Source organism: Pseudomonas sp. WS 5051 (assembly GCF_012985715.1).
GTDB classification, from domain to species: domain Bacteria; phylum Pseudomonadota; class Gammaproteobacteria; order Pseudomonadales; family Pseudomonadaceae; genus Aquipseudomonas; species Aquipseudomonas bubulae.
This window is the reverse complement of record NZ_JAAQWV010000002.1, coordinates 461,374-517,082: the sequence shown is the minus strand read 5'-3', so window position 1 is coordinate 517,082 and position 55,709 is coordinate 461,374. Positions and strand designations below refer to the sequence as shown.

The window sequence follows — 55,709 nt, the reverse complement described above, 5'->3', positions numbered from 1 at the left end:
CCTCTCGATACAGCACCCGGCACAGCAGCGCCACGCGTTGGTGCGCAGTCAGTTCGGGCAACAGTGCATACCGGCCTGGCCTGGGAATGTAGCGGGCCAGGAGGTCGTGATTAAGTTCATCTTTCATCATTCTGGTGTGCTCCTCTGCAGCGGTTGTGATCCGTGAATGTTCCTTCAGAACTCACGCCTGCAAGGGTTCGCGGGCGAATACCGAGGTGCGCTGCATGCGCCGTTGATGGGGTTGGTAGTCCAGAATGGCGTTGTGCAACACGCTTCGGTTGTCCCAGAGCACCATGTCACCGACACGCCAGCGATGGCGAAACCCGAATTGCACGTGCTGGCAGTGCGCGTGGAGATAGTCCAGGATCGCGTCGCTTTCAGAGGGGGCCATACCTTCGATATGGGTGGTGTAGGTCGGGCTCAGATACAGGGCTTTGCGACCGGACACCGGGTGCTGGATCACCAGCGGGTGCAGGTGGCGGCGGTTCATCTGCACGACCTCGGCATAGCGCTCATGGCTGACGACGCTCTGGCGCAGCGCTGCCGTCATGGGCCCGTTCATGTCGTGCCAGGCGCTGAGCCCGTCGAGGTAGTGCTGCATACGCCCGGACAGGCTGTCATAGGCCGTGGTCATGCTGATCCAGCACGTATCGCCGCCACAGGGGGGAAGGATCTGGGCGTGGGTCATGGTGACAATCGGCGGGTCGGGCAGGAAGCTCTCGTCGTGGTGCCACATATCCGCCCGGTCACCCAGCCTGGAGTCGATCACGGTGATCTGTTCAAAGCCTGCGCCCAGGTTGGGATAGAACGTGTGAACTTCGGGCTCGCCGAAATATCGTGCAATGGCCAGGTGTTGTTCTGGCTGTAGCCATGGGGCGTGCAGTACCAGGGCTTCATGTTTGACCAGCGCAGCTTCCAGTGCCGCTAGGGTTTGCGGCTGAAAAACAGTGGCAGGATCCAGGTCAAGCACTTCGGCGCCCAGGTGGGGGCCAAGGGGCTGGAGGGTGAGTGGTGAAGGCATGGGCAATCTCCCGGCAGGCTGAAATATCCGATCTTATAGAGGGCGTATCACTACACGTTTGGACGATGTCCGAGCGTCTCCAAAGATCATACTGACGTCATCAGGGTTGAGATATTCGCATTCTGCGGGCATCTGATTGTGTGTTTAACCTACTGATATAAAAGGAAAATATCTGAAATTAAGAACAGCAGTAAATACTCCGCTCGGGTTCCCATGAGCAAGCCAGCCGATGACAATACAAAGGGTCTGATGCCTGCGCTGCGCAAGCGGCCGGTGCAATCCCGCTCACGGGCACTGGTCGATGCTGTTGAGCAAGCCTGCCTGCAGATTCTGGATGAAGCAGGAGAGGCGGCGCTGACGGTCGCCCGCATCGCCGAGGTATCTGGTGTCGCGGTCGGCTCGATCTACCAGTATTTTCCCAGCAAGGACGCCATCGTGGCTTTGCTGTACGAGCGTGTGCTCGACGAAGAGTCCGAGCAGCTGCTGAAGGTGCGGGAAAAGTTGATTGGCGTGCCCCTGAAGTCGGCGCTGGAACAAATTCTGGCCAACATCATTCGCGTCGAAACACGCTTGTTCAGGCTGAACAAGGTGTTTCATTTGCGCTATCACTCGGCCTTGCACCTGGGCATGTGGCGCGGGCCATATACCACCACCGGGGAATTTATCGAAGCGACCTGGTTGCCGCTGCTGCAGTTGTATGAGGATGAAATATCCACGCAACACCCGGCCATGGCCGCTTACCTGCTCGGGCAGGGGCTGCGCAGTGTTATCCGCTCGGTACTGGAAGACATGCCGGACCAGCTTGAATCCAGGGCGCTGCTCGATAGCCTGGTGGCCATGGCCATGGGGTGCCTGCGGCCTTGCACGCGGGAGTGATCTGGCGGTCGGCCCGCTGTGCGGCTTCGCACGCCGAGCAGTTGCGGGCGCTACACGGATCATCAGTCAGCTTGAAACAGCCAGTTGCACCTTGACCTTCTTTATCCTGCAACTAAGGTCGTGGTAGTGCACCCACCGCGCAGCGTCTGTTCTTGAGCGTGATCCGAAGGCAGGGATATGCAAATTAATCACCCATGTTCAGCACTACGCCCGTTTCTCCGGTACGCAGCCGTCAGCTTGCTGACCCTGGCTATGGCAGCGCAAGCCCATGCCGAAGACACCTGCAGCGCCCTGGCCGCCAGGGCCTTGCCCGATGCGACCATCACCGTGGCCGAGGCCATTGCCCCCGGGCAGTACCCAATGCCGGAAAACCCGCTGACCCGGCTGGCGAGTTTCTCCGGCATGAACCCGGCAGGGCGCCCCGCAGTCGGGCCAAACCCGGCCTTTTGCAGGGTTGCTGCCACACTCAGGCCCAGCAGCGATTCAGATATCAAGATCGAAGTCTGGTTGCCGCTCAATGGCTGGAACGGCAAGTTACTGGGTGTCGGCAGTTTTGGCTGGGGCGGCGCGATGATGTACCCGGCCATGCTCGCCGGGCTTGAGCAGGGCTACGCCACGGCAGCGACCGATACCGGACACGACAGCAGTACTGAAGAAGGCAAGGGCGGGCAGTTCGCCCTGGGGCACCCGGAAAAACTGATCGACTATGCCTGGCGCGCCGACCACTTGATGACGGTACATGCCAAGGAACTGATCAAGGCCTACTACGGAAAACCGGCCAGCCGGGCGTACTGGATAGGCTGTTCGCTGGGCGGCCTTGAAGGTCTGATCGAAGCCAGGCGCTTTCCCGATGACTACGATGGTATCGTCGCCGGTGCGCCGCCCAACCCGCTGGTCAAGTTCAATGCCGCCCAGCTCTGGCCCGGCTGGTTGCTCGGTCGCCACCGCGATGTGAACATGACCAAGGCCAAGCTCGAGATGGTCAGCAAGGCGGCGCTCAAGGCCTGCGCCACGCCCATTGGCCTCAAGCAGGGGTTTATCGACGACCCGCAGCATTGCGATTTTGAGCCTGAACAATTGCAGTGCAAAGGCACCGAGACAGCCGACTGCCTGACGGCGGGGCAGGTAGAGCTGATGCAGCAGCTCTATCGAGGGCCGATCAACCCGCGTACCGGGGAAGTGATCTTTCCTGGCGTGGCCAAGGGCAATGAAAACCTGCTCGGTGATTTTGTCGATGGCCAAGCGTTCCCGGTGGCCCTGGACCTGTTCAAGTACGCGGCTTTCCAGGATCCGGACTGGGACTGGACGACCATGGACTGGGACAAGACCGTGAATGAGGCTGTGAACAGGCTCGGGCCCTTGTTGCACGTTGACTCCAACCTCACGGCATTTTTCGACCGGGGGGCAAAGCTACTGCTTTATGTGGGCTGGAACGATTTTCATAACGGCCAGGAGCTGATCGACTACTACCAGTCACTGCTGCGTGATTCGGGCAAGGCGGCCCGGGCTTCGGCCCGGCTGTTTCTGATCCCGGGCATGGGCCATTGTTACGGCGGTGCGGGCTGCGACACCTTTGACAAGTTGGCCATTATCGACAATTGGGTGGAGCACGGCGTAGCACCGCAGCGCATCGTCGCTTCGAAAATTGAAGACGGCAAGGTTGTGCGCACCCGCTCGCTATGTGCCTGGCCGCAGGTCGCCCGTTACGCGGGCAAGGGCGATATCGACAATGCCGACAGTTATGCCTGTGTCGAAGTAACGCAATAGTGGTGCAAAAAAACAAAGGCCTGCATGAGAAGTCTCATGCAGGCCTTTGTGTACCTTGCGCCGGCGCTATTGCGCTGTTTTCAGCGGCCTACCAGCAGTTCTGCGGCCTGATCCAGTAATGCCAACGGGTCCTTGGCCTTATGGATATCCACCGACAGCAGTTGACGAAAGCGCCTGGCGCCAGGGAACCCCTGGCCCAGCCCCAAAATATGACGCGTGATATGGTGCATTGAACCACCCGCGGCTATATGCGCTGCGATATAAGGCCGCAACAGCGTGAGCGCCTCTACCCGCGAAATGACAGGGGCAGAACTGCCAAACAGACGTTGATCGACCTCGGCCAGAATATACGGGTTGTGATAGGCCTCGCGGCCGAGCATCACACCATCAAACACCTGTAAATGTTCCTGGCATTGCTCGAGGGTCTTGATCCCGCCGTTGAGAATGATCTCCAGTTCAGGGAAATCGGTTTTCAACTGCGCGGCAACGTCATAGCGCAGAGGCGGGATATCGCGGTTTTCTTTAGGCGACAGCCCTTCGAGAATGGCAATACGCGCATGCACGGTGAAACTGGTGCAGCCTGCATCACGAACCGTACCGACGAAATCGCACAGTTGTGCATAGCTATCGCGGCCGTTGATGCCGATACGATGCTTGACCGTGACAGGGATAGCGACCGCATCGCGCATGGCCTTGACACAATCGGCCACCAGGGCCGGGTGCGCCATCAGGCAGGCACCGATCATATTGTTCTGCACCCGATCGCTGGGGCAGCCGACATTCAGGTTCACCTCGTCATACCCTGCATCCTGAGCCATGCGTGCGCAAACGGCCAAGTCAGCCGGAACACTCCCTCCCAGTTGCAAGGCCAGCGGATGCTCAGACGCGTCATGACGCAAGAAGCGCTCGGCATCACCATTGATCAGCGCACCCGTAGTGACCATTTCGGTGTACAGCAAGGCGTTTTTGGATAGCAGACGCAGAAAAAACCGACAGTGGCGATCTGTCCAGTCCATCATGGGAGCCACACTGAATCGTCTGCTGGTAACGCCTTGATTTATAAGGGTTTTATCGTTTTCTAGATTCACAAAAATACCTTCGTGTGTAGCTTTTGTGCACACGGAGTGCACATGACGTGTGTGTGCAGTGTATTATCCGGGTACATAAAACTGCACATGGAATGCACACGATGGCGAGTATTGTAAAGCTTCCAAGCGGCAGTTGGCGCGCACAGGTTATGCGCGGCGGGGTGAGGCATGGCATGACTTTTAAAAAGCATGCTGATGCTAAAAAATGGGCTGCAGATCAGGAGAGCAAGCTTGAGAGCATCAGAGCCTTAGGTACAGCATCAACACCCAAGGGTTCCACTTTCGCCGATTTTGTTGATAAGTATGTTGAAGAGACAGAGCCCGTCAAAAAGCACGGGAAAAATAAAAAATCGACTCTTAAGCGCCTAAAAAATGAGTTCAAAGGCGTACTGATGTCCGATTTTTCGATCCTGCATCTCAGGGATTTTGTTGAAAGACGTGTGAAAGAAAAGACGCAAGCTGGAGTTAGCGTCTCTGGAGTGACAATCGCAATCGATCTGTCTTACATATCGACTGTACTGAAATGGGCGAGGATCGTGAAGCACTACGATGTTGATGTAAGCATTGTGCAGAGAGCGAGAGAAATGCTCGAGCCCATGGGTCTAAGTACAAAAAGCAACGAGCGAAAAAGAGAAGCATCAAAGGATGAGTTAATAACTATCTTCGCTGCATATCAAAAAAAGCTGCGTCAAAAAATTCCAATGGAAGATATTATTACGTTTGCATTAGCGTCTGCGATGCGCCAAGAGGAGATTTGTTCCCTGGAAATCAGTGATGTTGATTTTGACGAAAAATCTATAGTTATAAAAAACCGCAAAGATCCGAAGCAAAAGAGCGGTAACGACATGCTTGTGCCGCTACTCGGTAGAGCATGGGAGCTTGCAGAAAAATACATCGGTGATCGCAAGTCCGGAAGGATATTTCCTTACAATAGCGGGTCTGTTAGCGCATCTTTTACGAGAGTTTGCCAAGAGTGCGAGATTCATGATCTCCGTTTCCACGATCTGCGTCATACAGCAGCCGGTCTTTTGTTCGAAATCGGGCTGCACATAGAGCAAGTTGCTGTGCTCACGGGTCACAAAGACTGGAAAATGCTAAAGCGATACACGCATATTAAAGCCAAAAATGTGCATGCGTCGTACGAGGAAAATATGCAGCGACGTAAAAAACGCGAAGAAACGCTTGAAATTATCACTTAGTATTAAAAACAATCTCTTGGAACCGCGCAGCCTGCGAGTTCCAAGCGGTATTTATTAGTCTAAATTGATCGCAAAATAGACTCTCGACTACGCGTTTTTCTCAGCGAGTGCATGTAGTCTTTGACATCGTCAATTGCGTAAAAAAATGCATTACCGAAAAGCATTGGTGGAGGGCCTTTATAATGCTTGCGCCAGTGTTCCAGGGTCTCTTTTTTTACCTGGGTGATTTCGATCATCTGCTCTTCAGTCAAGAAGCCCAGGGATATGACAAGTGCGTTGCGGTCAGACATTGGATTGCTCGTGATCCGTGAGCGCGCGTACCTTCCTAGTCGTAGCGCCGAATGAATATTGAAAGTGAGGGCGATCAGGCGATTGCGGTCATGCTCGAGTCGGAGAATCGCAGGACATCATCACGCTTGTAAAAAACACGGCGGCTGATGTGGGCGTAAGGCGTAAGAGCCTTCATGTGCTTGCCGGTGTACCGCCAGAAGCGGAGCGTGTCGACCGAGACGCCCAGGATCGCTGCGGTCTCTTTTACTGAGATGAAGTCGCCGTCTGCAGGCTTACGCATCAAAATTTCCCTTTATGGTCAGTGGGTTGCATCGACAGAGCTGTGCCCGTCGGTGTCAATTTATGCTGATCGTTTGGGAAGTCGCTGTCAACAAAAAAATCGACACCACCTATTGACATGCTGTCAATTCTCAGGGTCAACGAGTATAGATATGCTATACCGATACCTTCAAAAGCAGCAGGCAAAAAGAAGCCCCAGCAACGAGAGAGAGAGCCGGGGCTAGGGTGCAACTAGAGAGAGATGTACTCCAGAGAAAATGCTCGTAAACTCCGAAGTACATGTCTATTGTAACCAATAACTTAAACCTGTTGCATTGTGCTTGTTGTCAAGCCGCTAAGTTTTGGATGCCTCTTGTTGCGTTTGTTTTAATTCAGGTGTATGTCGCCGATCTCGTTTTGGGCAGGGAAGCCGTTAGTGCCTGGTTTGTGCTTGATACGCGCCAGGATGGGCATGTCGTATGCCTTGGTTATGTCCTGGATGCTTGGTATTTCCAGTTTTGTGGCTTTGGCGATTTTGGTCTTGATCGAGTCGGAAATCTTAATCGCAACTTCGTGGCTGCCTGCGCCATAGAGTCTATGCCAAAGATGACGTCCTGCGTGCTCCCCTGACATTACTTGCAATTCCATCAATACCGTTTCGGCGCCGGTCTTAGTGTTGCCGACTTTAGCAGACTTGATTTTGATCATCGCGTCGTGAGTCGGCATTGCTTCCCTGGACTCTGATTGTTTGACGACAATTGTAGTGTTGATAGGCTTTCTTGCTTTGCGCTTGAGACTGTTGATGTGTGACTTAGTAAAGAGTTGGCAAGATCTCCAGGCTGCGGCCTCGTTACTTTCGCCCGCGCGCGGGCGGTTGCGAGGATATTGTTGGTCGCGGAAGTATTCGTTCCCTGCGTGTAGGGTGTTGTCGATTTCAAAAAGACGTTTGGCGATTTCTTCTTCAGTTGACGAAGTAATCATTCCGCCCAGGATACGGTTGAGTTCATATGAGCGTCCGCGTGTTCCTGTTAAACCTGTGGCTTTGCGCGGCGCGCCAGGTCTGTACTCGGTTTCGACTCCATACGTTGACTGATGAAGTTTGTATTCGTCGATATCCGCTGGCGCGCCGGGGTTGTAAAAGCTGATGGCAAATTGCTTTCGGTCGGGGTGGGCCGTGTACACGTAATAGCATTGACTTAGTGTTTTCCAGCACTGATCTACAACTTTAAGCAAACGTCCGCCCAGGAACTCATCTAGCTGCTCCAGGACTGCGGCGCGTACGCTGATGTGCTCGGACGGGTAATACGGGCGGGATGCTGCTATGACGATCCTGAAGCGCGGTGCGAGCAGTGTGTGGCTGTGGCTCGTGTAAATGAAGTGCTCAAGACCGAGGTCAAGGAGAGCGTCTTCGACTTCTTCCAGAGCAATCATATCGTCGTCGTAGCCATAACCGAGTTTTTGGTCAATGTCGAAAATGATGGCGCTGGCGGTGTCCACGTTCTGATCGTTGCGAATAAAAACGCGGAAAGACGAAGGGATAAAAGTTGCTGCTTTAGTCTTGTCGTCAAGTACAACCGGCGATTCAAAAGACGTTTCGAAAAGGGCCTTAAAAGATGGGGCGGTCTGCGGGCGAACAATGTTAGTCTCAGCAGTGGTCTGGGTCGCGTACTTAAATGCCATCTTTTTATCTATCTCTTGTAAGCCCAAGGTTCTCTTGCCCCGGTAACTACATTATTGGGAAGAGATTCGGTGGGCGCAATGCTTTTTGTAAGATATTTGAAAATTATTTAATGCGCAAAGCTGTAGTGCAGTAAATACAGGGTAAATGAGCTTGGCTGGGATGTGTGCGGCTTATGAGTATGCGTATAAGCTTTATAGCGCTGAGGTCGGCTACGTATAGATGCATGGCGTCACGAAGACTATAAAAGCAGTATTACTTAACCAAAAGGTACTGACGAGCCAACCCAACCCGCCTCAAAAGTATCAATACGCCACCCCCGATGCTATCCATTCTCTTATATAAAGAAAGAAGAGGAGTAGGAGGTATGGGGGGTGGATTGTTATCATTTTGATTAAGTGAAACGCTTTTGTATACCTCGCGTTAGTATCAATGTGAAATCAAGTAAGGCCATAAAAACATACTCGAACAATTAATTTCGACAACTTTCGATTTATCACTTGATCGTGTGCGCAATCAAGTTTAATAATAGTCACAAGGCGCAAGAGAGATGCCTGAAAAGCAAGTGAGTTAGCAAAATGCAAAACATCAAAGCTTACGCAATCAACACTGAGCTCGACGGCTACAAAACCATCAACTCTGTCGACGTCATGAAAACCGCTGAGACTCTGCGCACTGACTACCCGAAAGTCGCTCGTGTTATCAACATTGATGGCAATGTGATCCCCGCGATCAAAGCTGCACTTAAAACCGCATCAGGCATCGCATCAGCAGCAAGCGGCATTCTCGCAACTAACATCCACAACCTGAGCAAAGTTGAGCTGGCCGTACTGATCGCCACAAACGACAGCAGCGACGAAGCTTTCGACCGCGCGGCCTTCGAAATCGCCCGAGATGCCTTTACCGCTGGTGACCTGGACGGTAAGGCCCAAGCCCTTGCAGGCGCTTCAGGCCGCACTCAGGAAGCTTGCTTAAAGCTGATCAACGCCAAGTTGTCGCGCAAAAAAGCAGAGCTGGTATCGCATCTGAAGGGCCTCAAAGACGAAGGCCAGGCTCCGCTCGACGCCGCCGAGGTTCGCGACTACATCTTGTCTACAGAAGGCGCTGCGCTCCTGGCTCTGCCAACGGCTTACGGTAAAACAAGCAAAATCATCGAGCCCGTACTCAGCGAAGAAATGGCACGTGGTAGCAAAGTCCTGGTGATCAGTCACCGCCGCTCGATCAACCGCAACATAGCCCAACTCGAAGGCATCGTCAGCTACGACGAGTGCGACACCCCTGACGTCCTGCAAAACGCACAAGGCCTCAAGATCGTCGTCAACTCACTCTCAGCTCACAAATTCAAAAGCTTCATCGAGTCAGCAGACGTAGTAGTGATCGACGAAGCGAGCCAGGTCATTGCCCATGTGCTCGGCGGAGAAGTGAAGCACCGCGAAGCTGTCTGGAACGCACTGCGGTTTGTCGTCAAAAATGCGAAAAAAGTAATCCTGGCTGACGCTGACATCAACGCCAGGTGCGTTGAGCTCCTCGCTGATCGCCCATCCAAGCTTTTCAAGGTCGCTCAGGATCACAGCGACATCACAGTAAGGACGTCGGATTCGAGCACCGTGCGCGGATTGGTAGTTGAAGCAGCTAAGGACGGTAAGAAAATTTTGGTCGCTTGCGACGGCGCGCGGGAAGCCGAGGCGCTGGGCAAGTACATCGAGAAGAAAGCTAAGCGCCCGGTACACGTGATCACGGCTGCAAACGCGAAGTGGTCTGAGCAAGCTGAATTCATCGCTAATCCGAATTCCACGCAGCACGAAATCGTCATCTATTCACCTGTGATCACATCCGCACTGTCGATCACTTCTAACCACTTCGAGTCGCACTTTGGACTATTCGGCGGACAGATCGTACCCTCCGACGCTATCCAGATGCTTCGTCGTGATCGGACTGCCACGTCCTTCACCGTGGGGCTCAAAACCCCTGACTATCGCAAGTCTGAGATCGTGGACATTACCTTCAAAAAAGCCATGGTCGCGACAGAGGAGCTGCTGCGCGGGCTGACGATCAGTTCTGAAGCAAAGTACAAGATCCGCGAAGCAATTGCTGCTGATAACGCCCCTTCGGCTTTCGAAGCGCTGCAGTACGATCACTGCTCAAGCGAAGCGTGGCTCAAAGACAACATATCCAACACCTTGCCGGCGCTCCTGCTCATGCAGGGGTTCGGAGTTGAAGTCTTGGAGCGCGATGATGAGATGTCGAAGTCGGGTTTCGTCGCTGACTCCCAGGGCCGTAAATCAGTAAAAAGGGAAACCGCTGCGAAGCTGCTCAGATCAGCGCCGGCGCAGGCCGAGGTCGTTCATGCAGTAAAAGACGCCGGATCGAAAGACGAAACTGAGTACCTGTCAGTGATCCGAGCCCGCGCGCAGGAAGTCATGGGTCGCGCGCAGCTAACCAGCGAAGACGCGAAACTTTGGGGAGAGGGTGAAGGGGAGTTGAAGATCAAGCTCTTCAGAAAGCTCTACAGCGTGAGCTCTATCAGACCAGACGACGAACTCGCAGTGTTCTCGCAGATCTTGCCAGCTATCGCTGAAATGTCGCTGACTAAAGGCTGGAGAGCAGATGACTCTTCAGCACTCTTTGACCGCCTCAATACCATGCGCTCTAAAGTTATTGGCCTAGGCATCAACATGTCGCGCGCTAACACTGCCAAGGCTAAGCAAGCGGCTGTAACCAACGTCCTGAAGTGCTTCGGCCTGAAGACCCGCAAAGTGGATGGTGGTAAATCCGGCGACTACTACATCATCGACCAGGACTCGATCATCCAAATGTCCAGCTACTTCAAAGTTGGCGCGCCGCTCTAAGTCATCAAATGGCCACGGACGGCCATCACCAAAACTCCAACATTCATATACCTAACAAATTTTGTTTGTCAAAGTTCGATTTGTTTGCATTTTCTCTATTGTGCGGCTGAAGGCTCCTCTTTATTATAGAAATATAAGAGCAACAATAATAAGAAAGGCCTTATAAATGAACATGCTCGTACACTGCCCCAAAATCATCGACATGACTGAAGTCGATGATATCCGTAGAGAGCTCCTCCAAGGCTTCCAGAACGTTGACCCAGGCCTCCTCGAACTGATCACCGATACATGCCTTGCAGCACTTAAAAAAGTGGACTGGAACGCTTACAACGACCAGCGCTACGGTCGCAAGCCAGTGCCAATTGATGATGTTATTTTCCTACCATCACTACCTCCAGTACCTAAACCATACCGCTCATGGCCAGAAGTTCACATCTCTAAGTTTGGCGGTCTCAAAGGACTTGAGTACGAGCCAAAGTCGCACAAAGTCAAATACGTCATCGAGCACACATACCAGCCAGATTGGATCGATGCGCTTAACGATCGAATTTTTTACGAAGCGAAAGGAGTAATACCTACGCTCGCTGACGCAGCAAAGTATCGCGCAGTAGCAAAGAGCAATAACGTTCACTTCATCTTTATTTTACAAGAGCGAAACATTATTTGTCCGTTTGCAAGGCCAAGAAAAGATGGAAGCCGCATGACTCATGAAGAATGGCTGAAGAAAGAGGGGTTCGATTACTGTTATCAGAGTGAAGAAGGCAAGTTCCTAAAATCAGCTAGATACAAATACCTAGTAGAAAATATAGGTAAAGGCCTGCCACGTTTAGAAGAAGCTTTGCGCACAAACAACAAGTAATAACTGTTACAATAAATGCATAACAATAATAAGAAAATAGCATTATGCGCAAGATTCTCGGTATCGATCCAGGTCTTTCAGGCGGCCTATCCATAATTGATGAGCGATTTAACCTTATTGCTTGCTATCCAATGCCGACAGTTGTGGGTGATTATGGCAAGCGCAAGGTTGATCCTGTTGCCGCTTACAACCTTTTGTCGAAGTACGACATCGACCTGGCTGTTGTCGAGAAAGTTGGCGCGCGGCCAGGGCAGGGTGTTGTGTCGATGTTTAACTTCGGCGATTCGTTCGGCTCGATCAGGGCTGTAGCTGCGCTGGTTGCAAAAGAAATCCGGTTCACTAGGCCTCAAGAGTGGCGTGGCTGCCAGGGGCTCACAGGGCTGTCTAAAGAGCAAATCGCCGAAGTTGCCTTCGAGGTGTTCCGGGCTGAAGCCATTTATGGTCGCAAAAACAAGACCGGCGCGCGGGCGATCAAGGACGGTATATCGGACTCTCTGATGATCGCGAAAAGCGGCGCGCGGTTCCTGGAGTGACTGATGGCGACTAAGGCGCTCACTAAAAAGATCATCACCGATCTCGAAAAGTACATCACTCAGACGACCAGTCTGAAGATCGCCTGTGGGTGTGCCGGCGTGCCGTCCTCGACCTTTTTTGCATGGCAAAAGGCCGCAAAAGAGATCGAGGAAGATGGAAAGATCGAGTCTGACTTAACCAAAGATGAGCTCCTGCTGCTGGAGTTTCTGGAGCGAGTAGACCTGGCGAAAGCCAAATCCTGCAAACCTGCAATCGATACAGTGATGAAAGCGATCAAGATGGGTGATGCAAACCAAGCTTCCCGCTTACTTTCGCGACGAATGCCGGAAGAATTCGGCGATTGGAACAGAAAAGAAGTAACCATTCGCACCGAAACAACTGAAGAAACTACCACTGGTATTGCACTTATACCGTCAATGGGCGGTGATTCCGATCTCGATTTAATGCTCCAACAGCAGCAATCCGACGCTTTGTTGCTCGCAAAAACTAAAACAAACGAGCTCAGCTGATGATCAAGCAAAGAACCCCTTTCGACTGCGGTATCGCGACTTTGGCCAACACATTGGCGATCAGCTACGAGCAAGCTCTGGATCTCTACGGAGCTGACAAACAACGCAATGGCGTGAGCATTCAGCAGACCGCATCGATCCTGTTCAGCCTTGGCTATGCCCCTGTGTATATCCCATTCCCAGGATTCAGCAAGGCCAGCGGAATCACCATGGGCACAGCAAGCCCAGAAATCCTCGAAATCTTCGGCGACCCCGCAATCCTCCAGGTACTGACTGCATCTGGACTCGTCCACCAGGTACTTTTTGACGGCAAAAACATCCTTGATCCGGCCCCCTCTGTGACTGTCCCTCGGACACTCAGCGACTACCAATGCGTGGACGCTTTGTTTGTGATCAAACAAGGCCAGGCGCTTGTGCGCAAAATAGGCTCTTGGAGCATTTACGAGCCATATAAGGCTCCAGTGAGTCATATACGTTTCATGGACGGTGGCGTATGAGCTCCGCTGGGAATCTGAGAGCGATTACAAAGGCCGTAAGGAATGTCGTATGGGAGCCGATCCCAGGTGCAGGCGGTGGGCTGAGCTCGCAAGGCATGCTCCTCATCACCGGCCAACCTCGCAACCTTGTAAAAGAGGTGCTGTTCCACGGCTCCAGGGGCAACGGCAAGTCCGAGTGCCTGCTGATGGCGTTTGGACAACACATTGGAAAGGGGTGGGGCAGTTATTGGCGCGGGGTGATCCTCAGGCGCCAGTTTTCGTCGCTTAAAGACTTGATCGTTAAGAGCCATCGTCTTTTCCCAAGACTGTTCCCTGGCGCCACGTACAACAAGAGCATGCGCGAGTGGACATTCCCGACCGGCGAAGTCCTGATCTTTGATTACATCGAAAAGAAGGAACAGTACGAAGCCAAGTTCCACGGCCAAGAATATAGCTTCATCGGTTTTGATGAATTGACTACCTGGGCCACGGACGACATATATGAGTCGATGATGTCCACCCTCCGGACATCCTATCAGCCCACTAAGGCCCAGCCACTCATGCCACCTCTGCAAGTCCGGAGCACCACGAACCCGTGGGGTGTCGGCAAGCGGTGGGTCAAAGCGCGTTTTATTGACGGCAAAATCAGCGGCCAGATTGAGTATAAAAACGGCCAGCGGGATAAGTGCGCAATCTTCGGCACTGTTTTCGAAAATCCGCACCTGAATGACGAATACAAGCAATGGCTCAAGACGATTTCCGATCCTGCGAAGCGTGCCAGCTGGTTGTTGGGCGATTGGGAGGCCGTCGATGACACTGCGATGTTCGCTGCTCTCTGGAGGAAAGATGTGTTGCTCATGCAGCCATTCACAATCCCAGCGCACTGGAAGGTCGAGAGATCATTCGACTACGGGCAATCCACGCCGTTTTGCTGTCTCTGGACTGCGGAAGCGAACGGCGAGTCTGTCTTAATCAATGGGGGATCATTCTGCCCGCCCAAGGGCTCAATCATCGTTGTCGGCGAGGACTATGGCACACCGCTTAACCCTGACGGTACTCAGCAAAAGCGTGACCTCGGCCTTTTCCTCAGCGCAGGCAACATCGGCAAGCGGCTCAAGAAACGAGAGCTGAAGCTTCAGGAAACCATCCTCAAAAATCACAACAAGGTCACTCCAGGCCCTGCTGACAACCAAATTTATAACGGCAGCAAGGTTGATCAGGGTAGCGCTCCTACAGTTGCGAAAGATCTAGCTGCAGAAGGCATGACGTTCGTGAACTCGGACAAATCGCCAGGCTCAAGGGTGACAAGTGCCCAGCTGATGTTTGGTCGTTTGCAAGCAACCATTGAGCAAGATCCTGGTAAGCCACATATCTACTTCTTCACTAACTGTAAGTTTCTGAACTCGTCGATTCCGGAACTTCAGAGGGACGAGGATCAACTGGATAGCGTAAGTAAGTGTGGGGATGACCATGCTTGGGATGCCCTGGCTTATAGACTAACTTGGAAGCGACCAGTTTCTTCCGTGCAATACGGTCTTGGCGGATATCAGTAATAAATTAGCTGTACAATAAACTAGCCAATAAAAATAATAATAGGCCCGCAATGTCAGTAGAAGTTAGAACAGCGCGTTGTCAGAAGTTTTATTCTGAGCGAGAAACCATCAGAGATGTTCGTGGTGGGGCAAATGTCATTCGTAAACTCGGTGCTAAATACTTACCCCTAGAGCCACGAGAACATCCTGAAGATTACAAGCGAAGGTTGGCACGCTCTTTATTCATGAACTTCACGGAGGAAATGGTTAAAGATTTAGCTGCTAAGCCTTTCGTTCGACCTGTCGTCATCAAGAGCGAGAGCCACCAGGAAATTGCTGACGGTGTCGCCAAGCGTGTAGATGGCCGTGGAACGAGCATGACTGGTCTTTGCTCGGCAGTATTCGAAGACGCAATCTGGAATGGAACATCCTTCTTTGCGGTTGACTGCGCCGTCAATGGAGGCATGCCGTATATCTATCACCTCAGTGCCGACAAGATCCTTGGCTTCAAGCTTGATGAGGACGACAGGCTGACGGAAATTCGCATCTCTGAAACCGCTGTCGTGCCAGATGGCGATTGGGGTGAGAAGGAGGTCGAACGAGTGCGTGTATTCCGGCGCAGCGGTGAGGTCGTGACATGGTCGCTTTGGGAAAATGGTTCTGGCGGATATCAACAAGTCGTAGCCGAAGAGCCTTTTGCACTCAAAATCATCCCGGTGTTTCCAGTGCATTCATCTGCCGTCGTGCCCAGCGGTGAGTTGTTCGTACCTTCACTCGTGAAAGACCTGGCTTGTGAAAACCTGGAACACTACCGGAAGCTTTCAGACTATTCGAACATCCTTCACCTCACGAGCTGCCCGTCCATTTTCATCACAGGTTTGGAGGCTGATGAGCAGATCATCATCGGAGCCTCATCCGCGATCAAAGGGCAGATCGGGGCCACGATGGCTTACGTTGAGTCCAATGGATCTGCGACTGGGTCTGGGCGAGAGGCTATCCAGGATCTTGAGCGCAAGATGAGAAGTCGCAGTGCTGGGCTTTTGGAGAACAATGGCCCCACGGAAACGGCTACTGGACGAGCGCTTCAAGCAGGGCAGACGAACAACAAGGTAGCGATCATTGCGATGAACATGGCTGCCGCGCTGGAGCCTTGCCTTGCTGGCTATGCCTACTTCCTGAAAGTGAATGCGCCTGACTTCACGGTGGATATCAACACCGACTACGGCATCACAAGCAACCCAGAAGAACTCACAGCGCTTGCTAGTGCGCGCACATTGGGTGACCTTTCTAGAGAAGATTACCTGCAAGAAATGAAGCGACGCGGCATTCTAAGGAACGAGTTCAGCTTGGCTAACAACGAAGATCGACTTTCGACAGAGCTCGCCTGATCGGCGTGGAGGGGCCGCAGCCCCTCCCATTTCTCAGGTGTCGAGCATGTCCCACTCATCACCCAGAATCCATCGAAGGGCTGACAGCTTGCCATTGATCATGCCCCACTCAAAATCATCCCAAGGGCCAGTGTCTTCGTACTTCTCGCGAGCTTTTTCAGCTGCGGCAAGAGCGCCTTTCAGAATGGAACGGTGAATTACCTCATTGCCATACCTCTCGGTGCCGTCCTCTACGATCTCAACCTCACCTTCTTCAACACCGTACATCATGTTCATGTGCCGGTTGTACCAAACCTTGTCGACCAGCTCGTCCATGGCTCCCAGAATTTCCTGAAGGCCACGCGTCTGATCCTCCCAGGCCCACTCGTTTTCATAGTGAAATTCCTCAAGATCCAGCAGATCTTCGATTGCAGGCTTCGTTGTATTGAAATACAGGGAGGTTTTGCCATCAAAGATATCTGAAAAGTCTTCGTGGGGCTGCCTATGATCCTTGCCCGAGAAGTCCGTGACGTTGTGAGTCACGAACCTGAAGCTTTTGAAATTGGCTGTCTGCTCGATTCGGAATTCCTGGAAGGCTTCGGCCAGTACCGCATCAGCAACGCTATTCTTCTGCTTGTGGAATGGAGCTCTCTTATCGATTGCTCGTTCGGCAGCCTTGATCTTGGCGGCATCTGAGATAGGCGTCTGGAAAGCCAGGTCGAATAGCTTAATCACTCGGTTGACGCTGCCCTGAGTCGCCTCAGAAAGGATCGGCAGCCGGTGGTTCACATCATCAATGGTCTCCAGCGCACTGTCTTTTCCTTCGCCGCCGAATGACTGGATGATCCCTTTGACAACGCGGATCTCACTCGCAATTCGCTTGCGCGTGGACTCAATGACCTTGTCCTTGTTTCGCTCGAATTCTGTACGCACAAGCTCGGGCACCAGGAGCTTAATAACTCCTTCTTCGACAAGGTGCTCTATGGCCGTCAGCATTGGCAGTTCTGCTTTCTGGGTCGAAATATCTAGCCAGACGCATGTGTCGAGCATTACGAGATGCATTGAAGCTCCTTTTGACGACTGGATTGCTAGACTTGGCTTTGGCCAGCACTGGATAATGGCCTATCAACATACAGGAGCGTCAAATGTCTCGTCTCGCAGAATTCCGTCAACTCGAAAAGCATCTTGCTGAGCAACTCGCAGCCCTTGAGGCCATGAAAGGCGACGAAGGCCTGAAAAAGGAAGTTGAGTTCGAAACCAAGCTGCGCGCACTGCTGGCTGAATACGGCTACAGCCTGCGTAACATCGTCGCTATCCTAGACCCACAAGCTTCGGCCCGCCGTGCCACGCCTCCTGCGGAAACCAAAGGCAATCGCAAACCTCGTCAGGTCAAAGTCTACAAGAACCCGCACTCTGGCGAAGTCGTTGAGACTAAGGGCGGCAACCACAAGATGCTGAAAGAGTGGAAAGCTGAGTACGGATCCGATGTGGTTGAGTCCTGGCTGGCTAAGTAAGACTGTTTGAGTACAAACAAAGGGCCCACGCAGGGCCCTTTTTGCTGTCATGGAGGAGAGTATGGAGATCAACAAGCCTCAGCACCTTCAGGCGTTCCGGGAGCTCTTGGGAAATACGAGGTATCTCTTGTGCGTCGATCTCGAAGCGACTTGCGACGAGTACCCGGAAGGTCTTACAGACGAGCAAAAGCTTGAACATAAGCTTTTGGTGCAACGTGACGAGATGGAAACCATTGAGGTAGGCGCGGTAGTTCTAGATCTGCATCAGGGGGCGACCGTTGTCAGTGAGTTCTGCTGTTTTGTGCGGCCTGTGCTGAATCCGGTTCTTACCTCTTTCTGCAAGCGCTTGACCACAATCGACCAGGTTGATGTCGACAGCGCTGGGACGTATGACCAGGTTCGTCAAAGGCTTGATGAGTACCTTGCTCCGTTCAAAGCTGACGGGCTGATGTGGTGCTCATGGGGTGACTACGATGCAAAGCAGCTCGAGGCTGACGCTGTCAGGAACTCCTGTGCTCCCATGCTCGCTGATGTCGCTCACACGAACGCGAAGAAGTGGCACTGGAAGATGCTTGATTGCCGGGCGATGAGCTTGAGGCCCGCCGTGGAAGAAGCCGGGATAGAATGGAGAGGTCAGTACCACCGTGGGATCGATGACGCTCGCAACCTTGGCTCACTGGTGGGTGAGATCCTGCATGCTGGCTGAGCCTGGTGAGACGGCAGTATGATGGTGGTTTGAGTGCAAACTAAGGGCCCTGCGTGGCCCTTTTGCTGTCATGTGGGAGAGTAGGAAGATCAAAGAGTCTTATGTAGACTTTTGTTTGTGTACTTTTAAAAATAAATCTCCAATCTCATTCGTCATCTCTAATATTATTTTCATCGCAACGGCGTTGTCTAAGTTTGGTGATAGTTGCAATAGGTTTACGGTGACCTGAGAAAGCGAAATTGCCATCGAGTGTGCTGGGTCTGTCATCCCAGAGTCACTAGAGCCAACGAGCAGAAGATCAGCGCTGGTCTCTGTCATGCCTAACGAAGATCTAATAGTTTTTGCGCTCGCATGGATGTTTTGGCTCGACCACTTGTAGTAAGGCCTCCAGTGATCAAGGTCGACCGATTTTTCGAGATCGGCGAAGTTTGCTCTTTTCTTTCCCAGGGTATCTTCTGCCCATCCGTATAAATTTGAAAAATCACTGCCGTAGCGAGAAATTGCCTCATCATATTTGACTTTTAAGCTAGCAATGGCGTGATCACTTAGTGGGGCAGCTTGCAATCGCTCTTCATATTTTTTGTGTTGGCAAGCACCTTTGTATGAATCAACATACTCATGGGCAAGATATCTTTCAACTGTGTCAGTTCCTTTTTCTGTTAGGAACTTTGAGGTTACAGTTATCTCATGCAGTGCTCGCCATCGAGAGTGAGCGCCATCTGCAAAGCCATTGGTCAACAAGCAGGCTATTTCTTTGGCGACTAAACATCCCTTAGCGTGTAGTCTGGTTATTGTATCGAATAGAATGTCCCCATTTTTGGTTGCAGTCGGGCGTAACCTTTTATTAAAGTTATCACCTGCTTCGGTACAGATACCGATAAACAATTCCAGGGCGTCGAATCCATCTTTCCAACGTTGGTAATTTCGTGCTTTAAAGTCAAGGTGGCTCTGCCTTATCTCGTCAAGCCCACCCTGATAAGCATCACGTTTAATAGACTCAAGAATGGTTTTTGGAAGTCGGTTTAGGATTTCATTAAGCATTTCTGGAGCTGATGCTGCTATAGCTTCAAGTTCAGCCTCAGTTTTAGCAGATGCGACAAGCTCTGCTATCGATTTATTAAACTCGTCCTGAAGAATTTGCATGGATTACCTAATTTTTTTCAAGTGTATGAGAGGCTGTTTGGGTGGTGTCTGAAACGGATTTGGCAAGGAGAGTCAGTCCTGCGCCAATAACCATTATTGCAAATCCTATTACCATCATTTTCATCCCGCGACTCATACCATAACCCTGATATCTTAATGGCGATTGGTCTTCTTATAGCTGTCGGGGTGTTTGCCGTCAAACCTTTGCGTAGCCAAACGGCGTTGCGAGTGGATGGCTGGCGGTGATAGCTTGCGATGATGATAAAACCAGCGTTCGATCATGATTTTTCGCGCGTAAGCCGTGAGCACTACATAACTGGAAAGTCAGCCATAAATTTCCCTACGATGAGAGCGACTGGCGGATGGCACTCACTTGCCTATTTTGATCGTGACTCCGGAGTGATGAAGCTGTCGCTAGCGGGTATTCACTACCCAGATACCACCGCGTTCTTTAGTGATGCCGGGATATGCGACATGAGCCAAGAGCTGGCAAGACGAGGATGGTCGGCTGGTGGGCGCGGGCTGAGCCTGATCGTGAGATTTTCCTTGATATCCTGGCTACCGGCAGTATCAGGCTGCAGGAACTGGGACGCTTAGGAAAAGTAGAGAACTGGCTGCGTTACCAGTAAATCAGCTAGGGTTTCGAGGAGCGGACTGTACATGACCCCGGCCATCATCATCGCAGACAAAGTAGACGCGCATGGGCGACCACATATGCTTGGTGTGAACCAAATCGTCGTTGAGGTCGAGCGAATAGCCCGAGTCGTCGACATTAATCACTTGGGCCAGCTCGACATCAGTGAAGTCGTGCACGCACTCGTCAAAGCTGACGCCTGGCTCACGGCTCGACAATACTTGGCACAGGTGCTCCCGCAGCGAAAATTTAACCGTCCCACTGTAAAGCCAAGCCTTGTAAAATCGGGTGGGTGACGGTGTTTATAGCTTTGCGGTTGTTTGTCGTCAAAAGGTTTGTGCGAAAAAATGGCCCTGGATGTACTGGTTAAACGCCGAGGTCTGAAGTAAATGCTTTGCCACGGTATACAAGATCATACATAAAGAGTTTATAAGCCTCGGTATGCTTATTTTTACCAAAAAGTTTTGCTACGTACTTTACAACGCGTTCATGATCAACCAAACCAATCTCGTGAGCAACATGTATTGCTGTTCTGCCATGCACCATTTGAGACCACGGGTGACTGCGGCTTGGACTGCGGATGCCGGCGCAGCATTCGCATTTATTATACAAGTAAAATCGACCGGCGTTGTCAATCTTACCTTCGGGGTGGATGTCCCTTGACTGCAGGGCGTTGTACTTGATAGCTGCCGCAAAAATCTTGTCGATAGTCTTGGTATCAAGATTAGAGCATGCTTTTTTAATACTAGTCATAATAAGTTTCTTGGCTTGAGTTGCTGATTTATTTAAGTTTGCCAACTGTGCTCATAAAAATGCAACTGGTATTTTTCAAGTAGATATGGCCATTTAATATAAATATTACAGTGATATTAGCTGCAGCCACTGCAAACAAAGGATTGTCCCTGCTTTGCAGTTGTGGCGTGCTAGTAAAATATTTTTGTGATGATAGTAATTTGATAGCAAAGTTTTGGCGTCTGGGACACTAAGCGTAGCGTGAGTCAAAAGCGTTCTGCTTAGCCAAAAAAGGGGTTGCACTACATAGGGCTTAGTTGCGCTGATTCCGGCTGTTATCGTGCCGTGCTTTTTTGTCTAAGAAGCACTAACTTAACTAGGTTGGTTGGTTTTAGTGCGGGTTGACGGATAAATCGTTTCTGGTATGGATGCGAAATTTGTGGACTTGGATAAAGTGTGATGGATACAATAAAAACATAATAAAAGAATGTCATATAAGGCATCAAAATGAACACCGAAATCACTGCTGTTACAGCCCTGAACGTTGATATCTGTGCAACTTACCTTGTCGGGGGGTGGAGCGGACGTAGGGAGATCAGCACAAGACGTTACACAAAGCCTATCGACATCTTTCGCACTCAATACCTGAGCCCGCTTGTAACGATGTGTGCAGACGCGGAAGCTGGTGACTCAAAAGCTATCAGCGCACTGCACAATGTGATCAAAATTGAGCTCCAGCGCGCAAAGTGGTTCCGGTTTGACAACAAAGAATACACATTAAATATCAACTCATTTGATATCGATGCCTTGTCTTTTCTGATGAATGAAGTCATGGCTCAAGTCAACACACATTAAAAACAATAATAAAGGGTTAGATATGAGCAAGTTGATCAAAGATTTTATCGTCGATTGCGTTGTCCAGTCCGACTACAACGCGCTGGCTAGTCTCAAGACTCAGGAGGGCGATGTCCTGGCCTGCATTTATATGTCGCTCTCTCGTGACCTGCGCGCTGCGGAGACGATGCTGAGACGTGACACGCTTGACTACGCGTACACTGACGCACACCGCAAAACATTGATCGAGTTGGCTAGGGTATTTGGCACCGTGCAAGTCCTAAAGGGCGTGAGCAACCTCGCGCTACCAAACGACAAAGCACTTGTTGAGTACTTCCTTAGTAATGGTGGATTTACAAAGTTTTCCACCCCTGACCTTAAAAGCCTCGCAATCTCAGCATCCGTTTGCAGCCAGACTGAGATCGTACACACAATAGTCGATTGGATGATCGAAAATATTGGCAAAAATAACATTGCAGAAGACATTTATCAGATCTACGAATGCAGTACTGATCCTTGGATTTTTAGGAAAATGTACGAAACAGGCATGCTAGTTACAGTGCTAAACGCAACTCTGCGCGGCAAGGTACGCGTACTTCCGGCACTGCTAGATGATGTCGACGCACTATGTGATCTTGAAAAGCTGCAGGTACTAACCAAGGTCTTCCGGAAAAGGCCTCAAAAGATATAAAAATAACTCCTGTCAATCCCCCTTTGATCTTTTTATTGATATAATGGTCGTACAAAAATAAGAAGATCCTCGGGGGATCCATGCAACAGCAAGTGCAAAACCTGGTTGTATTCAAAGCTTTTGGCGAAGATGATCCGGTAACCGATCCTATCGAAACGCCTAACATCACTTCCACTCCGGAATTCCAAGAGACTCTTAAAGCCGAACTGGCAAAAGCTCTTGCTGCCGAAACTGGTGGATTGAAGTCTAAGAACGCTGAAATCTTGGCAGAGAAGAAGAAAGTCCAGGATCAGCTCAATGCCATTCTCGCGCAAGCCGAGGATGCTGAAGATCAAGCGGCTTTGAAGACTGGTAAGATTGACTTCCAGGCGCTGATGGACAAGCGTGTTAATGCCGCGAATGCAACATGGCAAGAGCGGTTGCAGACTGAGCAGTCCGAAAAAGAAGAGCTCCGCAAAGCTGTTGACGCCGAAAAAGGGCGTTTGAAGCAATTCCAGATTAAGCAACTGATCGGTAATGAAGCTTTGAAGAATGAGTTCTTCCAGCCCACTGCCATAGACGATCTGATTAACCTCGCCGGTAATAGTTGGGAACTGACTGATAACGGTGAGCTTGTTAGTCGGGATCAGCACGGCAATGTGGCTATGGGTAAAACTGGCCGCGCGCTAACTCCTAAAGAATGGATCGAAAGTCTCACTCAAGCTCGTCCGCACTACTTCAAGACGATGCCCGGTAGCGGTGGGAAACAGGGCACTGGCGGGTCTGGTAAGAGCATTACCCGCGAGGAATGGCAGAGCATGATTATGCTTTCTGAAGCTAAAAGTCAGACTGAACTGTTCGCTAAGAGAGCCAAAGGCGAAATCGTTGTTGGATAAGTAATATTTCAAAAACTGGGGCTTAGCCAAGCCCCAGTTCTCAAGCTGGTTGGGCCAGCGACTGTTTTGCTCTGTGAGCAACAGGTACGTCACGAATACCAACATAAAAACAATAATAAATAGGTATATCAATGTCTCAAAGTAATGCACTCGTTGTCCTGCGCGCATTCGGTAACGATTTCGAAGCGCTGATTAACGAAACGATTCTCCCTGTGGCTATGTCCCGCTTGCGTGGCCAGCTGACTATGCCAAGGCTCATTTCTGTCGACAAAGCAGACGAAGCCAAGAAAGTCGGTGAGCTGGTTCGTGTGAACAAGCCTGTCGAGTTTGACAAAGCCGATGAACATGGCACTAGCGGCTCTGTTGCTACTGACTTGAACGTGGAAAAGGTTGAGCTGCGTCTGGATCGTCATGTCTACAAAGAGTTCAAGCTCTCTGATCGCGAATTCACCGGTATGCAGCCTGGCGTAATCCCGGATGCCCTGGCCGCCGCTGTGGACGTGCTGGCTCGTACCGTGAACGAGGCGATCTTCAATATGTATGCCGAGGTTCCATACTTTTCCGGCACGCTGACATCTAGCAATGGGCGCGATAAGAAAGATCTTATTGAGGCTCGTAGGGCACTCCATACTAGAAAAGTTCGCGGCGACAGGAACCTGGTTCTCACATCGGATACCGAAGCCGACCTGCTGGGCATCTTCACCGTTGGCTACGAGCAGCCAGCAGAGAAAGAGGGCATCATCGGTCGTAGATTTGGCTTCGACATCTACAGCGATGTACAGGCTCCAATGCACTTCTCGGGCACTGCATCCGCCAGCAATGCAATCAAGACGTCGGTAGCCGGCAACGTAGGCTCCAGCCTGCTGGTTCTGAGCGGCGCAGGTGCAAACGCAACGTTCGTAAAGGGAGACATCCTAACGGTCGCTGGCACTGATCAAGTGTTCGCTGTCACCGCAGATATTGCTGCAGACGAAGACGGTGCCGTCGCTGTAGCTGTTACTCCTGCTATCACCCAGGCAATTGCATCCGGTACCTCCGTGTCGGTTGTCGGCGACCACCCGGTTGACCTGGCTTTCAGCAAGACCGCCTTCATGATCGCCTTCCGCCAACTCGAAACTCCTGCGAACGCTCCAGGCGTGACCATGGGTAGCATGACCGACCCAGAAACAGGCATCACCCTGAGGCTGCTCAGCTGGTACAACGCCTCGACTGAGAGCACGCACTGGAAGCTCGAAACGCTGTTCGGCACTAAAGCTGTAGCTCCTGAACGCGCTAGCCGTCTCGGCGGGCACTAAGTAAATCTGGGGCTGGGCGAGAGCCTGGCCCTTTTACTTTTCAGGGGATAAAGATGAGCGAAATTACTGCTGTAAAAGACCGGAACGGGGACATCCTGCAGATCGTCGCGCCAGGGAAAAGCCTGGGACGTGGGGAGCTGTTGGCAGCCAACACAATCTTCACCAGCGAGCCGACCGCAACAGAGGCCGTGTACATCTTCTGCACGTCTGTGATTCATGTCGCTGAGGGCTCTGTGGTGACTGATGAGAACGCTCCTGTAGACGCTCGCTCCGGCATCTATTTGCGTTCAAATCGCGGAGCAGTGATTTCTGTGAAGCTGATGGAAGGCGAAGACGCTGCTACCGTCTGGGTCGCCGAGGTTAAGTGATGAACATCATACAGCGCGTACTGCTATCGCTGAAGTTGCGTCGTGCTTTGAGGAAGGTGGGTGGTGTGACGCCAGGTGAGCCTGGAGGCACTTGGGTTACTTGCCACGCTGATGGTACAGCCACAGTTGGCGGCAGCGGCGCGGTGCCAGGTACTTACCTGACCGTCACTTTCCCAAATGGCTCAACAGCTTCAACGACTGTCAGGGCTTCCGGGGCCTGGCAAGTGGTCTCTGGCATCTTGGACTCGTGCCCTTTAGCCGGGGATCTGGAGATTGTCACTGGTGACCCAACGTCCGTAGGTGTTATCGATAGCATCGAGATCACACCTGACGGTTCCTACATAATCAGTGGCCATGCTGGTCGAGCTGGTGATGTACTGACCGCGACGATTGCCGGTGAAGATTTCGAGCTCCACCTGACTGGTGCCGAAACTTGGTTCTTCACCGTCACTCCAGCCGTCGAACCTCCTGATATCGGCCCAGGTGATGGAGACGTCGATTCGGACTACGTGCCACCTTATGTCATCAGCATCACTCCAGTTGGCGATGGCACCTATACCGTCATCGGAGGAGGCGGGAAGATCGGGGACACCCTGAACGTGGTGGCCAACGGCGTCTCGTATCAGGTCACTGTAGGCACGGATGGCGGTTGGACAGCTATTGTTGGAGTCAAAGACGACGAGCCTGGGACGCCTCCGGATGTCGAGGTAGAAGATCCTTACGTTGCCCCGTACATCATTTCTGTTACTAACAATCTGAATGGAACGTACACGATTACAGGTGGAGGCGGTCGAGCAGGCGATAGGATCACGATCTCTATCGACGGAGAATCCTTTGAGTCGATTATTGAAACTGACAACGAATGGTCTGTGACTATCAAGTATGTCCGCCATATTGATCTTGGGGACGTGGACATTATCGTCAGCCCTAAAGACCTGGAAGGATTTGTGTCAGCTTCAGATGCCGTATATGCGGATGTCGACGGAAGGGCGATGGTTGAGTGTGCCGATGACGGTCGCTATATCAGTTGGAAATTTTTCTTTGCCGATGTCAAAAAAATCGTTTCAATACTAACAACACCAATCGCCAAGTTCTCGTTGCCTGACCACAACGGCTTTCCCAAGAAGACCATCAAGATTGGTTCGACTTACATAAGTGTCTATGACTACAAGTACGTCATCTATACCTCGCAAGATTTAATAGTTAGCACGGAGCGTGTGGTCGAAAAGAACTACATTTTTGGCAAGGATTGTAACGCTCACAAAACCAATCACACGGCTTATTACTGGAAGAAAGATGGTGATTTTGACCGCTTGATCCGGTATGACGGAGTGGAATCAGATATTGTTGTGGATATCTCTGCATTGGGTAGTAATGATCTGCCGATGATTGCCAGCCTGGGAGATAAGGATTGGGTGGTCAACAACACATTTTCAATCTCTATTTTTGTCGATCCGGTGACAATGGTTACAACGCCAGGCCCGGTATATGAATTTTCCATGGCATGCAATGGGGAAGCTGGGTGTTATGCTTTCAACAGTCGTAGCGCTTTTTTTCAGGGCGTGAGTAATACAGTCGTAGAGTTTGGCTCCGACGGAGTTGCAAAAAGTATTCTTGGTGTTGGTTATAATAATCTTGCTGCGACAGATAGTTATCTCTATCGCATGGGTGGTAATAAGTTAACTCGTGTAAATCTTAAAGCGTACGAATCAACCGTGATAACCGATGTTCCTGCAAATCTCGGGTTGCGTGGTGCATTTGCAGTAGATGACACTGTAATAAGCTACTCTACAGATTCGGTGGTGGGTGGCTCGCAAATAAGTTTATCTGCTGATAAAGGGAGTACATGGAAAAGCTTTTTCCTCGATCCAGCAAATGACAGACATATTTTTAGTGATGTCGAAGATGACGAATTGTTGCTAACTATGAGCACTGATGACGGTGTAGATAGCATCGTAACGTACCTACTATTGAAAGAATGATATAATAACTCATTCTAAATTGCCGGCAAGAGCAATAAATATGAGCACTAATAAAATACGCCCGAGCGAACTCCCAGAGCCGTGGGATGGTGACTTGAATGCAAAGATGCATATTCACAAGCCCGGCAAGTCAATGGGCATTAGCGTCGATCAGATTGTTGGAGCTATTAAGTTCCCGGAAGCCGCTTCGGGTGTTGAAACCGGATCCGCTTTGATGCTGCCAGTTGGAATATACGCTGATTATATCGAGTGTGACGGCGCTATACACTTTGATTCCGAGGCTCCAGAGCTTGCGCAAGTTCTGAAGTCGGGAGCTTTGGGGCCACAATTCTCTGGGTTTAACGCAGATTCCGAGGTTCGATCGACTTTGGGCGCTGCTGTAGACGTACTACAAGTCCTGAAGTTTAAGGAGTATTACGTTTACAGGACGAACACGGCGGGAATGCAGCTTATAGTCGCTGATAGCTCTGGAAGTGTGGTTTATACAGCCACCGGAACTGTTTCTACGGATCTTTTTGTCACTGATAAAGCGGTCTATTGGTCTACAAGTAACAGCGTTTATGCTTTGACGCTGTCAGATGGCGTGTTTTCTTCTGGATATACCGGTCAGTCTGTTGTGGATATGAAAAATGTCGTCGCTATTACAGATAAATGGGATCTTTTTTTATATACTAACGCACCCTCTACATTATACGACCCTGCGCTTAAAGCTACGACCGGGGTTTCGTGGGCCGGTGGTGTACCACCGTCAGGGAGTTATATCGCCGGATGCGGTTCAAAAAGTGGAAAATTTTACCTGTCTGGAACGTTAAATGCGTCAGCCGGGCTGTACGAACTTGAGTTTGATCAAGAAGTTGGCTCGATGAGTATATCTCTTGTGCAGTACGCAAATACACCGTACAACATGATTTTTGGGAGTAAAGATAGTTCAACGGTATATTTTGGTGTGTCGTATCCGCAGTTTAGACTCGATGTGGAGTCTGGAGTGGTAACTCAAATTAATTATATTCACAACTCGTACAGCGCTACTTTGACAAAAGGTTATGCTTGCGACGACTTTATCTTCCATGCGCCGACTACAGCGGGAAATAAAGCTTATATCTCGTTTGATGGTGGTAGATCGTGGAGCTCACCGCCCGAGTTTAATTCGAAACTGATGTGTGTTTACCTGGATTTTGATACGGCTAAGCTAATCAGTGTCGGCAGCCTTGGTAGTACCGGTTCAGTTAATGGGGCTAAGGGCAATGTACAAACTAACTTACTAACTGTGCGCGCTGGCGATCAGTTCGCTACACCTAAAATTCGAACGATCTCTGAAGGGTACAGGTTCTATGTCAAAAAATAAGGTTTACCACAGACAGGGGTTTGTGGTCGGTGTTGGTGAGCTGGGCGAAATCCCCGAGGCTCAGTGTGTTGAAGTAGACGACTGCAAATGGATTATCGAGGCTTTGAATAGTGGTCGTTGCGTTATCTATCAAGATGATGGATTTCAGATTCAGGAGAGCAGGGCAGCACAGTGGCTTTTCATACGTCAGTCTCGAGATGTTCTTCTTGCGGAGTCTGATGTTGAGATGATGAAGATTAGAGATAGTGAAGTGATTAGCGGAGTTGTGAATCAGCAGCATCAGGAACTCGCGGGTTATCGACAAGCACTCAGGGATATTACGCTGCAGCCAGATCCATTTAATATTGTATGGCCAATTTGGAGTCAAAAATGAGAAAGGTTACCGAGGTTGTGGAGCTAGTAAAAGGCGACGATTACGTGATTGTCGAAGTGGGTTCTAGGGCGCATGAGCACTTTGCAGCGCTGGAATATATGGTTGTGGGAGAGGTTGCTAAGAGCGTTGAAGAGAAGGTGAAGCCTAAGCGGCGAGCTAAAGACCAAGTTCTTGCTCAAATTTGATAGTTCTTATCCGCAACTCGCAGCCGTATAATTCGATGAGTTCGGCTGTTAATTTGTCGCGGTTGTATGCGCCAAGCTCTCCAGCCAGTTTAAATACGATCCTGTCTATCAAAGCTTTGAAAAACTTCACCATGCTCATCTCTTTCTTTTTCGAACATGTCGTTTTCGGTGTAAAATCGGTAGGGAACAGGGTTGTTCATACGCCCAAATCCTCTTCGAATTGATATCTTCGGATCTGTAATTCATCGCCAAAAATTCGTTGTGCGGTTTTATTTATAGCGACTAACACCATTGCGGGTTTTGTGGTGGTGTTAAAATCGTCCTTGTGTATTTCGATGGCTGCGAAGATAACTCTACGACAGACATCGATTCCGAATTTTTTGTGTTCTGTGGTAAAGTTTTCGAGTTTCATGCTCAAACTCCTTTTTAGCAGTGATACAATTATATGCAAGCTAGAATAATAATAAGAATAGCATATGTCAATAGTTCAAGATGTTTCTAACGAAGTTGTTAAATCCGCTCCCCCAGTTGCTGTAACTAGCGCAATCATCATGGGTATGACGATTAATGAGTGGGCTGCTGCTGCAACCCTGTGCTACGTCTGTCTCCAAGCTTTTTTTCTTATTCGAAATCAGCCAAAAAAAGAATCAAAAAAAGAACATGCTAAGCCGGTAAAGCCAGATGATAAGTAAACGCCTGGTCGCCGCATCTTTTACCGCTACGTTGTGTGTTGCTTCGGCAGTAGTTACGCACTTTGAAGGGTTGCGCTCTAAGACTTACTTCGATCCTGTTGGTGTTCCCACTATCTGTTACGGCCATACAGCAACCGCAGCTGTCGGCCAGGTGAAAAGTGCTGATGAATGCCAGCGACTCCTCGATTCCGACCTCACGGTTGCCATCAACGCCGTCGACGCGCTGGTCAAGGTGCCGCTGACAGTTGAGCGGCGCGCGGCGCTAGTGTCGTTTGTTTACAACGTAGGGCAAGGGAAGCTGGCTGGTTCGACGTTGCTGCGAAAGCTCAATGATGGCGACGTCGCCGGTGCGTGTGCGGAGTTTGACCTGTGGGTGTTTGCGGGCGGTGTGAAACTTAACGGGCTCGTGGCGCGCCGTGCGGAAGAGAGAGAGCTTTGCGAGGTGGGGTTATGAGTAAGTACCTGGTAATCGCCTTATTCGCCCTGGCGGCTGTGCTGTTCGGCGGTTGGTTGATGCATGACCGTGATCGCCTGGCTGACGAGCTCAGTACCTCGCAAGCAGAGGTGGTACAGCTGAAGGCAGATGCTGAGTTTGCTGCTCAGACATTGGCCGCAAGAGATGCACTGGATCGGAAATACACGAGGGATATTACAGATGCAAAAATTGAGAATGCTCGCCTGCGGGATGCTGTTGCTGCTGGGACTCACCGGGTGCTCGTCCGCGCCACTTGTCCAAAGTTGCCAGCCACTGCCGGCACCACCAGCCTGGATGTTGGAGCCAGCGCCGAGCTTAACGCCGATGCTAGACAAGATTATTTCGGTCTCCGAGATCAGATAGTCACAACGGAAAAGCAGCTGGCTGGACTCCAGGAATACGTTGGCAATGTTTGCCTGGCGGTGAAGTAATGACGAAGAAAGTCAACCGACTGGCTGACGCCACGATTCACCATCAAATCAAGCTGCGTGGGCAGTACACCCGTATCGCAAAGCAGGCTGTTGCGCACCTGACACAGCTTAAAGGCTTGATAAAGGCCGAGATCGATACTGCCTCAACGGCGAAGAACTGGACTGCCGCAGCGAAGCTCAGGAAGACCCTGTACAACCTCGACAAGCTTGTGGAGGGTCAGTACAGCGTCATGTCTGATGATCTCAAAGCTGAGCTGTCCGATCTTTTTTACTACCAGAGCGAGTGGACTACAAAGCTTCTGGGTGCTGATGTCGGGTACTCAGTACTTACAGAAAATACGGTGCGCGCGCTGATCGAAAATGATCCTTTTGATGGAAAAATCCTATCAGAGTGGATTACTGAGCAGCAGTTGGGAACGCAGACGAAGATCAAGCAGGCTGTCCGGGTAGGCGTGATGAACGGGCTGCCGGCGAAGGATATTGCGCATGCGCTGGTTAATGATCCGTCTAGCCCGTTTGTTGGCACTAAGCGTAATGCTGAAATTCTGGTACGGACTGCGTCTGCTCACGTCTCATCGCAAGCTGACATCAGATCGTTCAAGCAAGCAGGGTATGAGTCGTATCAACTGTCTGCTGTGCTTGATACTCGCACTACGAAGCTGTGCGCGGCGCTCGATGGCAAGGTTTACAAGATGTCAGATCCTGGGCGCAAGGTGCCGCCGTTTCACCCAGGTTGCCGGACGACGATGATCGCAGTGTTCGATGGTGATGAGCCTTTCGGCGATACGTATGAGACCTGGCTGAGCAAGCAGAGCGAAGCGTCTCAGCTCAAGGTGCTGGGAACGGCAAGGTACAAGATGTGGAAAGCCGGCGCGGCGCTTGAGAGCTTTGTGGATCTCGATAACGACAATGTCATCTCTCTTTCCAAACTCCGCGAAATTGATAGTCTTTCTTAGCCAAAATGACATCTGCCAGCCGAGCCGCTTTAGGTAGTAAAACGCCACCCCCGATGCTATCCATTCCCTTATATAAAGAAAGAATAAGAGTAAGGGGGCATGGGGGGTGGAATCCAAGCATGCAGCTTGTTTCCCTTTTTTTGGATAAGAAAAACAATGATCATCGAAGCTTATGCAACACAAGAGGAGTATCTCCAGGAATTTAGCGGTGACACTGTTCACTCCGACAGCGCCACGCGCATTCCCAGGAGCTTGCAGCGTGCTTCTCGGCTCGTAGACACATACGTACGATCGACCGGGATTACAGTACCCCTGACAGACCCAGTAACGCTCCGTGACGTCAAAGGCCCAGTCTTAGACATAGCGCGGTACTTTTCTTGGCCCGACCAGCCGTCTGAAGAGATTCGCACGCGATATGAAGATGCCATCAAATTCTTAGAATTGGTAAGCACTGGAAAAATCAAGTTGGTAGTCGAGGGTCAACAAGTAGTAAAAAACGGCTTTACTAACATAAGACTTGTAAGGGCTTAACACATGCTGCCGATTATTGCGCGCGCACTTGCATCGTTTGGTCGTAACAGTACTGGCGATCAAGATATAGAACTAACTGTTAACACAGCTCAACTTCGCGCCCTAGCCGAAAAAGTTAAGCGACTAGGCCCAAACAACCCGCATATTAAGCAAGGCCTAACAATAATTGGAAATAACTGGGTCAACCGCATAAAGTCAAACTTTAGACGCTCTGTAGATCCCTACGGTAACCCCTGGGATCCAATTCATCACCGCCAGGGCCAACCATTAATCGACACTGGTGCTCTAAGAAATAGTATTAAAGCCGAAGTTCGCGGACTGCAGATCGCCCTCGGTAGTAATATGCGATACGGTTATCTGCACAACGAAGGTATTCGCGTTAAAAAGCGTCAATACTTGCCAGACGCACATCGAAAACTTCCAGACAAATGGCAGCAGGAGTATGAGAGAATACTACTAGAGCATGTACAAAGGGCACTGCAGTGAAAATCACGTCGCACCTAGAAAATATCAAGACTTTGCTTGAGAGTTTGCCATCAAATCCAATTATCAAACTATTTTCAGGCACATTTGCAGATACTGATCTTAAAAACCTTCAGCTTGATGGACAGCGTCCCTATATCTTACTTGCATGTGCAGGCGGGCCGATTCCGGAAAAAGCAAAGCGAGTGAAGCTGGAAGTTGATGCGGTTTTTGGCGCATTTGTGATTGGCAAGACGGATCCAGAAACTCGTGGAGTGTCGAGAGTTGCATCTGATGCAGCTGTTGATGTTGCAAGCATGATCGAAAAGTATAGGGGGGATTCAGTAACTAATACCAGAGTGCCTGAGTTACAATCTATAGAAGAGCTTTTCTCCGGCGAAAAGAGTGGAACCAACTTCTCCGCCTGGAGTGTCCTCTGGACTCAAAGAATAGTCCTTGGATAAAGAATAAAACCATAATAATAAAAAGAGGTTGCACATGTCACTCGGATTTAACGCCCCTGACACAACTATCGGCTGGATCGCCAACGGCGGTTTGCTGATCTCCAAACTCGATGCTAACGATCAACCAGTTGGTGGTTTCTTTACTGTCGGCCAAGCCTCGTCTGCTGTACTTGCTTTGTCGAGCGATAAAGTTGAGATGCAGGACATGGTCTACGGTACTCTTGGCGTAGCAAAGTCGAAGATCATCAAGAACTCAGCCGAGGCCACGATTAACCTGAAGTCTTTCTCTCCCGAAGTCATGGAATTGGCCCTCTTCGGGCAGGTAACTGAAGACATTGCAGAGACCGGCGCAACGGCTAAAGCGAAGGCGTACAGAGGCCGCAGCATCATCGTCGACGGTATCATCGCTGCAGTCACTAGCGTCAAAACCGCCGGGGAAGAAGAGCCGCTGGTTTTGGGTGCTGACTACGTCGTCTCGAACGGATCGATCTACTTCCCTGCGACTTCGAGCATTGCAGATGGTGACGTCGTTGATGTCGTATACGACAAAGCCGCCGTCCGCCGAATTGAGGGTATGGTCAACACAGGCGTGAACGTGATGATCGTATTCGATGGAGTAAACCTGGCTGAGAGCGATACTCCGGTCAAAGTAACTTACCACAAAGTTTCGTTGTCACCAGCCGCCCAGCGTCAGTTATTGTCGAGTGATTACGCAGATCAGGAGATCAAAGGCACTCTTCAGGTATCTAAAGCTGTGACCGGCAGTGGCTTGTCGAAAATGTTCAAAGAAGAACACGTAGTAGCTGCATAATTTGACGACAAAAATCATAAGGGGCCCACGGGGCCCTTTTTTATCGAGCGGCGGGTCAGTAACCACAATCAAGTAAATGGGAATGGTATTATGTACATATAAAAATAATAATAAAAAGGCCCGTCATGTCTCTGCTCGATCTCGTCGTACCATCCAAAAAAGTTATCATCAATCAGGCTCAAGCTGATAAGCCGGAAGTCGCGTTTGACGTGTACGGACTTACCACTTCTGATTTTATTCGGTTAGTAGAAGATCACAGTAAAATCCTGGCTACGATCTTTTTGCACAACGCCAAAGAAGATCTAAAGAGTACCGATAACTCCAAAATCATCATGCTCCAGTTCCCATCCTTTGGCGCTGCTTGTATTGCCGCTGGCTGCAAAGAACCAGAAGCTGCAGAGCATGTAATCAATCTACCGCTTATGACCCAGGTAGAACTTCTTGCGGCAGTTTTTTCGCTAACCTTTCCAGACGGTCTAAAAAAAAGCCTCGAAAAACTAGCCCCGACAATCGCACAGCTGCTCAAAAAGTAGCGGACTTTGAGGCTGAGCGTAAGAAAAAAGAGGGCGGCGGAGATAGTGTTTCGCTTGAGAATTTTGTAGACACGCTGGTATCCAATTGCGAGTACTTAATTTCCTGTGGTCATAACACTCGTCATCTCGATCCTTATAATTATTCGATTCGTAAGTTGTTTAAGATCTCGGTAGTCCAAAAAGAACTCCGTCGTGGTGAGTTGATTGGCGAGATGTATGCACAACACCTAAGTCGAATTTCGTGTGTTTCGGGCGACGCTGCACCATTCAACGAGTTGATGAAAAACTTGGCCGGAGAACAATAATAATATGGCTACTAGTGCAGTAATTAACCTGATCTTAAGAGCAAAAGATCAGGCTTCAAGTGTTTTAACTAGCGCTGCAACCAAAGTCACTGCGCTGGTCGCGGCCTTTGCCGGTGCAGTTGCTATCAAAGAGACTGTCCGCAGTCTTACTGAGCTGGACTTTGCCGCAAAGCGCTTGGGCATCTCGATAGAGGATCTCACGGCTGCTCAATATGCTGCATTTCAGGGCGCAAATATTAAACCTGACCAGCTTCTTGACGCTCTTGACGAAGTTAGAATTAAGGTCGAAGAATTCAGTTCCATTGGTTCTGGTGGTGGTGTTGACTTTTTCGAGGTGATGAATGCCGATGTAGAACAATTTAACAAGTTAAACCCCTTGGAGCAGTTAGAGAAAATCTCCGACGCTTTAAAAGGAATGTCCGATAACTCGGCTTTTACTTTTCTCGATCAGATTGGTTCGGACAGTCTGCGAAACTTGCTGCCAGTTCTAAAAAATGGCGGGGCCGAATTCAAGAGGTTAATGGATGAAGCCAAGCGATTTAACCTGGTATTAAGCGACACCGAGACAATTGCTGTCGCCAAACTTGGCAAGTCCTTTTCTCAGCTCGAAAAGGTTGGTACTACCGCCTTTAGTAAGATCCTTGCTGATGTGTCTCCGCAGCTTACTGCGCTGGTGCAGTTGGTAACTGAGTCCATAGTCACAATGTCTACGGATTTGGAGGCCTCGGCAAAAGGAGTTGGATCAAAATTTACCGACATGCTTGCCGGTATTTTGGGCGGTTTAGTCTTTGCCGGAAAGATCAAAGACACTTTTGATGTTGTTTTTAGCTTCCTTGGTGAAGGCATACTATTTGTATCAGAGCTTTTCCTTCTGGGCCTGCGAACGATTGACGAAGGTTTTGTGAAAGCCGGCAACGGGATGGTTAATGTTTTCCGGTCGGCATTTTCCACTACAATCGGATTTTTTAACACGCAGTTTGTGCAACCAATCCAAGATTTTGCAGATGCATTTAATCTGACCGGTGTATCAGAGAAGGTTAAGAGCTTTCAAAAGGATGTAACTAACCTCCGGAAATCCTACGATCAGCCAGTTGAGGTTTTTAAGACCGAAAATATCGACGAGGCAATCGAGGGTGTAAAAGAGTTGCGTAGTAAGCTGCATGATGTTGGTCGAGAAAATTTCGACATCTTAAATAGTGACGAAGGTCAAAAGAAAGCTGACGAGTTTCTGGCTAGCTTTAAGAGTCAAGCTATTAAAAACCAAGATGATCTGGATAAAGAGCTTGCTGCTCGAAAAGATAAGTCAGATCAAAAAAACATCGTTAAACTTCAAACAAAGAACGCAGCTGCGTCGGCTCAAATCGCTGCGATCCAGGCAAAACTTCAGGCTGACCTGGCTCACAAAGAAATTGAAATAACGATCTCTAAGATCGACACCAAAAAGCAAATCGAACTTGCGGGTCTGCAGGAACGTGCGCGCCTGGAAAATTTATCAGCAGTAAAGGTTGCCGATGAGCGTTTCCGGATTGAAATGGAAGCCGCCAAAAAACTGAGCGAACTGAAAAAGCGAGCTTTGGACGTCGACATCAAGGCTTTACAGGGGAGCCTGGGTGGCCAGCAAAAACTTCTGGGGGCTACGCAAAACCTGAACGATAGACCAGGCATTTTGGCTGCTATTAACCAAATTGAAGCTGACATCACCAGCAAAAAAGCAGAGCAAGCAACCATCGGCGCTGAGCTCGTCAATCAGTCCGCGCTACTCAAAGCAGACCGAGCAGCAGCGATTGGACAGATCAAAGAGCAGCTACAGCAAATCAAAGACGACGCACACATCGAGCTCTTGGCAATCGGCGGTGACCAGTTCTCGGCTGACATCAAAAAGATCGAGTCAGATTTCAAAGACACGATCAAAAATCTTGAAAGCTTGGGCGAAGACTCGACAGCAATCCAGCAGCTCATCTCTGCAAAAAAAGCTCAGGCAGAGATGCAGGAAATCGAGCGTCAGTACGCGAGCTTGAAGTCAAAGCTTGATAGGCATCAGATCTCTCCACTGGACTATCTGTTAAAGACGAACGAGCTGGAGGGTCGTGGGGAAAAAGCTGCTGAGGTGACGGGTAACCCGGCTGACCTGGAAAAGGTTCGTGAGTCTGCAAAGTCCGCGCGGGCCGAAGTGTTTGATCTGGCCACGCTCACCGACAAGGTAGCGGATAGTTTGCAAGGTGGCCTGGAAGGTCTTTTTACAGACTTCATCTCAGGTACAAAGTCTGCGAAAGAGGCCTTTGCTGACTTCGCTCAGGGCGTGCTGACAGAGGTGTCCAAGATCATTGCCAAGTTGCTGATCCAGCTAGCCATTCAATCGATGCTGTCCGCATACACAGGCGGAGCAAGCGCTGGTGCGGGCGGACTAATGAGCATGATTGGCATGAAGCATAGCGGAGGATTGATTGGCGGAGCTGGCGGGATGAGTCGTTATGGATCGTTGGATATCTTTGCAGGCGCGCCGCGATATCACACTGGCGGTGAAATTGGTTTGAAGCCTAACGAGGTTCCGATAATCGCAATGAAAGGTGAGGAAATGCTCACTGAGTCCGATCCTCGTCACCGCAAAAACTTAAACAAGGGTGGGTCGAACACAGCCAACTCGCAGCCAAAGATTAGTATTCATAACGTGCTTGACGCTCCTAGCCTTGCAGGCGCGATGGAAGGCGCTGAAGGCGAACGGATGGTTATGAACCACATTCGCGCCAATCGAGGTGAGATAAAAAACTTGTAAGTTGACGTGATATAATAAGCCATAAAAACAATAAGAATATTGCCATGGCTTATTTGCACTCTACATACGCTTCAGGGGCTGACTATTTGTCGGTTCTTGCTGCTTCTATTTTGCCATCAAACAACTGGGTTGTTGTCAAAGATATCGCCAGCGAAAAAGTCTTCAGACTTCCGTATGGTCAGGGATATATTGCACTTATAATCTCTGGTGATATTTGCGAGATTCAATCGTTTCAGACCTACGATCCGGCTGTTCCAGCCAAGTTGCAAGTTGGTGGATACAGTAATACCTACACACTATTCCTGCCCCGTGTAAAGATTCCTGCGGGAGCTGTTGAGGTGTGGACAGTCGTTAATTCGCGCCGCGTTGCTGCTGTTATTAAGTCTGGTGATGCCTGGTACTCATTGTACGCCGGCTTGATGTTGCCATTTGGTTCGAGCAAGGTTTACCCATTCCCTTGTTTTATAGGTGGGTCTGGAGAAGTTGGTAATGTGACTTACGAGTCTGCGTATCCATTCTTTTCGGGCGGTCAGAACTTCTGCCCGAAAGTTGTACTACCCGATGGAAAGTGGCAAATAGTTGGGGGCAATGCCGGTGGGACTTCTTCTTTTTACAGCTTCCCTTATTCGTATGCGTACTCTTATATCTGGCCGTTTGATGGCAAATTCCAGAGGCTGGGGAATAAGTTGGATGGTTCGGCTGTGTTATATCAAGCACTAGTATGTGGTTCTGGTCGTATTGACGCTGCTGATGATTTAAATTCCGACGATGGAAAGTGGCTCGGTAATCTGGATGGTGTCTTTGCTGTTTCACAGGGGATGGAGGCTGGCAGTGTGATTCAAGTTGATGATGTTGATTACCTGGTAGTGCCGAATGTGTCTAAGACTTCTGAAACTTACGCCTTGAGGCTTACATGAAGTACTACACGTCTGTTTATTCGTCCGCTGAGGACTTGATTGCTATTATCAATCAGCGTCTGAAAGTTGAAGGGTGGACTGAGCTCAAGTACTCCGACATGCCCGATCCTCGCATTGGTAAGCAATTGCATATCTCGAAAGGTGGATTGCACTTCGGGCTTCGTAGCCTTGGTGCTTATGACCCTTATGTCGACTACTATGCGCAGCGTGGACATGGGCAAAAGGGTGTCATTCTGAACCTAAAGACAGGGTTTGATGGCAATGTGGCTTATGCTTCGCAGCCTGGATTCGAATACTCACCAAAGTGTTACCTTGAGAGTGGCGATAAAGGTGTATGCCATATCTTTACTACCGCCGATTATGTCCTGTTGACTACCAACTATTCGTCGGATCAGTATTCCTCCCTGGCTTTTGGCAAGCTTCCTGTTTTAGTTGGTGACACAGGAGGGCAGTTCGTAGCCTCAACTAATGCATACGAAGCGACTAACCGGGAAACGATCTTTGCTAATGCTAGTAACTTCTTTGGTGTCTACTTAAAGAATTCGGAGTTTACTGGGTTCGACAGGGGCGATAGGACTTGCGGGACTCTGTCGACAACATCACGCGGATCTATTTCAGGTTTTCCTCACGCACACCCTGGAAATTCCTCGTTTGGTAGTGTGGGTACGGTTGTTAGGTCTTCAGGTCTCACTGGCGGGTATAGCGGGCTTATACCGATTGATTACTTCACGTTTTTTGCTGGCATCTATTCGCCGTACAGTCAGTTCCCGGATATTTTTTACGTGTCCCTTGATGTGCTAGAACCTGGGGAGGTTTACGAGATTGGTGCCTCAAGGTTTATGGTGTTCCCACAGTTCAAAAAAGAGTATCCGCTCAATCGCAATGCTCCACATTACAATCTTGGACTGGCCGTCCTGCTGGATAAACCATGAACCAGATTTCTAAAAGTTTTGGTGACTTCTTTTTTGATAATGTCTTTCTAACTCCAGCTGTAATTGCGGCAGGGGTTGTAACTCCGTCCGATACTTTTGGATTTGAGCTTTGGCATTCTTGTGCTACAGATAAGCTGCTAACCGGTGTTAACGAGTCCGGTGGTAGTGGAGTGGTGCTTGACGGAGTTACCTCGGGCGTTATCCCAGGTTTTATATCTGTTGAATATCAAGTCTTTCTGAGCCAAAGCGGGGGCGGCATCATCGACTACGAAGCCGGCTTCGACTTCGGATCTGGCGGTGTATTTCCTTTTCGTTTGTCTGCAACTATGGCAACTATCATCTCTGAAAGTATCGATTGGTCGACTCAGCCAGAGATGAATGTTCAGTACCTTACCGAAGTGATCCAGAGCTTTGATGGTACTGAACAACGTATAGCATTGCGGGATCAGCCGCGTGTATCACTAACCTACCAGTATCTACTTGATGATGGCGCGCTGACGGAGTTCGATATTAAGTACGGTAATTTCGGCGGGCAGTTGCTAGTGCCGATGTGGGCGCATGCTAGCGAGTTAACGCACGATGTTTTGCTGGGTGATCGTATCATCTATGTTGATAGCGTTAACGGTTACGTTTCTAGTTCTAAGACTCTGATGATAACCGATGGGGTTAATTCTGAGTTCGTCGGTGTAGAGAGTGTAGCCTCTGGTGCGGTTGTTCTGACTGCTTTGGTTAATAGAAACTTTAAACTTGGCGCCCGCGTCGTACCTGTTCGAACGGGGTATGGTTCTGATGGGAGTAGTGCAACTATCCAGATTGACTCTTTGGCAAGTCACCAAATTACCTTTGAACTCGATGAAACGACATTCACTAAGTCGGTGCCGGTCGATGCTTTTGAGCGATACAAAGGTAAGCATGTAATTCCATTTCGTCCAGATAGGTCAAATGATATATCTGTTCAGTACCAAAGATTGCGTGAGCACTTCGATCCAACCATCGGCGCGCGGAGTATTTACGAACGGACTCCTGGCGTCGTTCGGGTTTTTAGCCATGCTTTTAGGTTTTTCTCAGATGATGAAAGGCAAAGCTTTGAAAACTTTGCGGAGCTTCAGAACGGTGCCCAAGGCGAGTTCTGGATGGAGTCAGCAGCAATCGCCATGGAGATCGCTGAAGATATTTACGATGAGACATATAAGATAAAGATCAAGCCAGTAGGGTATAGGCGACTAGCTAATTCAAAGTCTTACCCGCCTGCAATCATCATTACCCTATATAATGGAACTACATTAAATCGATCCCTGGTCAGTGCAAAAGCGGTAAATGCACTCGAAGAGCTAACTCTCGATGAGCCACTAAGTGATATCAAAGTTGAAGATGTAGAATCGATCAAGCCATTGTATCTATGTCGTTTCGATTCCGACGAATTTAAGTACACATTTGACACTACGCAAGACAGCACAATAACAAAAACAATAAGGCAACTCTTGCATGCTGAAGCTCCAGAAGATTGAAGCCGCACTATCCATATCGCGCCCGATTGAGCTCTATCTCTTTGAGCACGGGGAGAGTAAGTTCGCATATACCAGTGGCAGCAAGTCACACCTGCATGTTGACGGACTAATCTACAATCCGCTGACACTAAGGCGCGGCAAGCTCCAGCGTACCAACGAAGACTATAAGAACAGGCTGTCCGTCGAGATACCTGGAGACTCACCAGTCCCCTCACTTTTTCGCTCCACGCTGCCATCTGATCATGTAACGCTCAAGATCTTCCGAACCCAGCGTGATCTGAAAAACCAGTTCATCAATATCTTCGCTGGCGAAGTTGTAGGGGTAACCTGGAATAACTCGGTCGCCACCCTTGATTGCTGCCCAGCAACCGCATTACTCCGCCGTCAGATCATGCGTACCGGATATCAAAGCCAGTGCAACCATCACTTGTACGACTCCAGGTGCTCACTGGAAATGCAAGACTGGCAGGAAGACACCACTGTAGTAGCCATTACCAACAGCGGATACACCGTTCAACTTACCAACAAAGCCCACGAAGATGACTATTACAAAGCGGGTTTGCTGTCAAAAAACGGCTCTGACTTCCGCCAAATCAATTCTGTCGTGGGTAATAAGTTTGAGCTCATGTCGCCAATCGACGGGTTAACAGTTGGTGATGTTGTCCAGGTCGCAAAGGGCTGTGACCGGTCGGCGGCCTCCTGCCATTCGTTTGGAAACTTCGATAACTTCCTGGGGTTTTTAACTATCCCCACTGACAACCCTTTCCAAGCCTAATAATAAGAATAAAGAGAACAAAAATGATTTGGATGATGGCTGTAATGTTCCTCTTGTCGCTGGTGATGATGGCAACAATGAAGACAAAAGTTCCTTCACCCTCAGCGGCTGGCCTGGAGGATTTTATTTTTCCTTCTGCTGCTGAGCGTCCGGTTCAAATCCTTGCAGGCACCAGGCGCTTGAGTGGCCCTAACGTCGTTTGGTATGGCGACCTCAGAAGCTCAAAGATCGTTAAAAAAGTTAAAGGCCTCTTTTCAACGACCAAAACTACGGTTGGCTACCGTTACTACATGGGCGTGCAGCTCGGTATTTGCCATGGCCAAGATGTGATCCTGAAAGAGGTCAAGTTTGGCGACCAGGTAGCATGGAGTGGTGAGTCAGTAGGCGGCGCCATCAAGATCGACAAGCCGTCTCTCTTTGGCGGTGATGAAGACGGTACTGGAGGAGTGTCCGGCACCTTGCGGTTTTACGGTGGGTCGCTGGTACAAATCGCCAACTCCTACCTTGTTGGCCTGCTTGGTGCCGACGTCGTTTCGCCAATTCGTGGTGTTGCATATGCCGTCCTTGAAGGGATGTACATCGGAAACGCGTCGACGCCCGAGGCTGTTAGCTTCGTCTGCTCGCGCTTTCCAAAATCACCATCAACTGCTCCAGAGTCGCTGCTTTACGAAAAAATCGGCGACGATGCAAATCCCGCCTACTTCCTACACGAGATCATCACCCACCCGGCGTTTGGTGCAGACATCGCTTTTACAACCGTCGACGTTGAGTCTTTTGTCGCCGCCGCAAAAACATTGCATGACGAAGGCCTGGGAATTTCATGCGTAATCGACACGGCCCGCACCGCTGCCGACGTAATTGATGACATCAAGAAGATCATCCAGGGTTCGCTCAACACGGATCCGGCCACAGGCGCCCTAAAACTCAGGCTGATCCGCAACAATTACAGCCTCGACGAAGTCCCTGAAATCGGCCCCTGGAACGTCAAATCGCTTTCAGATTTTAGCCGTGGGTCACTCGATACCGCAGTCAACGAGGTCAAACTCAAGTACACCAGCACCGCCGACGACTACAACGAACGCACAGTGATCGCCCAGAACAACGGCTTACGAATTCACAAAGGCGACTCGGACGGCCAGACCCTATCGATGCCGATGATTTCTACTCGAGAAACCGCCGCGAAAATCGTACAGCGCGAGCTTTCCGCGATTTCTGTCCCTCTCGCTTCGTGCATCGCTGAGTGCCACAGATCAATGGCGGATGCTGAAGTAGGTGATGTAGTAAAACTCACTTGGCCGGCACAAAAAATCGAAAAAATCGTGATGCGCGTAACCGCCGTCGACCTCGGCGCTCCAACCGATGGAGCTGTTCGGCTCACGCTGATCCAGGACGTTTTTGGGGTTTTTGAGAGTTTTTACACGACAGGATCGGAAGCGAAATGGCAGAAACCGTCCTTCGAACCAGTGGACATTACGCGCTACGATTTCATCGAAGCACCCGCAATTCTGACCCCATCTCAGACAACGCGGAGCATCCTGATCGCTGCCGAAAAACCGGTCGCTGGGCGCGATTTCCGTTTGCAAGCAAAGAGCAATAGCGAGGGTTCCTGGGTTGATGCAGGGGTTCAGCAATTTACGCCGTTGTGCTTTTTGAGCCAGGCTTTGACAGCAAACCGGTTCCTGGAGACGCAGGTTGAGCTGGGAGGGGATGTCGTCGAGTTGGATAGTTATACGCCGGAGGAAGTCAGGAGCGGTCTCGGGTTGTTGCTAGTTTCTAGCGTTTCTGGGCTTGAATGGATTTCGTATGAGTCTGTTTCTCGGTATGGCTCTGGCTCTGCCAGTGTTGGGGTGGTTAATCGTGGGTTGTTCAACACCAAGCCAGTAAGCCACCCGGTTGGCGCGCGGGTATGGGCTGTGAGCGAGGGGTTTGCTGTGACGCCATGGCAGTACGCGGCAGGGGAGGCTGTCGGTGTGAAGATGCTTGTTGGAACGCAGACTGGGCGCCAATCTTTTGAAGATGCTGCGCTGAGGTCGTTCACCGTTGGCGCGCGGAATGATCAGGCTTGGACGCCGGGGAGGGTGCGGATCAATGGGCATGAGGGAGGGGTCTTCACTGGGCAGGCCGCGATCACTTGGCGTAGGCGGGATGGTGGTGTGCCGGCAGTCGTTTTCGAAGGGGATGACTCGAGCTACGGGACTTCGCTGACTCGGATTGTCGTTAAGTCTGATGGTGTGGTGGTTAAAGAGGTTGCCGGGATAGTGGGGGAGGCTTGGACGTTTGAGGACGAGCAGGATTTGAACGGAGGGGTATTTTTTAGCAACCTGACTTTCGAGGTTTCTTCCCAAAAGCCAGGTTTTCCAGATTCAATTCCTGCTGTTATTTCAGCTACGCGGTGATGATGTTGTTTACCAGCGTTGAGATTCGCGCAGGTTTTCTCCTCTAAAATCCTCCACTTTAGAAACTAAATCCTCGAGAGACTCAGTAAGCTCTGAATGGCCATTTGCAGGTGAGTACTCTAGAAATTTCATCCTCATTGCCTCTGAGCAAATTTGGATTATATCTCGATGAACTTCTCCAGTGGGGAGTGTCATGTAGTGATACGGCATGCGTCCATGAGCAAATTGAATGTCCTCAAAAAGCATGCGTATATCTGGGTCATCTGTTCCGCAACCAAGGAACAGGAACGTATGTGTAAGAGCAAGAGCTTTCAGTATTTCATAAAATAACGTGTGCTTTGTTCTTGCAGCGGCATAATCACGGCGTGTAAAAATAATATTTTGCGGGTCGTTTGCGGATCCATGTGTTTTAATCAGTAAGCGAGTTTTGCCACCGTGGAGATAGTTTGCAATTTCTCCGTCGGTGTGAGCTTTAACCATTATTGTTCCCGCAGATATGTTTGCTGCGTAGGTATCGTATATGTTATCAAAGTTTGGGCTTACGACTATGGATGCATCTAGGTTGTAAATGTGTTCGTGAATTGTTGCGTGCTTGTAGCCTGCTCTTTGATACTCATCTTGAACTAGATCATTGAAAGGGTCTAAGCCCAACCGGTTTTTTATGATTTCGCAAGCACTTAGAAAGTCTTTTCTATCTAGGAGTTCTTCAATTATTTCAGATTCGTTCAAGTTAACGATGCAAGCCCTTAGGAACTCTTCCCAAGCGGCGGGGCGTTTACCCACGTTGTTTGTTGAGTTTTTCGAAACGCCGGAGCCAATCACGATAACGCAGCGACGTCTGGCAATAGAGTCAATTAGTGCATTCGGCCAGTCAATCATTGCCCAAGCCTCTCCAGTAAGTTACCGGAAATTTTATGAAAGAATTCCGCCGCTTCAGATACCCTGGTGTACTGAGATCCAACTACTCCGTCTCTTGACGCAAGCTCAAAAATTGGTGCATGAGCTTGTTGTGAGAGTGGTACAACGCTACTTAAGCTGGGGATTTCACCTAGGTTTAGTAATTCAGGATCGGCATCAAAAAACTTACATAGCTCAATGAGCTCTTCTCTTTGTCTTGAAATAATTCTTTCGAAGGCTACTACTGGTTCTCTAACGCCACCCTTAGATTTTGCTCGATACTGCTGCATGACATATCCAGCGAACCCTAGATTCCAACCTACGGCTTGGCCCGCAATCTCAAAAGACTGCGACTCTGATTTGTCATGCTTCTTAATGGCATCTTCTAGTGCCTCTCTCCACACATCAAAAGATTTGATGATGTTTTCAACTGCCATCATGCTAAAAATATCAACGGATAATGGCATCAAAAAATAATCGACACCTAGCAAAATAGACCTGTTGAGAGCGCCCAAAGATGGCCCCATGTCAACCAGTACTAGATCGTAATCTGTAAGTTGGCTAATTAATGCTCTTATCGCAAAGGTTGTTTGGAATCCTCGAGGCTCTCCGTTTTTGGTCTCTGCCCAATCATTTGCCAGGAGATCTTCTCTGATTGATAATTTTGGGTCACCTACAATTAGGTCTACTTCAAATCGGTGGCTGCGCACGATTTTTGGTAAATTTGTTGGGTATCCCTTGCCGCGTCTTACCGGTTCGAAAAATGAATCGATGCTATAGTGATCACTATCTAGAAAAATTTTCTCCAAGTCGTCATCTTTCAGCAGATAAGCGGAAGCATTGCATTGAGGATCAGCGTCAATTACCAGAATCTTTTTTTTGTGCTCAATTGACAGAGAGGCTGCAACGTTACAGAGAAGGGTGGTTTTCCCTACCCCGCCCTTGTTATTGAAAAAACCAATGCTTATCACTAAAGAGCTCCTTGGCTAATCTTATTCTGTTTTCATTTCGGCAGTGAAAATGGATCTAATGCCATTGGTGGATGGTGCTAGCTTACTCTATAAGAGTGGCAAAATAGTGGCTTGTTTTCAAGGGCACTGTGGAAAGCCTTGATCTGTTCTGAAGCTTGTAAGGCTGTCAGGTAACCACGGCGGGTTTTTCTGATAGCTCCAAGCGCCTCGGCCTCTTTGAAAACCAGGCATGCCTTCAGATTACCAATCCGATTTGCGCTAGCAAAATCTTTCACCTTTATATTGCTTTGACTCGGAAGCGAAGAGGCTTGCAGAAGAAGCGCGTCGAGCAGGCTGTTGTTCGGAACCAATCCGGTTGATACGCTGGTGGAATGTGATTGATGATCCGCGAGGGTCGACGGATCGACAATTTCTTCAAATTGATCAATCTCTGGCTTTGGGCTGTGCAAGACAGAAAGAAGCAAAGCGGGGACGAGCTCCAGCGACAGTGCAAAGCCTGCGCAGAGTAGGATGGCCAGGATCGTGGGGATAGATGCAGCCTTGACGTTAGATGACTGGATTTGAGCTATTTCCAGTGAGCTGGAGTTTATCCTTTCCATCGCTGCTTGGCGTTGCGTGTCTACTCTCTCTAGCAATGCGGACTCAAGTTCCTGTGCTTTTGTCACCATTCCCTTTATCCGCAGATCTGAAGATTCCGAACGACTCTTCTTCTCTGTTTTCCCGAGCGTTTCGATAAAGTCTGAGTCTTTCTTAATCAATGCGGTTAGGTGATCAATACGTCCACCTGCTAATGCTGCCTGCTTCGATTGGCTTGCTGTGATTGAACCCATTAGTCGGTCGTATGTCGACCACCCGGATACGGCTCCGAGCGTTATCACGCATGAGCATATGGCTGAAGTGAAGAAAAAACGTTGCTGATCGAGCAGCCGAACTGCCAAGGGCCAACCGAGATATTTGAAAATATCGAGAAGCACTGCAGCTCCCGCAAAAATAATTGCGAGAATTGGATCGTCGATTAGACTGAAAATAGTCATTGCAACAGATACTGCAGTAACTGACGACAGCGCAAACGCCAGGCAGATGAGTACCGCGGACATTCTTTTGTCCATGCTGATTTCCCTTGATTGTTAACTGAAGATTTGTTGTGCGCTAATTCGTGTAAAGCGGAAAGCCCATAAAGTTGTATAAAGCTCGACTAAATGTTTTTCGGCATTAAAGCCGGCAGAGAAACTCTCAACCGCCATAAGCTCACGGCAACCAAAAACGGTACAAACTAAATAAAGTTACTCGCCGATAATCAAAAAGCCATCGAGTTCCTATTGCACAGCAGACCTGCGACCACGATGGGTATACTGCGCTACATACATTGCATCACCGATAAATCGAAATTCAGTAAGCTTTATCGGCGATACACTCATCACTTCTCTGGCCCTGGAAGCCACAGATCACAAAGCGTTTCGTGCAAATTCCGATCACCATTTGCTGTAATGACGTTTGCTATGACATACCGGTAGCTATCCAGGATCGCCACCAACTCACCTTTCTCAACGGTTAGATCAATCAAAAAACCGCAGGCGTCAGTTACAGTCCCATCCTGTAATGCGGACTTTCCAGAAATATGCCCATTACCACAAAAGCGAGCATCCCGGAGAGTCCGGGTAACTGGCTTTGGCTTTAAAAAGAGACAAACGTAAAAACGTACGATAGTTACGGGTATGAGCAAAAAGTGAATTGTGAAATTCACCCCGTACTTTAGCTTTTCAACCAAAACCCTGAGCATCAAGCACTACCCTGTGTGGCGCGCCGAGCCAGTTCCAGACCACGACGACACGAAGCCAGGACGTTACTGACCCCCTGTGGACTCGTCCCAACCTTGCGCGCGGCTGCGGTTGTAGACAAACCCTCGACAAGCACCAGGCGCGCGGCCTCTTGGCTAGCTCCACCACGCATGCGTAAAAGCTCTGCTAATGCCATGAATTGTTCCTCTGTCACCATTCCTCCCAAGCTCGGACGTGAGCTAGGGGATGTTAACGCGTTGGAAGTCATTTGCCTCCAACGGTTAGTACAGTACACGCTTAAGGGTTACATTTGCAAGGCTGGCCCGCACGGTCGTCAGTGGAATCCACGCTGGTGCTCGTGCGCAGCAGTCGCTAGGCTTAGCGTGCAGAGTTAAGGATGGGTGCAATGAAGCTTTTCTTGGACACTGAGTTCACACGCCTGAATCGCGATGCAAAGCTCATATCGCTAGCTTTGGTCGCTGAGACCGGTGAGGAGTTTTACGTAGAGCTGTCGGATGGGTATAGCGCGGAAGACTGCAGCGACTTCGTCATCGAGACAGTGCTGCCACAACTTGACCTTCATCGACACGGGCAAACCGTTGCAGAAGCAAACGTGCTGCTTCAGAAGTTTTTTCAGAACTTCGACGAAGACCTTGAGGTTTGCTCTGATGCCCCAGCTTGGGATTGGCCTCTTTTCTGTCAGCTGGCACGGGTTGATGGAGGAGTGTCCTCTAATGTACTGTTGGAGCCCACAGATCTGAGTGGCATGTGTCGTGACGCGGTGCTCACTGCTGACCTTGAAAATCTGCTCCGGGATCCCCCGCACCATGCACTGGCTGACGCTAAACTGATCCGTGATATTTTTTTGAAAATTCAGGGTCATCAGTAATCCGCGAATTTTTTCTATTCACCAGATTTCGTCAGGGCGACGAGTAACTTCTTCTGGCAGTTGTTCTAAATAATACTCCAAGTTGCCGGAAACCTTGTCCAATACCATAGGCAAGTAAGGAAGCAAATCTGTAAAGCTGCTGTGCTCCGGGCCACCATGATAAAATCTGCAGTGCGAAATAATAGCTTCGCAGTCCTCGATAACTAACAGCTGCATCGGATCGCGATCGTTATAGTCGTGCAAGTTTGATAAGTGAATGAAGGCGCACCCGAATTTATACACAGATCGCGTCCAGCCTTGAAGTTCCTGTGCCAGTTCAACCATCTCTCGATCCGTTACGCGACCGCGACCGCTGGACTGTTGCCATTGCTGTCCATTCACGGACGCTTCAATCAATATTCTTCGACGGGCAGGCTCTTGCGCTAGTAGGTAGATAACCCGAACCATTGAATCCAGTTCTTGTCGAAGAATGGCAATCATCTGGCTCGGGATGTTCGCTGTTGCTAGTAGCTGCATGGCGCGTTTGTGGTCGTTTGAACGACTGAGCACCTGCCTAGTGAAAATGGCGACAGAATCCATCTATTTGACCTCACTTTTCCTGTTGTTTTGGGCATACCGTGCTCGGCACACCGGGGGATTAGCGGAACTCGATCTTCCACGTTGCAGAGCGCTAGTGCCAAGAATCCGGGCATACGCGTCAATCCGTCTAGCCAAAAAAAACCTCGAAAGATCTCCTCGCGCATGCTCCCCACCTGGCTCGCCGCATCGTCATCGTAAAAATCAGCGATCTGGTACGTGCTCACAGCTTTGTCTTCAATGTAAAGCTCGCCGTCGTCTTCCCAGATCGCTTGGATCGGTTGCGTTTGGATGTAGTCATCGCCGCCAGGCATGCTAAAGACGTACCCGGCGATGCATTGGCTGGGTACGTCCTCGCTACTGGTAAACCTAGCGTTATGCAGGCTGTGGATCAAACTCATACTCCTGTTGTTTTCTGGCCGGTAAAACCAACGGTTGGCCGGGGGTGAATTCAATGTAGTACTTTGATGGCTTTCCGATGCCTTTGAAAGTTAGATCGATGCCGAGCAGGGCTTCGAGGGCTTCCAGGATCAGTCTGGTGTCCCTGTCGAGACGCCAGTTGGCGCTTTTGACTTTGATAGGGATTCTTCGCGCGCCGGCCTGGAATCGAAGGTAGAAGTACCGGAGTCGCTCAGATCTTTGATGTTCGTCCTGATCTCTTTGAGCAATTTCGACCTGAAGCTCTGAAAGGGTTTCTGAGTCATAACTGATACCTTCTTGTGTAATGAGTTTCTGCCAAGTCAATCTGGAACGCTTTAGTTGCCGGCCACTGATGTGTTTGCCGTCGTATTCGTATGAGATGCCTTTGGGTTGGCCTTGTTCGCTGAGGGTCAGGTGGATGTAGACCCTTTGCTTTCTCAGCGCTACGACGAGATCGAACATGTCGCCGTGGATTGCCTTGGTGTGCTCGATGGCGCCTGCGATTTTGGCGATCAGGCGGTGTTTGTGTGGCAGTTCGCCATCACGGTTCGAGGCTTTGACTTCAGCGTGAGTGAGTGCGATTCCCCAGGTCGCTGATGGGCGTGGCGCTTTTTTTAGACCGAACATATCTTCGATTTCAGAGACTGACTCCATAGACGCCGCGCGCTCGTCGCTGTCCTTGACCATCCGGAAGTCCTCGTCCAGGGCGATCCTGTTGGCGACGATGTGGACGTGCTCATGATCTTTGTCACGGTGCATCACCGCGACGTACTTGCAGGTCTCTGTGAAGCCCAGGTCGGCCATGTACTTTCGTACTGCCGTGAGCCACTGTGCAGGTGTTAGGGATTCACCAGGGCGGAGTGACATCATCGCGTGAAAGACGGGCTTTATAGGTCTGTCGGAGTCGATAGACATGCGGCGTAGGATCTCAACCTGGTCGAACTCTCTCACCATTTCCAAGATGGCATCTTCACTCCCTGCTAACAGCGCGGGGAGGGGGTCGGACGAAATGCAGTTGTAGTCGATAGTCAGGATTTGGTTGATTTGGTGGTCGTGCTTAGTGCAGCCAAAGATGTAGCGGATACGCTTCTTAAACGACCCGGAGGACTTTGGAAAGATTTTGCCAATCATGCTGCACCTCCCATGTTGATGCGGGCGATGTGTTTGACCTTTTCCAGAAGTTCACTCTCAGGCCGCTCGGCGTTGATCAGGGATGCAAGGTTCATCAGCTCCCTGGCAATCTGCACTACCTCTACACCAACTTTTGGTTTCATCTTCCCGTTAGCAACGTAGTCCCGGATAAAAGCCCCTGCGGTCTTATAACCAGCCTCAGTGATTTTGGAATTAAGGATGTCCATCTCAGGTCTGCTGAAACGGATCGTGATCCTGGCGTCTTTCTTCTCAACTACTTTCATCTTGGCTCACCTTATTATTATTTTTATTGGTCAGCTTTTATCAACGCAACACCCGAAGGGATGTGAGTAGTCGCTTATTGTCTGCCACAGACACAACTGGCTAGCTACTGATATAAGACTATTATGCATGTGGAGCAATAGGTGATGGGAGTGTTTTTGACAATATAGTGACTTATTTTCGGATATATGCTGTTTGGACTATAAATTATTAGCGGTTGTATGAGTGTGGTGTGATTTCGCAGTGGTGGTATGCTAAATCGCAATTGGAGAGTGCAGATTTGCAGTATGGTCGTGCGGTTTCGCTTAGCGCGAGTGTGATTTGGCAGTATGTGAGAGCGAAATCGCAGTGCAGGAGTGCGACTTCGTTGTGTTGGGATTTAGCAATTAAAGTCAGTTATGGAATGTGATTGTTGGGAATGCGCCAGATTCAAGGCCTTCTTCAACGATGACGTCAAATGGCTCAAAAAATTCTTTGGGTGAACCTAGCTTGGCAGTCCAGGTCACGAGTTCTGGATAGTCCATCACATAGCACGATGTATCCATTTCACGACTTAGCGATAGAACACGATCCGAATAGCTTTCCCACTCACTCTCAAAGGTTTCTTGAACTACTATCAAGTTTCTGATGGTTTTTCCCTTGGTCTCGATTTCAAAAATATCTTCACCAAAATGGAACTGGAGTTCTGCATTTCGTCTGAGGTACTTGAGGGCGCCACGAGTTTGGTTGATTGCCTTGTCTAAGGCTTTAGAGATAGTTGCTATTTTTCGTTCTAGAGTTCTGTTAAGTGACTTTTCGGTGTTCGGACTATCCTTTGCTTGAATCAGCAGCAAATACTCATCTGATGCAACTAGGATGTCGACGAACTCTTCGTTGTTATCTGTCATAAGCGGGTTTAGGAAAATTGAATCTTCACTAAACACTTTCTGCAGTAATCTAACGATATCCATTTCTTGGTAGCTGCCAGGCTCTTGTCTTTCAAGGGTGGAATGGCTGACGCGTGAGCCTTTTTGATACATATTTTTCATTGGTATTGCGTCCATGATGAACAAGTCTTCTGTCATGAGCGGCTGAATGAAATTTACCCGAATAGCGTCCTTGTCATTCTGAATGGATCTGCGCAAAAACCAATGCTGGCTTCGTTCACGAATTTCATAACCAGCTTCTAAGGACAGTGGCGCTAATTTGTATTTGTGCTTGTCAAAAGTTGAGTGGTTTGGATTCTGTGCTTTGTATCCAAGTAGTTCACGATTGTTGTCGTCGAAAAAATGGATGTCAAAACTTTCGACAGATAAAAGGTGGAGTATTGACTGCCCCATCTCATCATCTAGAAGAGGCGTGTTGATCATGAGCGGGTTGAGATCGTCGTCCTCATAAGTAGTAATCAGGCTGTAGCAGGTATCTCCGTTCATCTGGCAGGGCGCAAGATAGAACCCAACGCGTTGTTTTGACTTAGCCGCCAAAATGTATTCTTTGGGCGCTTTGATGATGAGGATGAATGTGCCGTCCTTGTCGTTGGCAATCGTGCTTAGCCCATGGTGAAGGTCTCTCACGTGCTGCAAAAGGTGTGGTTGCAGAATTGTCAGCATGGCGTCTCCTTGCGGGTTGTCAGGGTCAATGTGCCATTACAAATAGCACGAAAAGCTCGAGACCTCACTCAACGGGTAGACGTAGAAGAATGGGTAGTGTCAGTCGGTAGTGCCAGGAATTGGAGCTATATCGCTGCTGGTCTGTCCAATCAGCTTCAGTCCAGTCGAGCGGGAGGTGGTGTAGAGGTGTACTGGCGGGGTGTGTGTGACTGCACACAAATTACACACGATATACCTTGTAGGCCACGGAAATACTGATTAAACCGTCCAATCCATCATGGGCGCAACAGAAAACCGCCGAGACAGCGCAGCCCCTGTGTTTACTGGCTTTGAAGCAATATTCTGTACCATTGTGCTCTACGTTTTTGCAGCGTTTTTAGGGGGTAAAAGGGCGTATTTTGAAGTCGACTGGTACAATTTACCAATCAAAACAACAATTGTACCAGGCGATCATGGCCACTATCCGAGCACGCAAGCGTACTGACGGCAGCATCAGTTACACGGCACAAGTACGCCTGTTTTGCGATGGGTTGCAAGTCTACCAAGAGAGCCAGATCTTCGCCCGATAACAGACGGCCTGGCAGCTTTGGGTCGATTGCGGGACTTTGCAACAGGCAGCAATCGGACAGATGCAGCCACTCGAACAACATAACCTGAGCGCTGTTTTGCAGCGCCAAACGGTCACTTATGTTCCGCTGCCAACATTGATCTGAACTGGGAAATACTCTCTGAAGATAGCCCGGCACCTTCGAATACTGCGCAGGTGAAGCTAACGGGGGCAGGGCCTGGAGCGGTTATGATGCGGTCTGCAATCACCGCTATCGGACTGTTTCGATAAAACCCGTGACCTTCATAACCTGCAGCATTCTCTTGTAAGAAATTAGCACTGTTTGAGGTATGTGGAGTCTTGTCGAGAAGCCCGGCCCTCGCAAGTGCCAGAGTTCCCCCACAGATACCGGCAATCGTCGCTCCACTTGAACGACTGGCATGAAGAAAGTCTCGAATATCCGGTGCTTCTGCACGTTCCCAGACCATTCCCCCGATAACGACCACAACATCCGGTTTCCAGTCCAGGCATTGTTGCAAGTTACTATCGATCGTTACAGGCAGCCCGCCCTGCGAGTGGATCTGTCCCGGAGCAAAAGCGAAAAACCTGACGTCGATCCCGTAAAATGGGGACGCAGTTCCAGCTATAAAAGCATATTCCCAGTCAGCAAAACCGGGGCTCAGTAGTAAACCTATGCGTGCCATCAGTCAGAATCCTCCATGAATGCCAACACCCTATGGCGACAATAAATGGATATCAAGGGCTGCTTTGGGTCGAATAGCAGTCGCTCGCAAAAATCTGCTCTCTACCTATATATGCCAGGACTCAGCCTCGACGTAGCGGGCCAACGCACGTTTGAGGTGGTACTAACGGTCGCGGTCGGTGGCTTGGGACAACTGGTCGAGCTGCTCCACGAGCGCCTCTTCAACACAGAATGACAACACGGGCGGTGCCATGATGGAATCCTCACTCTTGAGTGTATACAGCGTATACGGGTTCTAAAGCTGCACACCCAGGTGGCTGATGAGAACAGAGGTTTCTTGTAGCTTCAGACAAACGCACCGGTGTCTCTGCAAACTACCTGCGATAGCTTATTTTCGTCCTTGGGTGCCATTAAAGCGAAAAAAGGCCAGCCACATCATGGCCAGCCTTTTTGCTTGCTTGAACCACCACCTGAAAATCAGGCTGCCTTGTTACTGATGCGAACTTCGAGTTCCAGATCTGCACTGGCCAACATATTCACCAAAGCATCCAGAGAAAATTTTTCAATTTTCCCCTTGAGCAAATCATTCAGCCTTGGCTGAGTGATATGCAGCCGCTGGGCCGCTTCTTTTTGCGATACATCCCAGGTTTTCACTACCCGCCTGATGGCTCGCATCAACTGAGAACGGACACGCAGGTTCTCGGCTTCTTCTGGCGTATCAACCAACGCATCCCAGACACTGGTAGGGCGTTCGTTTGACATACACTTTTCCTCTGATCAATCACTTGCTTACTAATTTTGGACAACTGTTTTGCTACAAGTTCTTTTAAAAAAGTGACAGGTGTACTTTTTTTGAGTCGGGTCATAGCTAGGGCTTTACCCCTTCACCGTTGGTAAAGGGGATCGCCACGCCACCCTACGCTCAACCCAGCGATTTGTATCGGGTTCTACCCAGATCCAAATCACGCTTTTCCGTCTTTTGAGTTGTCTTGCGGAAGGCATGCAACACATAGATTGCTTCCGGCCGATTGACCACATAAAACACGCGAAAAGCCCCATCATCACATGCAATCCGGATTTCCTGAACACCCTTGCCAACGGATTTCATTGGCTTGAAGTCGTCAGGCTCTTCCCCTTCCTGCAGTAGTTCTAGCTGAAAACCTGCTCGCTTCCTAGGCACTTCAGGGAAGTCCCGCAGGTCTTGCAAGCTACTTCCAACCCACATGATTTCCTTCATTTCTCGGTTGGGCATCGCTGCACCTCCGTCTTATCAAACATTTTATGCATCTGAAAGTAGTCATCGGTCGCTTCCTCTCTGGTCAAAAATCGAACAGGCATGTTGCTCGTCTCACCTACGGATTCGCGTGTGCGAATCCACGCCTGCGAGATAAACATTATATCTGTTTTGATATAAATACAAGGTCATCTCTCATCACTGTTTTGCAGACATCAAGAGGTGGGGCCATCATGCATGCGAAATGCTCCCAGTGAGGCTACGAGTCCTTGTGCGGCTCATTTCCACGTTGGGATGCGGTCAGCCGCTTCCTGACGGTGCTGGTGAATCTGTGTAGGGATTTATTCAGATGTTGGCGAATGCCAGTTTGTCGAGTGGGCTTCATTCCTGGACATTCATCCTTTGTAGGGCCGTTGAACATTGGAGGTGAGCTTACCGAGAGATATTCAGGAGTTTCGTACGACGTTTCGCTTTCCATCTCGCGAATCATCCGAGAGAATCCCGTTCGCTTGCGCCTGCTCAAATCGGGGAATAGTCTCGGCCCATCGCTGCAAAATCAGCGGTCGGGTTTAGTAGCCCGGTGTTACCAGGCGCAATGCGCCACCTTAGCGAGGCGCTTTTTTTGGCCTTCGTTTTATGGTGGCCGTGCGCAGGGCGCCCTTGTGGCGCGCCGGTTTCCTGGTACACCGGTCTACTAACCTGCGTACGGCTGCCACCCAGTCGTTTAGTAGCGATAGGTGACAGCTCCTT

The 55,709-nt window shown here is 49.9% G+C and carries 58 protein-coding genes and 2 pseudogenes (1 of these 60 running past the window's edge); 39 read left to right on the top strand and 21 right to left on the bottom strand.

What is annotated here, in order from left to right; translation table 11 throughout:
* Positions 1-130, bottom strand: partial view of a class II aldolase/adducin family protein gene (locus HBN79_RS04760; protein ID WP_262372264.1) — the start only. It extends 233 nt beyond the left edge of the window; the window shows 130 of its 363 coding nt (coding positions 1-130); the start codon lies at positions 128-130; its stop codon lies off the left edge, out of view.
* Positions 131-181: 51 nt separating this feature from the next.
* Positions 182-1,021 (bottom strand): TauD/TfdA family dioxygenase, encoded by an 840-nt coding sequence (locus HBN79_RS04755; RefSeq protein WP_095021135.1) that lies wholly within the window; start codon positions 1,019-1,021, stop codon positions 182-184.
* A 213-nt stretch (positions 1,022-1,234) separates the two neighbouring features.
* Here HBN79_RS04755 and HBN79_RS04750 point away from each other — a divergent pair, with 213 nt between their 5' ends.
* Together HBN79_RS04750 and HBN79_RS04745 are read left to right on the top strand one after the other, a co-directional pair.
* Positions 1,235-1,897 carry a TetR/AcrR family transcriptional regulator gene (locus HBN79_RS04750; RefSeq protein ID WP_095000039.1) on the top strand — a complete coding sequence of 221 codons (663 nt, stop codon included), beginning with the start codon at positions 1,235-1,237 and terminating at the stop codon, positions 1,895-1,897.
* A 177-nt stretch (positions 1,898-2,074) separates the two neighbouring features.
* Positions 2,075-3,664 (top strand): tannase/feruloyl esterase family alpha/beta hydrolase, encoded by a 1,590-nt coding sequence (locus HBN79_RS04745; protein ID WP_169916399.1) that lies wholly within the window; start codon positions 2,075-2,077, stop codon positions 3,662-3,664.
* A gap of 80 nt (positions 3,665-3,744) precedes the next feature.
* Here HBN79_RS04745 and dusA read toward each other — a convergent pair whose 3' ends face one another.
* Entirely contained in the window at positions 3,745-4,725 is a 981-nt protein-coding gene (gene dusA, locus HBN79_RS04740; protein WP_346010138.1) for a tRNA dihydrouridine(20/20a) synthase DusA, read from the bottom strand.
* 128 nt (positions 4,726-4,853) lie between these two features.
* Between dusA and HBN79_RS04735 the strand changes: the two genes are divergently transcribed.
* Positions 4,854-5,951, top strand: coding sequence for a site-specific integrase (locus HBN79_RS04735; protein WP_169916397.1), 1,098 nt, complete (start codon positions 4,854-4,856; stop codon positions 5,949-5,951).
* A 59-nt stretch (positions 5,952-6,010) separates the two neighbouring features.
* On the opposite strand, the gene HBN79_RS04730 is transcribed toward HBN79_RS04735, so the two are convergent.
* The 3 genes from HBN79_RS04730 to HBN79_RS04720 all read right to left on the bottom strand — a co-directional run bounded on the left by HBN79_RS04730 (position 6,011) and on the right by HBN79_RS04720 (position 8,180).
* A complete protein-coding gene (locus tag HBN79_RS04730; protein ID WP_146540831.1) occupies positions 6,011-6,241 on the bottom strand; it encodes a hypothetical protein in 231 nt (76 codons plus the stop codon).
* A 74-nt stretch (positions 6,242-6,315) separates the two neighbouring features.
* Complete coding sequence (locus HBN79_RS04725) at positions 6,316-6,522, bottom strand: helix-turn-helix domain-containing protein (RefSeq protein WP_146540833.1); 207 nt, start codon at positions 6,520-6,522, stop codon at positions 6,316-6,318.
* A gap of 365 nt (positions 6,523-6,887) precedes the next feature.
* Positions 6,888-8,180, bottom strand: coding sequence for a hypothetical protein (locus HBN79_RS04720; protein WP_169916396.1), 1,293 nt, complete (start codon positions 8,178-8,180; stop codon positions 6,888-6,890).
* Positions 8,181-8,756: 576 nt separating this feature from the next.
* Between HBN79_RS04720 and HBN79_RS04715 the strand changes: the two genes are divergently transcribed.
* The 7 genes from HBN79_RS04715 to HBN79_RS04685 all read left to right on the top strand — a co-directional run bounded on the left by HBN79_RS04715 (position 8,757) and on the right by HBN79_RS04685 (position 16,325).
* Positions 8,757-11,027: a replication protein RepA gene (locus HBN79_RS04715; RefSeq protein ID WP_169916395.1), complete on the top strand. Its 2,271-nt coding sequence runs from the start codon at positions 8,757-8,759 to the stop codon at positions 11,025-11,027.
* A 166-nt stretch (positions 11,028-11,193) separates the two neighbouring features.
* Positions 11,194-11,886, top strand: a complete 693-nt coding sequence (locus HBN79_RS04710) for a hypothetical protein (RefSeq protein WP_169916394.1) — start codon at positions 11,194-11,196, stop codon at positions 11,884-11,886.
* A gap of 44 nt (positions 11,887-11,930) precedes the next feature.
* Positions 11,931-12,419: a hypothetical protein gene (locus tag HBN79_RS04705; RefSeq protein ID WP_169916393.1), complete on the top strand. Its 489-nt coding sequence runs from the start codon at positions 11,931-11,933 to the stop codon at positions 12,417-12,419.
* 3 nt (positions 12,420-12,422) lie between these two features.
* The gene (locus HBN79_RS04700; RefSeq protein WP_169916392.1) at positions 12,423-12,929 is read left to right on the top strand and encodes a hypothetical protein; all 507 of its coding nucleotides are present in this window, start codon (positions 12,423-12,425) and stop codon (positions 12,927-12,929) included.
* On the top strand, positions 12,929-13,426 hold the full coding sequence (locus tag HBN79_RS04695) for a hypothetical protein (RefSeq protein ID WP_262372263.1): 498 nt from the start codon (positions 12,929-12,931) through the stop codon (positions 13,424-13,426). Before HBN79_RS04700 ends, HBN79_RS04695 begins: the two co-directional genes overlap by 1 nt.
* Before the next feature lie 95 nt (positions 13,427-13,521).
* Positions 13,522-14,958: a terminase family protein gene (locus tag HBN79_RS04690; RefSeq protein ID WP_262372262.1), complete on the top strand. Its 1,437-nt coding sequence runs from the start codon at positions 13,522-13,524 to the stop codon at positions 14,956-14,958.
* A 50-nt stretch (positions 14,959-15,008) separates the two neighbouring features.
* Positions 15,009-16,325 carry a DUF4055 domain-containing protein gene (locus HBN79_RS04685; RefSeq protein ID WP_262372261.1) on the top strand — a complete coding sequence of 439 codons (1,317 nt, stop codon included), beginning with the start codon at positions 15,009-15,011 and terminating at the stop codon, positions 16,323-16,325.
* 33 nt (positions 16,326-16,358) lie between these two features.
* Here HBN79_RS04685 and HBN79_RS04680 read toward each other — a convergent pair whose 3' ends face one another.
* Complete coding sequence (locus HBN79_RS04680; protein WP_169916390.1) at positions 16,359-17,366, bottom strand: PIN domain-containing protein; 1,008 nt, start codon at positions 17,364-17,366, stop codon at positions 16,359-16,361.
* An 83-nt stretch (positions 17,367-17,449) separates the two neighbouring features.
* Here HBN79_RS04680 and HBN79_RS04675 point away from each other — a divergent pair, with 83 nt between their 5' ends.
* On the top strand, positions 17,450-17,818 hold the full coding sequence (locus HBN79_RS04675) for a histone-like nucleoid-structuring protein, MvaT/MvaU family (RefSeq protein WP_169916389.1): 369 nt from the start codon (positions 17,450-17,452) through the stop codon (positions 17,816-17,818).
* Between the two features lie 61 nt (positions 17,819-17,879).
* Positions 17,880-18,524 carry a 3'-5' exonuclease gene (locus HBN79_RS04670; RefSeq protein ID WP_169916388.1) on the top strand — a complete coding sequence of 215 codons (645 nt, stop codon included), beginning with the start codon at positions 17,880-17,882 and terminating at the stop codon, positions 18,522-18,524.
* Positions 18,525-18,623: 99 nt separating this feature from the next.
* On the opposite strand, the gene HBN79_RS04665 is transcribed toward HBN79_RS04670, so the two are convergent.
* Entirely contained in the window at positions 18,624-19,667 is a 1,044-nt protein-coding gene (locus HBN79_RS04665) for a DUF5677 domain-containing protein (RefSeq protein ID WP_169916387.1), read from the bottom strand.
* 660 nt (positions 19,668-20,327) lie between these two features.
* On the opposite strand from HBN79_RS04665, the gene HBN79_RS04660 reads away from it, so the two are divergent.
* Positions 20,328-20,597: a hypothetical protein gene (locus tag HBN79_RS04660; protein ID WP_169916386.1), complete on the top strand. Its 270-nt coding sequence runs from the start codon at positions 20,328-20,330 to the stop codon at positions 20,595-20,597.
* Between the two features lie 70 nt (positions 20,598-20,667).
* On the opposite strand, the gene HBN79_RS04655 is transcribed toward HBN79_RS04660, so the two are convergent.
* Positions 20,668-21,054 carry a hypothetical protein gene (locus tag HBN79_RS04655; RefSeq protein WP_169916385.1) on the bottom strand — a complete coding sequence of 129 codons (387 nt, stop codon included), beginning with the start codon at positions 21,052-21,054 and terminating at the stop codon, positions 20,668-20,670.
* A gap of 486 nt (positions 21,055-21,540) precedes the next feature.
* On the opposite strand from HBN79_RS04655, the gene HBN79_RS04650 reads away from it, so the two are divergent.
* The 9 genes from HBN79_RS04650 (at position 21,541) to HBN79_RS04610 (ending at position 28,981) form a co-directional block, all read left to right on the top strand.
* Positions 21,541-21,888, top strand: coding sequence for a hypothetical protein (locus HBN79_RS04650; protein ID WP_169916384.1), 348 nt, complete (start codon positions 21,541-21,543; stop codon positions 21,886-21,888).
* A 22-nt stretch (positions 21,889-21,910) separates the two neighbouring features.
* Complete coding sequence (locus HBN79_RS04645; protein ID WP_169916383.1) at positions 21,911-22,558, top strand: hypothetical protein; 648 nt, start codon at positions 21,911-21,913, stop codon at positions 22,556-22,558.
* Between the two features lie 80 nt (positions 22,559-22,638).
* Positions 22,639-23,433, top strand: a complete 795-nt coding sequence (locus HBN79_RS04640; RefSeq protein ID WP_169916382.1) for a hypothetical protein — start codon at positions 22,639-22,641, stop codon at positions 23,431-23,433.
* Positions 23,434-23,564: 131 nt separating this feature from the next.
* A complete protein-coding gene (locus HBN79_RS04635) occupies positions 23,565-24,728 on the top strand; it encodes a P22 phage major capsid protein family protein (protein WP_169916381.1) in 1,164 nt (387 codons plus the stop codon).
* 53 nt (positions 24,729-24,781) lie between these two features.
* Entirely contained in the window at positions 24,782-25,096 is a 315-nt protein-coding gene (locus tag HBN79_RS04630) for a hypothetical protein (RefSeq protein ID WP_169916380.1), read from the top strand.
* Entirely contained in the window at positions 25,096-27,078 is a 1,983-nt protein-coding gene (locus HBN79_RS04625; RefSeq protein WP_169916379.1) for a hypothetical protein, read from the top strand. The genes HBN79_RS04630 and HBN79_RS04625 overlap by 1 nt, the downstream gene beginning before the upstream one ends.
* 40 nt (positions 27,079-27,118) lie before the next feature.
* Positions 27,119-28,423, top strand: coding sequence for a hypothetical protein (locus HBN79_RS04620; protein ID WP_146540854.1), 1,305 nt, complete (start codon positions 27,119-27,121; stop codon positions 28,421-28,423).
* The gene (locus tag HBN79_RS04615) at positions 28,410-28,796 is read left to right on the top strand and encodes a phage tail assembly chaperone (RefSeq protein WP_146540856.1); all 387 of its coding nucleotides are present in this window, start codon (positions 28,410-28,412) and stop codon (positions 28,794-28,796) included. The genes HBN79_RS04620 and HBN79_RS04615 overlap by 14 nt, the downstream gene beginning before the upstream one ends.
* A complete protein-coding gene (locus HBN79_RS04610) occupies positions 28,793-28,981 on the top strand; it encodes a hypothetical protein (protein ID WP_146540858.1) in 189 nt (62 codons plus the stop codon). Before HBN79_RS04615 ends, HBN79_RS04610 begins: the two co-directional genes overlap by 4 nt.
* Before the next feature lie 196 nt (positions 28,982-29,177).
* Here HBN79_RS04610 and HBN79_RS04605 read toward each other — a convergent pair whose 3' ends face one another.
* Complete coding sequence (locus HBN79_RS04605) at positions 29,178-29,393, bottom strand: hypothetical protein (RefSeq protein WP_146540860.1); 216 nt, start codon at positions 29,391-29,393, stop codon at positions 29,178-29,180.
* A 64-nt stretch (positions 29,394-29,457) separates the two neighbouring features.
* On the opposite strand from HBN79_RS04605, the gene HBN79_RS04600 reads away from it, so the two are divergent.
* From HBN79_RS04600 to HBN79_RS04530, 15 genes are all read left to right on the top strand, one after another.
* Positions 29,458-29,673 (top strand): hypothetical protein, encoded by a 216-nt coding sequence (locus HBN79_RS04600; protein ID WP_169916378.1) that lies wholly within the window; start codon positions 29,458-29,460, stop codon positions 29,671-29,673.
* Entirely contained in the window at positions 29,663-30,127 is a 465-nt protein-coding gene (locus tag HBN79_RS04595) for a lysozyme (RefSeq protein WP_146540862.1), read from the top strand. The genes HBN79_RS04600 and HBN79_RS04595 overlap by 11 nt, the downstream gene beginning before the upstream one ends.
* On the top strand, positions 30,124-30,579 hold the full coding sequence (locus HBN79_RS04590) for a lysis protein (RefSeq protein ID WP_146540864.1): 456 nt from the start codon (positions 30,124-30,126) through the stop codon (positions 30,577-30,579). The genes HBN79_RS04595 and HBN79_RS04590 overlap by 4 nt, the downstream gene beginning before the upstream one ends.
* On the top strand, positions 30,579-31,535 hold the full coding sequence (locus HBN79_RS04585; protein WP_146540866.1) for a minor capsid protein: 957 nt from the start codon (positions 30,579-30,581) through the stop codon (positions 31,533-31,535). The genes HBN79_RS04590 and HBN79_RS04585 overlap by 1 nt, the downstream gene beginning before the upstream one ends.
* Before the next feature lie 99 nt (positions 31,536-31,634).
* Positions 31,635-32,066 carry a phage protein Gp36 family protein gene (locus tag HBN79_RS04580; protein ID WP_346010137.1) on the top strand — a complete coding sequence of 144 codons (432 nt, stop codon included), beginning with the start codon at positions 31,635-31,637 and terminating at the stop codon, positions 32,064-32,066.
* A 3-nt stretch (positions 32,067-32,069) separates the two neighbouring features.
* Complete coding sequence (locus HBN79_RS04575) at positions 32,070-32,552, top strand: phage virion morphogenesis protein (protein WP_146540868.1); 483 nt, start codon at positions 32,070-32,072, stop codon at positions 32,550-32,552.
* Positions 32,549-32,992 (top strand): hypothetical protein, encoded by a 444-nt coding sequence (locus HBN79_RS04570; RefSeq protein WP_146540870.1) that lies wholly within the window; start codon positions 32,549-32,551, stop codon positions 32,990-32,992. The genes HBN79_RS04575 and HBN79_RS04570 overlap by 4 nt, the downstream gene beginning before the upstream one ends.
* A gap of 34 nt (positions 32,993-33,026) precedes the next feature.
* Positions 33,027-33,803 carry a hypothetical protein gene (locus HBN79_RS04565; RefSeq protein ID WP_169916377.1) on the top strand — a complete coding sequence of 259 codons (777 nt, stop codon included), beginning with the start codon at positions 33,027-33,029 and terminating at the stop codon, positions 33,801-33,803.
* A 125-nt stretch (positions 33,804-33,928) separates the two neighbouring features.
* The gene (locus HBN79_RS04560; protein WP_146540874.1) at positions 33,929-34,336 is read left to right on the top strand and encodes a hypothetical protein; all 408 of its coding nucleotides are present in this window, start codon (positions 33,929-33,931) and stop codon (positions 34,334-34,336) included.
* Between the two features lie 309 nt (positions 34,337-34,645).
* A complete protein-coding gene (locus HBN79_RS04555; protein WP_169916376.1) occupies positions 34,646-37,414 on the top strand; it encodes a phage tail tape measure protein in 2,769 nt (922 codons plus the stop codon).
* A 44-nt stretch (positions 37,415-37,458) separates the two neighbouring features.
* Complete coding sequence (locus HBN79_RS04550) at positions 37,459-38,331, top strand: hypothetical protein (protein ID WP_146540878.1); 873 nt, start codon at positions 37,459-37,461, stop codon at positions 38,329-38,331.
* A complete protein-coding gene (locus HBN79_RS04545; protein ID WP_186348266.1) occupies positions 38,328-39,263 on the top strand; it encodes a hypothetical protein in 936 nt (311 codons plus the stop codon). Before HBN79_RS04550 ends, HBN79_RS04545 begins: the two co-directional genes overlap by 4 nt.
* A complete protein-coding gene (locus tag HBN79_RS04540; protein WP_146540880.1) occupies positions 39,260-40,771 on the top strand; it encodes a hypothetical protein in 1,512 nt (503 codons plus the stop codon). Before HBN79_RS04545 ends, HBN79_RS04540 begins: the two co-directional genes overlap by 4 nt.
* Positions 40,749-41,546 (top strand): phage BR0599 family protein, encoded by a 798-nt coding sequence (locus tag HBN79_RS04535; RefSeq protein WP_169916375.1) that lies wholly within the window; start codon positions 40,749-40,751, stop codon positions 41,544-41,546. Before HBN79_RS04540 ends, HBN79_RS04535 begins: the two co-directional genes overlap by 23 nt.
* 23 nt (positions 41,547-41,569) lie before the next feature.
* Positions 41,570-43,942, top strand: coding sequence for a phage tail protein (locus HBN79_RS04530; protein WP_169916374.1), 2,373 nt, complete (start codon positions 41,570-41,572; stop codon positions 43,940-43,942).
* A 9-nt stretch (positions 43,943-43,951) separates the two neighbouring features.
* On the opposite strand, the gene HBN79_RS04525 is transcribed toward HBN79_RS04530, so the two are convergent.
* The 3 genes from HBN79_RS04525 to HBN79_RS04515 all read right to left on the bottom strand — a co-directional run bounded on the left by HBN79_RS04525 (position 43,952) and on the right by HBN79_RS04515 (position 46,919).
* Entirely contained in the window at positions 43,952-44,821 is an 870-nt protein-coding gene (locus HBN79_RS04525) for an SIR2 family protein (protein WP_169916373.1), read from the bottom strand.
* Positions 44,818-45,810, bottom strand: a complete 993-nt coding sequence (locus tag HBN79_RS04520; protein ID WP_169916372.1) for a ParA family protein — start codon at positions 45,808-45,810, stop codon at positions 44,818-44,820. Before HBN79_RS04520 ends, HBN79_RS04525 begins: the two co-directional genes overlap by 4 nt.
* Positions 45,811-45,887: 77 nt before the next feature.
* Positions 45,888-46,919 carry a hypothetical protein gene (locus HBN79_RS04515; RefSeq protein WP_169916371.1) on the bottom strand — a complete coding sequence of 344 codons (1,032 nt, stop codon included), beginning with the start codon at positions 46,917-46,919 and terminating at the stop codon, positions 45,888-45,890.
* 1,075 nt (positions 46,920-47,994) lie between these two features.
* On the opposite strand from HBN79_RS04515, the gene HBN79_RS04510 reads away from it, so the two are divergent.
* The gene (locus tag HBN79_RS04510; RefSeq protein WP_169916370.1) at positions 47,995-48,477 is read left to right on the top strand and encodes a 3'-5' exoribonuclease; all 483 of its coding nucleotides are present in this window, start codon (positions 47,995-47,997) and stop codon (positions 48,475-48,477) included.
* An 18-nt stretch (positions 48,478-48,495) separates the two neighbouring features.
* Here HBN79_RS04510 and HBN79_RS04505 read toward each other — a convergent pair whose 3' ends face one another.
* From HBN79_RS04505 to HBN79_RS04490, 4 genes are all read right to left on the bottom strand, one after another.
* Positions 48,496-49,056, bottom strand: coding sequence for a hypothetical protein (locus HBN79_RS04505; RefSeq protein WP_169916369.1), 561 nt, complete (start codon positions 49,054-49,056; stop codon positions 48,496-48,498).
* Positions 49,057-49,428: 372 nt separating this feature from the next.
* Positions 49,429-50,604 carry a relaxase/mobilization nuclease domain-containing protein gene (locus HBN79_RS04500; RefSeq protein ID WP_169916368.1) on the bottom strand — a complete coding sequence of 392 codons (1,176 nt, stop codon included), beginning with the start codon at positions 50,602-50,604 and terminating at the stop codon, positions 49,429-49,431.
* On the bottom strand, positions 50,601-50,888 hold the full coding sequence (locus HBN79_RS04495) for a hypothetical protein (RefSeq protein ID WP_169916367.1): 288 nt from the start codon (positions 50,886-50,888) through the stop codon (positions 50,601-50,603). Before HBN79_RS04495 ends, HBN79_RS04500 begins: the two co-directional genes overlap by 4 nt.
* Before the next feature lie 390 nt (positions 50,889-51,278).
* On the bottom strand, positions 51,279-52,475 hold the full coding sequence (locus HBN79_RS04490; RefSeq protein WP_169916366.1) for a hypothetical protein: 1,197 nt from the start codon (positions 52,473-52,475) through the stop codon (positions 51,279-51,281).
* 452 nt (positions 52,476-52,927) lie between these two features.
* On the opposite strand from HBN79_RS04490, the pseudogene HBN79_RS24085 reads away from it, so the two are divergent.
* Positions 52,928-53,041: pseudogene (locus HBN79_RS24085) on the top strand (integrase); the annotation flags it as partial.
* 115 nt (positions 53,042-53,156) lie between these two features.
* Here HBN79_RS24085 and HBN79_RS04485 read toward each other — a convergent pair.
* The 4 genes and pseudogenes from HBN79_RS04485 to HBN79_RS04475 all read right to left on the bottom strand — a co-directional run bounded on the left by HBN79_RS04485 (position 53,157) and on the right by HBN79_RS04475 (position 54,977).
* On the bottom strand, positions 53,157-53,726 hold the full coding sequence (locus tag HBN79_RS04485; protein ID WP_095032358.1) for a DJ-1/PfpI family protein: 570 nt from the start codon (positions 53,724-53,726) through the stop codon (positions 53,157-53,159).
* A gap of 165 nt (positions 53,727-53,891) precedes the next feature.
* Positions 53,892-53,978, bottom strand: a pseudogene (locus tag HBN79_RS23915) (transcriptional regulator); the annotation flags it as partial.
* A gap of 224 nt (positions 53,979-54,202) precedes the next feature.
* Positions 54,203-54,487: an XRE family transcriptional regulator gene (locus tag HBN79_RS04480; protein WP_095018471.1), complete on the bottom strand. Its 285-nt coding sequence runs from the start codon at positions 54,485-54,487 to the stop codon at positions 54,203-54,205.
* Positions 54,488-54,647: 160 nt separating this feature from the next.
* Complete coding sequence (locus tag HBN79_RS04475; protein WP_095018472.1) at positions 54,648-54,977, bottom strand: type II toxin-antitoxin system RelE/ParE family toxin; 330 nt, start codon at positions 54,975-54,977, stop codon at positions 54,648-54,650.
* Positions 54,978-55,709 lie beyond the last annotated feature (732 nt).

What these genes read in the sequence shown, in the direction of transcription:
- HBN79_RS04755 (WP_095021135.1), bottom strand. Translation starts at nt 1,021, where the DNA reads ATGCCTTCACCACTCACCCTCCAGCCCCTTGGCCCCCACCTGGGCGCC.
- HBN79_RS04525 (WP_169916373.1), bottom strand. Translation starts at nt 44,821, where the DNA reads ATGATTGACTGGCCGAATGCACTAATTGACTCTATTGCCAGACGTCGC.
- HBN79_RS04595 (WP_146540862.1), top strand. Translation starts at nt 29,663, where the DNA reads ATGATAAGTAAACGCCTGGTCGCCGCATCTTTTACCGCTACGTTGTGT.
- HBN79_RS04700 (WP_169916392.1), top strand. Translation starts at nt 12,423, where the DNA reads ATGGCGACTAAGGCGCTCACTAAAAAGATCATCACCGATCTCGAAAAG.
- HBN79_RS04485 (WP_095032358.1), bottom strand. Translation starts at nt 53,726, where the DNA reads ATGGCACGCATAGGTTTACTACTGAGCCCCGGTTTTGCTGACTGGGAA.
- HBN79_RS04530 (WP_169916374.1), top strand. Translation starts at nt 41,570, where the DNA reads ATGATTTGGATGATGGCTGTAATGTTCCTCTTGTCGCTGGTGATGATG.
- HBN79_RS04645 (WP_169916383.1), top strand. Translation starts at nt 21,911, where the DNA reads ATGAGCAAGTTGATCAAAGATTTTATCGTCGATTGCGTTGTCCAGTCC.
- HBN79_RS04495 (WP_169916367.1), bottom strand. Translation starts at nt 50,888, where the DNA reads ATGAAAGTAGTTGAGAAGAAAGACGCCAGGATCACGATCCGTTTCAGC.
- HBN79_RS04545 (WP_186348266.1), top strand. Translation starts at nt 38,328, where the DNA reads ATGAAGTACTACACGTCTGTTTATTCGTCCGCTGAGGACTTGATTGCT.
- HBN79_RS04655 (WP_169916385.1), bottom strand. Translation starts at nt 21,054, where the DNA reads ATGACTAGTATTAAAAAAGCATGCTCTAATCTTGATACCAAGACTATC.
- HBN79_RS04490 (WP_169916366.1), bottom strand. Translation starts at nt 52,475, where the DNA reads ATGCTGACAATTCTGCAACCACACCTTTTGCAGCACGTGAGAGACCTT.
- HBN79_RS04575 (WP_146540868.1), top strand. Translation starts at nt 32,070, where the DNA reads ATGCTGCCGATTATTGCGCGCGCACTTGCATCGTTTGGTCGTAACAGT.
- HBN79_RS04735 (WP_169916397.1), top strand. Translation starts at nt 4,854, where the DNA reads ATGGCGAGTATTGTAAAGCTTCCAAGCGGCAGTTGGCGCGCACAGGTT.
- HBN79_RS04665 (WP_169916387.1), bottom strand. Translation starts at nt 19,667, where the DNA reads ATGCAAATTCTTCAGGACGAGTTTAATAAATCGATAGCAGAGCTTGTC.
- HBN79_RS04685 (WP_262372261.1), top strand. Translation starts at nt 15,009, where the DNA reads ATGTCAGTAGAAGTTAGAACAGCGCGTTGTCAGAAGTTTTATTCTGAG.
- HBN79_RS04600 (WP_169916378.1), top strand. Translation starts at nt 29,458, where the DNA reads ATGTCAATAGTTCAAGATGTTTCTAACGAAGTTGTTAAATCCGCTCCC.
- HBN79_RS04585 (WP_146540866.1), top strand. Translation starts at nt 30,579, where the DNA reads ATGACGAAGAAAGTCAACCGACTGGCTGACGCCACGATTCACCATCAA.
- HBN79_RS04580 (WP_346010137.1), top strand. Translation starts at nt 31,635, where the DNA reads ATGGGGGGTGGAATCCAAGCATGCAGCTTGTTTCCCTTTTTTTGGATA.
- HBN79_RS04635 (WP_169916381.1), top strand. Translation starts at nt 23,565, where the DNA reads ATGTCTCAAAGTAATGCACTCGTTGTCCTGCGCGCATTCGGTAACGAT.
- HBN79_RS04540 (WP_146540880.1), top strand. Translation starts at nt 39,260, where the DNA reads ATGAACCAGATTTCTAAAAGTTTTGGTGACTTCTTTTTTGATAATGTC.
- HBN79_RS04750 (WP_095000039.1), top strand. Translation starts at nt 1,235, where the DNA reads ATGAGCAAGCCAGCCGATGACAATACAAAGGGTCTGATGCCTGCGCTG.
- HBN79_RS04610 (WP_146540858.1), top strand. Translation starts at nt 28,793, where the DNA reads ATGAGAAAGGTTACCGAGGTTGTGGAGCTAGTAAAAGGCGACGATTAC.
- HBN79_RS04715 (WP_169916395.1), top strand. Translation starts at nt 8,757, where the DNA reads ATGCAAAACATCAAAGCTTACGCAATCAACACTGAGCTCGACGGCTAC.
- HBN79_RS04625 (WP_169916379.1), top strand. Translation starts at nt 25,096, where the DNA reads ATGAACATCATACAGCGCGTACTGCTATCGCTGAAGTTGCGTCGTGCT.
- HBN79_RS04705 (WP_169916393.1), top strand. Translation starts at nt 11,931, where the DNA reads ATGCGCAAGATTCTCGGTATCGATCCAGGTCTTTCAGGCGGCCTATCC.
- HBN79_RS04650 (WP_169916384.1), top strand. Translation starts at nt 21,541, where the DNA reads ATGAACACCGAAATCACTGCTGTTACAGCCCTGAACGTTGATATCTGT.
- HBN79_RS04670 (WP_169916388.1), top strand. Translation starts at nt 17,880, where the DNA reads ATGGAGATCAACAAGCCTCAGCACCTTCAGGCGTTCCGGGAGCTCTTG.
- HBN79_RS04730 (WP_146540831.1), bottom strand. Translation starts at nt 6,241, where the DNA reads ATGTCTGACCGCAACGCACTTGTCATATCCCTGGGCTTCTTGACTGAA.
- HBN79_RS04535 (WP_169916375.1), top strand. Translation starts at nt 40,749, where the DNA reads ATGCTGAAGCTCCAGAAGATTGAAGCCGCACTATCCATATCGCGCCCG.
- HBN79_RS04605 (WP_146540860.1), bottom strand. Translation starts at nt 29,393, where the DNA reads ATGAAACTCGAAAACTTTACCACAGAACACAAAAAATTCGGAATCGAT.
- HBN79_RS04725 (WP_146540833.1), bottom strand. Translation starts at nt 6,522, where the DNA reads ATGCGTAAGCCTGCAGACGGCGACTTCATCTCAGTAAAAGAGACCGCA.
- HBN79_RS04480 (WP_095018471.1), bottom strand. Translation starts at nt 54,487, where the DNA reads ATGTCAAACGAACGCCCTACCAGTGTCTGGGATGCGTTGGTTGATACG.
- HBN79_RS04505 (WP_169916369.1), bottom strand. Translation starts at nt 49,056, where the DNA reads ATGGATTCTGTCGCCATTTTCACTAGGCAGGTGCTCAGTCGTTCAAAC.
- HBN79_RS04680 (WP_169916390.1), bottom strand. Translation starts at nt 17,366, where the DNA reads ATGCATCTCGTAATGCTCGACACATGCGTCTGGCTAGATATTTCGACC.
- HBN79_RS04690 (WP_262372262.1), top strand. Translation starts at nt 13,522, where the DNA reads ATGCTCCTCATCACCGGCCAACCTCGCAACCTTGTAAAAGAGGTGCTG.
- HBN79_RS04660 (WP_169916386.1), top strand. Translation starts at nt 20,328, where the DNA reads ATGACCCCGGCCATCATCATCGCAGACAAAGTAGACGCGCATGGGCGA.
- HBN79_RS04500 (WP_169916368.1), bottom strand. Translation starts at nt 50,604, where the DNA reads ATGATTGGCAAAATCTTTCCAAAGTCCTCCGGGTCGTTTAAGAAGCGT.
- HBN79_RS04620 (WP_146540854.1), top strand. Translation starts at nt 27,119, where the DNA reads ATGAGCACTAATAAAATACGCCCGAGCGAACTCCCAGAGCCGTGGGAT.
- HBN79_RS04510 (WP_169916370.1), top strand. Translation starts at nt 47,995, where the DNA reads ATGAAGCTTTTCTTGGACACTGAGTTCACACGCCTGAATCGCGATGCA.
- HBN79_RS04590 (WP_146540864.1), top strand. Translation starts at nt 30,124, where the DNA reads ATGAGTAAGTACCTGGTAATCGCCTTATTCGCCCTGGCGGCTGTGCTG.
- HBN79_RS04560 (WP_146540874.1), top strand. Translation starts at nt 33,929, where the DNA reads ATGTCTCTGCTCGATCTCGTCGTACCATCCAAAAAAGTTATCATCAAT.
- HBN79_RS04720 (WP_169916396.1), bottom strand. Translation starts at nt 8,180, where the DNA reads ATGGCATTTAAGTACGCGACCCAGACCACTGCTGAGACTAACATTGTT.
- HBN79_RS04555 (WP_169916376.1), top strand. Translation starts at nt 34,646, where the DNA reads ATGGCTACTAGTGCAGTAATTAACCTGATCTTAAGAGCAAAAGATCAG.
- HBN79_RS04475 (WP_095018472.1), bottom strand. Translation starts at nt 54,977, where the DNA reads ATGCCCAACCGAGAAATGAAGGAAATCATGTGGGTTGGAAGTAGCTTG.
- HBN79_RS04615 (WP_146540856.1), top strand. Translation starts at nt 28,410, where the DNA reads ATGTCAAAAAATAAGGTTTACCACAGACAGGGGTTTGTGGTCGGTGTT.
- HBN79_RS04710 (WP_169916394.1), top strand. Translation starts at nt 11,194, where the DNA reads ATGAACATGCTCGTACACTGCCCCAAAATCATCGACATGACTGAAGTC.
- HBN79_RS04675 (WP_169916389.1), top strand. Translation starts at nt 17,450, where the DNA reads ATGTCTCGTCTCGCAGAATTCCGTCAACTCGAAAAGCATCTTGCTGAG.
- HBN79_RS04630 (WP_169916380.1), top strand. Translation starts at nt 24,782, where the DNA reads ATGAGCGAAATTACTGCTGTAAAAGACCGGAACGGGGACATCCTGCAG.
- HBN79_RS04550 (WP_146540878.1), top strand. Translation starts at nt 37,459, where the DNA reads ATGGCTTATTTGCACTCTACATACGCTTCAGGGGCTGACTATTTGTCG.
- HBN79_RS04565 (WP_169916377.1), top strand. Translation starts at nt 33,027, where the DNA reads ATGTCACTCGGATTTAACGCCCCTGACACAACTATCGGCTGGATCGCC.
- HBN79_RS04640 (WP_169916382.1), top strand. Translation starts at nt 22,639, where the DNA reads ATGCAACAGCAAGTGCAAAACCTGGTTGTATTCAAAGCTTTTGGCGAA.
- HBN79_RS04745 (WP_169916399.1), top strand. Translation starts at nt 2,075, where the DNA reads ATGCAAATTAATCACCCATGTTCAGCACTACGCCCGTTTCTCCGGTAC.
- HBN79_RS04695 (WP_262372263.1), top strand. Translation starts at nt 12,929, where the DNA reads ATGATCAAGCAAAGAACCCCTTTCGACTGCGGTATCGCGACTTTGGCC.
- HBN79_RS04515 (WP_169916371.1), bottom strand. Translation starts at nt 46,919, where the DNA reads ATGGACAAAAGAATGTCCGCGGTACTCATCTGCCTGGCGTTTGCGCTG.